The following is a 55817-nucleotide window of genomic DNA, read 5'->3' on the forward strand; positions in this document are numbered from 1 at the left end:
CAAGATCGAAACCCTTTACTATCTCGGGAAGGGTTGCGGTCTCTCCGCCCAAAATGGACATTCGGGATATCTCGGCTCCCTTTGCAAGTCCTATGCCTATCTGGCGCGCGAATTCATCAGAGTGTTTTTCGATTGCCAGATAATCCACAAAACTGACAGGTTCGGCACCAATGGCAATCAGGTCATTGACATTCATGGCAATACAGTCAATTCCCATGGTGTCCCATTTTTCCATCTCATTGGCAATCAACACCTTGGAGCCCACGCCATCGGTGGCCAGTGCAAGGGCAAAATCGCCAAAATCCATCAGGCCGGCGTAATGCCCGATGCTTGTCATAGGAGCTCCCAGGCCTTCCCTGCTGTAGGTCATACCTCCTGTGAGATTGCCTATGGTGGATTCTTCCTGATGAATGTCAACTCCTGAATCGGCGTAGGTAAGTTTTTTGTCCATTTTATCCCTCTGTTTTAATTTCCAAGTTCAAACTCATGGTTTAACAGGCGTACTGCCTCTTCGGCTTCATCGGAGCTGACAACGAATGAAATGTTGTGCTGGGAAGATCCCTGGCTGATCATGATAACATTTATTTTTTCCCTGCCCAGGGAGCTGAAGACCCTGCCTGCCACACCGGGAATACCATCCATACCGGCACCTACAACCGCTACTACACAGATATCCCGATCGCAGGCCACTTCTCCTATTACATCCCGGTTCATCTCGGATTTAAGGGCAGCTACAGCATCTTCCAGATGAGCCTCATCCACAACGAATGACATGTTTGCTTCGGAGGAACTCTGGCTTATCATTATGATGTTCACTCCCGCATTGGCGAGTGTGGAAAACACCCTGGCGGCTGTACCGATTGCACCCACCATGCCGGCTCCTGAGATGTTTATTGCGGCTACCGATCGTATCAGGGTCACAGCTTTTACTACATCCTTGCGCAGTCGCTGGTCTGAAACAATCAATGTTCCTTCAAATTCAGGATCAAATGTATTTTTCACCCGCACGGGTATCCCATGTTTGATCGCAGGTTCAATTGTACGGGGATGGAGTACCTTTGCACCGAAATAGGAGAGTTCCATTGCTTCAATATAGGATATCTGGGGTATCGGACGTGCATCGGGGACAATTCGGGGATCACTGGTCATTATGCCGTGAACTTCTTTCCATAACCAGATCTCATCAGCCTCTATAGCAGCCCCTATAATCGAAGCAGTGAAATCAGATCCACTGCGTCCCAGTGTAGTAATGATTCCTTCTTCATTCTCTGCGATAAAACCGGTAACTATAGGAACATGTGTTGCAACGACCCTTTTTAGGATGTAGCCAACATTTTCATAGGTTTTCTCGAAAGGTCTGGCACAACCATACTCACTATTGGTTACAATACCCGCCTCTCCACCGGTAAATGAACAGGAATTAATTCCCTGACTTTGCACAGCTCCGCTAACAACAGGAGCTGCAAGACGTTCCCCATAAGAGGATATGTAATCTATGGAACGCGGGGAGAGTTCCCCCAGATAGCAGATACCGATGAGTGCCTTTTCGAGTTCATCTATAAGAGCATCGATAGTGCGGATTGTTTCATCGGCAATCCTGGCATCATCGATGGTAATCTCAATTGCATCATAGTGTTTTTTTGCAAGGTCTGCCATAAATTCCTTTACCCGGGAAACCTTGCCTTTATGGGACGCATCAATACCTATTTCCATCAGCCCGTCGGTGACTCCACCAAGGGCCGAGGTCACTGCCACGATTTCGTGGCCCTGTTCCCTGTAGTCTTTCAGTAATTCTGCGACATGGCGGATCTTTTCCCCGTTCTCAATGGATGTCCCGCCGAATTTCATTACATATCTCATATTAGTATCACGTTATTGGATTATTTGCGAATTCTGGCTGTTATAGGGAAGAGGCGCATATAAATATTGTCACCTCTTCCTGCACCACACCCATGCTCCCAGAAGTATGAATATAGCAAAAAATGCGCCCGGTGCGGGAACTTTTTCCAGTGCAGTGGTAGTTTCGTTGATCTTGTCCACCGCCTCTGATGCACTTGAAGTAACATTTTCTGCCTTCTCAATTATATCCCCGGCGTCATTTTCCGGGTTTTCCTCTTTTGCTGTTTTCCCCACAATCAACAGCGCAGATTCGGTGATCATTATTCCTTCGGATGTTATTGCTTTTATCTCGATATTATACTCACCGGTGCTTAATTTGTCTGTAACTGCGTCGTAGGTATCTTCATCTACTTCCTTTCTCTGGTCAATGAGATCCCCGTCTACATAGATCTCGACTCTGTCTGCATAACCATCAAGGGTGTAACTTATTATGGCTTTTTCATTTGCCGGATTTTTTTCAGGGACTTCGATTTTGATTTCCAGTCCATCCCCGATTCCCTCATCAGTTTTTTGAATAACTTTTTTTAGGATTACATGATCTGAATCCGTAGTTTCAAATATTGTATCAATTTCTCCCATAAAAATAGTCATCAGACGATCTCCATTTTTGCGCGTATAGGCAAAAACATCCCCTTCACCAATGTCTTCTGTTTCTTTTATGATGTTGCCGTTCTTGCGGAGTGTGATAGTTACAGTTTCATCGTCAAGGTCTGTTGCTTTGATAGTGTAATCTTCTTTAAGTTCTGTTTCTTTTCCGATGTTTAAGGACACGGAATCATCCAGCATCAAATAGTCATCAGGAGCAATTTCTGGATCGATATACTGTTTAATTATGATCTCGGAATATGTTTCACCGTCTTTATCCTCAGTACCCTGCAGACTGACATTGAATATCAGGTAGTCAGTTTCTTCATCATCCTCATCTTCTATTGTCTTCAGGTATCTGAAAGGCTTATTTTCTTTGACAATTCCTTGTTCTACCTTTTTCTCATTAACGTAAACTTCTATGAATAAATCTCCATTTTCACTGTTTACATCAATTACATTGATGGAATAACCCTGGTCCAGTAAGATACTGTCATTTGCTCCCACTGTGATTTTAGCATGCTGGATTTGTTCCTCCATTTCTTCTGCAGCATTGGCAAAACCACAGAAGATTGTGAATACACAAATGACGGCAATTGCAAAACGTATATATTTCATTAGTCCTCACCCTCGTATACTTGTATTTTTAATTATCTTATGGATAATTGGCAGTTTTGTATTTAAAAAGATGGCAGGTGCTTGTATGAAACATATTGTATTAATCGGTGACGGAATGGCAGATTATCCTATTAGGGAACTGGGAGACAAAACTGTATTAGAAGCTGCGGATATTCCCCACATGGACCGTATGGCGCTGGAGGGAATAAATGGTCTGGCTACCAATGTTCCGGATGGGATGCCCGCAGGCAGCGATGTGGCGAATATGTCCATTCTGGGCTATGATCCTGCCAAACATTATTCGGGACGTGCTCCCTTAGAAGCAGCAAGTATGGGAATTGAACTGGATAAGAATGATGTGGCTTTTCGTTGTAACCTGATAACAATTGAAAATGGCAATATACTGGATCACAGTGCCGGTCATATTTCCACCGAAGAAGCAAGTCAACTCATGCAGGCAATTGAGGAAGAACTGGGTGGCGACATTCATTTTTATCCGGGAATCAGCTATCGCCATCTTATGGTTGCACAATTTGGTGCGGATGCTATCTGTACTCCTCCTCATGATGTGGTTGAGAACCCTGCTTCAGATCACATGCCAAGGGGAGATTCAGCAGAAAAACTGGAAGAATTGATCAGGGCATCCTGGGATATTCTTTCCGAGCATCCTGTGAATAAAAAACGCATTGAAGAAGGAAAGAGACCTGCCAATTCCATATGGTTCTGGGGTCAGGGCTATGCTCCTTCGATGCCTTCTTTTGAAGAAATGTACGGATTAAAATCAGCTGTAATATCAGCAGTGGATCTTATCAAGGGTCTGGGTATCTGTGAAGGAATGGATGTAATTGAAGTACCCGGTGCTACAGGATATCTTGATACAAATTATGTAGGCAAGGCAGAATATGCTCTTGAATCCCTGAAAGATCATGACATTGTTTTTGTCCATGTCGAAGCTCCGGATGAAGCGGGACATATGGGTAGTCTGGAAGCCAAGATACAGGCAATCGAGGATTTTGATTCTAAAGTTGTGGGGACCATCCTTGAAGGAATAGATAAGATGTCAGAAAAGTGTAACGTACTTGTCCTTCCCGACCATCCTACGCCAATTGCAGTAAGAACCCATACGCCCGACCCTGTACCCTTTGTGATATATCCATCATTCAATAAGGATGCTGATATTGTCAAAACCTACTCCGAAGATGCAGCAACAGATGGTATACTTTCAACTGTCAAAGGTTGCGACCTGATACATACCCTGCTTTCCCTTTGAGTTTCGAAAAGCACTTAAGGATAAAATCACATAATAATCTCCTGTTATTTCCACAATAGGAATAACAGGAGTGGTATAATATGAAAAGAGGATTAATACGCAGGGGAAATTCACCTTCAGTAAGTAGATGGGATCCATTCGATGAGATAAAACAGACACAGGATTACCTAAACGACCTTTTCAGGGAATACTTACCTTCGGTACAGTGGAAGGGTGGTGAAACTCTGGCTCCTCTTGTGGATGTCCAGGAGAAGGATGATTCCGTAGTAGTAACTACAGATCTTCCTGGAGTCGATAAGAAGGATGTGGACATTCGTGTATCCGAGGGCATGATTGAGATCAGTGCAACATGCAAAAAGGAAGAAGAGAAAGAGGAAGAAGGATACTCCCAGAAAGAGCGCAGTTATTCAAGTTTCTCCAGGGCTGTCTCTTTGCCAGCTTCGGTGACTGAGGAAGGTGCCACGGCCAAACTTGAGGAAGGGGTGCTGACGGTCACATTACCAAAAGCCAAAGAAGCTGAAAAACCGAAGATCCCAATCGAATAAATTAGCTAAATGTGATATTACCTCTCTGCAGGTTGCAGGGAGGTTTCATTTTTTTGCGGCATCAGTTAAGTTCTGTCCTCATACTTTGCTCAGTGGGGGTAACTCTCATCATCGCCGCAGGTCAATATATAGGGCTAGTATTATTTATGAGCTGCTGTATTTTCCTGTGGAGTTGAAAAAAGGTGAGGATGGAAGCCTTTACTGTTGATGAAATACCCCTGGTAAAACCCGGTGATGACATTGCGGCTATGATATGTGAGCGTGCCGGCCTGGAAGATGGCGATGTGCTGGTTATTGCTTCTACCATCATTGCAAAAGCCGAAAATGAACTGTTTTCCCTTGAAGATATTACGCCCTCTGCCCGTGCAATCGGGATTGGCAAAAGGGATGATAAAGACCCGCGGCTTGTACAGGCGGTACTGGACAGGTGTAGTGAGTGTTTTGTCGAATCACCTGTAATGCTTGTGCAATCCGACAGGGCACATGTATGCATCAATGCGGGAGTGGATGATTCCAATGTAGAGAATGATTTACTTGCCGATCTTCCTCAGGATGCGGATGCCAGTGCCAGAAGTATAGGTGAGAGAGTTGAAGAGATTACAGGTTGCAGGGTTGCTGTTGTGGTAACTGATACCAATGGCAGGGCTTTCAGACTGGGCCAGACAGGGGTTGCAATAGGGCTGTATCACGCTACACCCATTTATTACTGGAGAGGTAAAAAGGATCTTTTCGGCTATGAAATGCAGATCAGTGAAGAAGCGGTTGCCGATGAAGTGGCAGCTGCTGCAAACCTGCTGATGGGTGAGGGGAGTGGAGGTAATCCGGTGGTTGTTGTACGGGGCATACCCCTGTTTACCGAAGAAAAAACATCTGCCCGCCAGCTTTACCGGCCGGACAATATGGATCTCATTAAGAAGGCCTTACGCATCTTCAAGGAGTCTTGATACAGGCAGGTTTATTATCTCCACTCCTGCATCATTAAAGAAATCCAGAGCATCAGTATCCGGATATGATGTCAGGTAAACCACTCTTTTTATTCGGGAATTGATTATCATTTTGGTACACAGGATGCAGGGTTGGTGTGTACAGTAGAGGGTTGCCCCTTCGATTCCAGCTCCGTGTAGTGCTGCCTGGATTATGGCATTCTGTTCGGCATGCACTGCCCGGCATTTCTCATGACGTGTCCCTGATTCGATATTGTTTTTTTGCCGGATGCATCCTATATCCAGGCAGTGTTCCATATTACTAGGGGCGCCGTTGTAACCGGTGGAAAGGATTTGTTTATCCCGCACGATAACCGCTCCTACCCGGTTGCGAAGGCATGTGGATCTTTTGGCTATTACGGTAGCTATTTCAAGAAAATATTCGTCAACAGATGGTCTATATGGCATGTCTGTAAAGTTGGTAAGGGGGATATATATTAATTACCAATTATATGTGTGAAAAATCTCTTTATTTCTTTATTATATGTAAGAGGAATCTTATTCTCCTCATAATAGAAGCAGTACTCCCGATGTTTTTTATCTAGAAGTAAGTCCACAACTGTATACATCTACTGTGCTAAGGATAGCGAAAAATTGCGCTTTATCTATAAAAACAACTTTGCAAGAAAACAGTTTATATAATATTATAGTATGCATTGATGCAGGCTCACATTCACAACGGCACTTAATTTCACATCATTGGAGCATAAAAATCATGTCATTAATTATTGGTAAATTTGACAACTTTATAAAAAGCCATACTGACAGGCAAATTGTGGCAATACCAATTGCGATATTTGTGATTGCTTTACTCATTATGGGTTTTACTTATTCTACTTCGGGTACTCCTGTAAACCTGGGTATGGAATTTAAGGGTGGAACAATGATCTCCTTCCAGACCGATGAAAGTACCGGGGAACTGGAGTCAAATTATATGGACTATCCTCTTGTAGATATCCGCAAAACCGGTGATAGAGCAGTTCTTCAATTTGGACCTATGGAAAGAAATGTTCAAATGGAAGTTGAAAAAGACATTCTTTCTGCTTATTCCTCTGTAGAAATCCAGCAGGTAGGAGCTATCTATGGGGAAGATCTGCAGTTTCAGGCTCTTCAAGCTTTATTCCTTTCATTACTTGGCATGTCAGTAGTGATTTTTTTGGTCTTTCGCAATTTTATACCTTCTTTAGCAGTGGTTATATCTTCAATATCTGACATTTGTATAGCAGCTGCATTAATGACCCTTGCAGGAGTTGAACTTTCTCTGGGAACCGTGGCGGCACTTTTGATGATAATTGGTTATTCTGTGGATAGTGATGTTTTACTCACGACACGGATGTTTAAACGCCGTGGTTCTGCAAATGAAAAAATCTCTCTAGCCATGCATACTGGACTTACAATGACTTCCACAACTCTTGCTGCAGTTGTTGCAATGTATATAGTTTCGACTTATTCCTATGTATTGATTCCTTCATTATCGCAAATGACTCTCCTTTCTGACATTTCGATTGTGTTGATATTCGGTCTGCTTGCCGATATTATAAACACCTGGCTTCTAAACACAGGTATTATCAGATGGTATTCAAAGAGGAACCCACAGGTGGTGAAGTCATGAGTGAAGAAAAGCCAAAAGGTCTCTTAAGTGATTGGAGGATACGCATCTTTATCCTTGCCATTTTGCTCTCCCTTGTTGCAGTCCAGCCATGGTACTCATCAGATGGTGGATTTGACTCCAATCTAAATTACGGCCTTGATCTGGAAGGCGGCTCCTGGCTTCAGGTAAGTCTACAGGGAGCTGTGATTCAGGCAGATGTAGATGAAGGTCTGACAGCCAGTGCAATTATCGAAAAAGCTATAGGTTCTCCTGTAACAGTCAAAAAAGCAGTGTCAGATTCGGATCAATCCAGATTGTCCATAGTATTGGAAACAAAAGGGGAAATCACCCAATCATACCTGAATTTACTGGGATTTAGCGATTCGTCTATAACCCAGCGGGGTGACACCTATGAAATTACAATTTACACAACCAAACAGCAGTTAATATCCACCTATCTTTCTGAGGAATTTGGTTCTGAAGTGGTACCTTATGCGACTCCTGACGGAATTGAGTATGAAATAAGAACCAAAGCAGATCAGGAAACGGTTGAGAATTTGCTTGAAGATGTAAACGGTTTCCTGCTTACTGATGAAGACGGTAATAAAATCTACCGTGAGGGTGTGCGTACAGAGACAAGAGATCTTACGGTGGATATTCTCAGTGAAAAATTCAATGCCCTGGGTCTGAGAGACATACCTGTGCGTACCGTTGGTGATGATTACATACTGATCGATTTTGCAGGTGTGGATCTGACCACTGCTAAAGAAATTGCACAGCAGCCAGGTAAATTTGAAATAAGAATGCAGGTAGAGGGTAATAATACAAGGCATGTACTTTATGGTGATTCCATATCCAGTGTGGGTATTCCTTCTCAACAAGACGGTCAGTGGTATACTCCATTCACACTTAGCAGGGAAGGTGCAGTATCCCTGCAGCAGGTAGCGATAGAAACAGGCGCTGTGAATGATCCCAACTCTCATTGGCTTTATATGTATCTGGATGACGAAGAAGTGTATGGTGCGCCTCTAAGCCCATCAGCTGCTTCTTCTCTACGTACTGCTCCAATTGCTTCCTGGCAGGCATCCACCGGTGTTGATGAAGATAGCAAGAAACAGGCCGAACAGCTCCAGATACACCTGCGTGCAGGAGCCCTGCCGGTCAATGTGGAGCTCGTGGGTTCCGGACAGGTCGATGCATCGCTGGGAGGCCAGTTTAAGATGCAAGCGATTATTGCAGGTTTACTTTCAATGCTTGCAGTTGCCGCTGTGGTCTACAGGCGTTATGGTAAAAAACAGATTCTTGTGCCGATGGTGGCAACTTCTGTTAGTGAAGTGCTCATGATCCTTGGGTTTGCTGCAGCTGTAGGGTGGCAACTTGATCTTCCAAGCATTGCCGGTATAATAGCAGTGATAGGTACGGGTATCGATCACCTTGTGATAATTACTGACGAGGTGCTCTATGAGGGTAAATTACCTCCGACAAAGGTTTACCTTTCAAGGATTACCAGGGCTTTCAGCATAATCTTTGCAGCCGCTGCAACCACGATCATTGCAATGTCTCCCCTAGTTGTCATGGGCTTTGGGGCCCTGAAAGGTTTCGCCATAACTACCATTGTCGGTGTATTGATCGGTGTACTTATTGCCCGTCCGGTATACGGTAAGGTGATAAAGGAAGTGCTTCAGGAAAAAGGAGAGGGGCAATGAAAGATCTCTGGACATTGAAATACAGGCCACAGGACCTGGGTGATTTTGTAGGCAATGAAAAGGCAATATCAATAATGCAACATCTGGTATCTTCCGGGAAATTGCCACACCTTGTAGTCCACGGTCCTGCAGGAAGTGGAAAGGCATCTGCTGTATTTGCCCTTGCAAGAGGCATTTATGGTGATAACTTTGAGCACAACTTCACCTATTTCAATGCTTCAGATTTTTTCGATCAGGGGAAACGTTATCTTGTAAGGGACAAACGTTTTGTGCGTATTCTGGGTACGGATGATCCCAAAAAGATCAGGTCAAGTGTAATTTCAATATTTAAGGACCTGGTAAATGAATATGCAAGTATGGGTTCAATTGATGCGGATTATAAGATAATCTTTGTCGATAGTGCGGAATCCCTCAATGAAAGTGCCCAGCATGCTTTGCGCCGGATCATGGAACGCTACAGTCGCACCTGCAGGTTCATCTTTTCCACAACCCAGCCCTCAAGACTGATCTCCCCTCTGCGCTCCCGTGGTCTGCAATTATTTTTCACCTACGTGTCGGATGAAGAACTTGTAGGTTTCCTTGGTGATGTTGCTGATAATGAGGGTCTTGCTTATGACCGGGAGGCTCTTGGAGGTCTTGCACGTCATTGTAAGGGTAATGTGGACTGTGCTCTGCGGCTTCTCCAGTCTGCAGCTCTTCAACATGCCGGCGAAAAACTGTCTGCAGATATAATCTTTGAGGTAGTAATGGAAGATGTACCTGCGGGTATTTCTTCCCTTCAGGAAGCTATCTCAGCTGCGGATTTTCCCCAGGCACGTAAAGCGATTGATAAAATGCTTATTGAAGAAGGTATGTCAGGGGTGGAAATTGTCAGGCATTTATATCGGATTGTGAATGATACCGGTGAATCTCCCGCAATCCTTGCCCGGATCCTGTTGAAGATTGCTGATGCTGACCTGAATGTCAGGAGTTCTGCTAACGACAGGATACATCTTGAACGACTGGTCACGGAGATGGCCAATGTCTGATGAGGATGATTTTGCTCAAGCTTGCAGGAAACTTGTTGAGTTGGTTCTTGATGATTCCACATTGGATAAGGTGCAGTTCAACAGGGAAAAGCTGAACATTAGCAGGCAATATGGTCTGTCAACCTTGCCTCGTAATTCCGATGTGATAGCCGCTGCCTCTGATGGCGAAAAAGAATTTGTGCGCAGCCGGTTGCGGCGTAAACCTGTAAGAACGATATCTGGTGTTGCGGTTATTGCGGTTATGACATCTCCTGCACCCTGTCCTCACGGTGTCTGTGTGCCCTGCCCCGGCGGGCCTGCATCTGCTTTTGAGTCTCCTCAGAGTTATATGGGAAGGGAGCCTGCCGCCATGAGGGGCATACAGTATGAGTATGACCCCTACAGGATAGTGCACGCACGCCTGAAACAGTTGCAGGAAATCGGGCACGAAGTCGATAAGGCAGAACTTATCGTCATGGGGGGTACCTTTACCTCCCGTAATATGGATTACCAGGAATGGTTCACCAAACGTTGTCTTGAGGCGATGAATGATTTTAAGGGGCATCAATGGCGGGATAGTGTCCATAATGTTTACGGCTATATTCCTATCGAAGATGTACAGGAGGCCAGTGAAAGTTCTGCGGTTCGTAACATAGGCATAACATATGAGACACGTCCCGACTGGACATCTCCTGTGGAGGTAGACCGGCTTCTGGATTTTGGTGCTACAAAAGTGGAAATCGGAGTGCAAAGTGTATATGATTTTGTACTCTCAAGGATGCGTCGGGGACATACAGTTGCCGACACGGCTGAAGCTAACCGAATATTGCGCGATAGTGGCCTGAAAGTTGGATTCCATATGATGCCCCGGCTACCGGGTTCGGATAATGAGCGGGACCTGCGGGGATTCAAAAAACTGTTCAATGATTCGCGCTTCATGCCAGATTTCCTGAAGATCTATCCCACTCTTGTGACCGAAGGTACAGAGCTTGAAAAAATGTGGAGAGCAGGAAAGTACGATCCCCTCTATGATGAAGAAGCTGTGGAACTGCTTGCTGATATAAAAGCAATACTTCCCAAGTGGGTGCGGCTGCAACGTATCCAGCGTGATATACCTGCACAGCAGATATTGGCCGGTGTAAAAAAAAGTAATATTCGCCAGCTTGCAGGCCAGCGACTTATGCAAAAAGGTGGCAAATGCAATTGTATACGTTGCAGGGAAGTTGGTCATAATATCCTGAAAGAAAGACCACCTTCAATAAAAGATATTGAATTTATGGTGCAATCCTACTCTTCCTGTGGTGGGCAGGAACATTTCCTCTCTTTTGAAGATGTCAGTCAGGACATTTTGATTGGATTTTTAAGATTGAGGTTTCCGAACAAGCCACATCGGCCTGAACTTGATAATTCGGCTCTTGTACGGGAATTACATGTTTATGGTTCAATGGTTGTTGTGGGTGGGTCTGCAAAGGACCACGACTGGCAGCACAGGGGTTATGGTCTCAGGTTGATTTCTGAGGCTGAGAATATGGCAAAGGATGCCGGTTTTGAAAAACTCAGTATTATCAGCGGTATTGGTGTACGTGAATATTACCGGAAACTGGGTTATGTTCTGGAAGGCCCTTATATGACAAAATATCTTTAATTCTTTTCTGTGCATACTCTACTTTTTTATAGTTTTATTGGAATACAGTATAACTGTAATACCAGAATACAAATTATGGTGGCCATATGGTTTCAGAAGTTGAAATGAACAATATTCTTGTAGCTTTGAATGAAATCAATGATAAGCTCGACAGGCTGTTATTCCAGCAGGATTCTTCGTCTCATGTTTCACAGGAAGATGATTTAAATGAGCTCGATGTAATGACCCTTCTTTCCCTGCCGGATCACTTGCGCACGACAGCTACCGTCTTATTTGAAATGGGAACTGCAACCGCTGCACAGATTTCAGAAAAAACATCAAAGGAAAGAGCAGTTGAAAGCAATTATCTCAATCAGCTTGTACGCATGGGTCATGTACACAAATACAGAAATGGCAGAAAAGTCTTTTTTACAGTCCAATTGGCGTAATATATATCTGAGTGAAGAAAATTTCATATTAACCACTGTGATTAATATTCAGCAGGACAATTAATGTATAATACATCTTCATTGTGAAGAATGGATTTCTATACTTAAAAACAAAAGATATTTCCATCAGGAATTGGTGTCATTGTTACGAGTTTATTATTGATGGTGGTTTATTTAATTAAGCAATTAATATGTGGGCAAATCGAATGAAAGATACGTTTACAATTGCAGTCCACTCTCCACGTGGGGGAACGGGAAAAACAAGTGTTGCCATCAATCTTGCGTGTGCTTATGCAAAAGAAGGTAAGGATGTATGTTTGCTTGACATGGACCTGAAATCTCCCAGCACATTTAATGGCATGTTCCCACCCTCGGGTAAGTGGATAAATGATATTTTTGATTACAAAAAAAACATACGGGAAGTAATAGTGGACGGTTCTAAAAGCATTGCTTCAGAATCTCGTTTCTATGTAGGTTACTCCAATCCCGAAATTTCCGCTATCAGGGAATTTTCTTCAAAGGACAGGAAATGGCAATCAAATGCACTCAAAGCATTGATTCAATCCAAAAAAGATCTTCAAAAGGAAGGTTTTGACGTTGTAATTATGGATACAAGTCCCGGGGTGGATTTCACATCGGCCAATGTTGTGGCAAGCAGTGATTACGTCCTGATGGTAGTAAAACCCAATGAATACTGTCTCACAAATATTAAGCAGGCAATTGATGGAATATATGCTCCTCTGGGCAAAAAATGTGGGATTGTGGAAAACATGTGTCTCAATGAACAATCATTGCAAATGGGTGAAAAATATGGAGTGCCTGTGCTTACTTCTATTCCATGCATGTGTGAGGTGTCCGCGCATGGCCTATCCAAAATATTTACTGTCGAAGAACCTTCCCATCCCTTTTCCAGTTCAATTGATAGGTTGAAAAATAGTATCAATTATTAATTCACTTTTCTTTTTCAATTATGTCTTTTACTTCGCTATTGATATAATCCATTACATCTTTGACATTGTGTTCTTCTTTTTCGTTCAGCACACTGGCATTTGCTTTCAGCAGGTTGATCCATACGATGAAAGCGTAGAATATAAGAGCTGATATGGTAGCAATTAATATCCTTTCAAGCGGGTATACAAATATTACCTCTTTATACATACTGCTTCCAAGGTCGAAAATAAAGAGTGCTGACAGGCTTCCTGCAAGATGATCTGTGGAGGCGGCAAGTAGTGAACATGCAAAAAGGTAAAGATATCCTTTATTTTTGGAAAAAAAGGATATTTTGTTTTCTATTCTGGTAAAAGTAAGGAAAAATACAATAGACAATATGTGTAACCAGGGATAATAAAAGACCTCTCTGCCTACCCCTGTTGCGAACCAGATGGCTATTAATAGACATGGGAGAATGATTGCTTTCTTTTTCTTCCCTGCTATTGCCAGTCCCGCTACAAAGGAGGCACTTGCAAGGAATAGGGGACTTATGAGATAGAACGGATTATTGAGTATCATATCAACATGCACTATACGATAGGCCGAAATAGCTGCAAGGGATACAATGGCTCCATATATCGGGCCAAGAAGAAGTCCGTTCAGTGTGCCGAAAATCAGTGTGGAACTAATTTTCACATTTTCCATTCCTAAAACTCCCTGTATGCCAGGAAGCCAGATGGCAAAATATGTTGCAACAAAAGCGATCACCAGATGTAATTTCTGTATCTTTTTGTCGCCTGATATCATGGAATAGGTTTTCCGCAGCACATATCACTATCAGTTGCCCAAAAAATAAATAATTATGTATATACGGTTTGAGTTCATTTCATCAGAAATCATATATACGTTCATTCCAATCTAGCAGCTGATCAAGCATGATGTTAATTGGAGAAGCACTTATTGGCGAGGAACCCGAACTCGCACATATTGATCTTATGATCGGTGACAAGGAAGGACCTGTTGGGCAGGCCTTTGCTACCGGTATGACTCAGTTATCCGCAGGACATACTCCCCTGCTTTCTGTGATCAGGCCGAACCTACCCACAAAACCTTCCACACTCATCGTTCCCAAGGTAACGGTAAAGAATATGGACCAGGCATCCCAGATATTTGGTCCTGCACAGGCAGCGGTTTCAAAAGCGGTTGCAGATGCCGTGGAAGAAGGGATTGTACCCAAAGAAGAAGCAGACGATCTTGTGATCGTGGCCAGCGTATTCATACACCCTCAGGCTTTGGATTACAACCGCATCTACAGGTATAATTACGGTGCGACCAAACTTGCACTGAAAAGGGCAATGGAGAATTTCCCTGCCGTAGACACTGTACTGGATGAAAAGGACAAAGGTTCCCATGCAGTAATGGGATTCAAGGTTTCCAGACTATGGGACCCTCCATACCTGCAGGTGGCACTGGATAATCCAAACCTGGAAGCAGTGCTTAATGTTGTAAGGCAGCTGCCCAAGAGTGACCATCTCATCCTTGAAGCAGGCACTCCTCTGATAAAACGTTACGGTGTGGATGTAATCACCAAACTGCGTGAAGTCAAACCTGATGCTTTCATCGTGGCTGATCTGAAGACACTGGATACCGGTAATCTTGAGGCACGTATGGTGGCAGATGCCACAGCTGATGCAATTGTGGTTTCCGCCCTTGCACCGGTGCCAACTCTTGAAAAGGCAATCTCAGAGGCCCACAAGACAGGTATTTATGCTGTAATGGACACACTCAATCATCCTGATCCTATGGATGTACTGGAAAAACTCAATGAGCTTCCTGATGTTGTGGAACTTCACCGCGCCATAGATGTAGAGGATACTGCTTATGCCTGGGGTAGTATTGAGGCTATCAAGGAACTGTCCCCGAAGATCCTTGTGGCAGTTGCCGGTGGTGTGCGTGTGCATACGATCCCTGATGCTCTCAAGGCAGGAGCTAATATCCTTGTTGTTGGACGTGCAATTACCAATTCCAAGGATATACGCCAGTCTGCAGAACAGTTTGTCGAAGGTCTGAATAAACCCGAGATAGACCAGTTCAGGGTAATGACTGATTTCTGAGGAGATTCCCATGGACTCGCCCCTGATAGTTGTGAACTTCAAAACCTATTCACAGGGTACAGGTGAGGCAGCAGTAAAAATTGCTGCTGCCTGCAGGGATGTAGCCGCAGATGCGGGAGTGACCATTGGGGTTGCTCCCCAGCTTTGTGACATCTACAGGGTTTCTTCTCAGGTGGATGTACCTGTCTATGCCCAGCATGTGGATGGTGTTTCCCCGGGTAGCAATACCGGCCATGTAATGGCCTCCTGTGTACAACAGGCAGGGGCGGTGGGATCTCTTATCAACCATTCCGAACGCAGGCTCAACCTGGCGGATATTGAAGCATCGGTGCGTGCAGCCCAGGCTGAAGGCATGAACACTATTGTGTGCACCAATAACATTCCCACAACAGCAGCAGCTGCAGCTTTGAATCCGGAGTATGTTGCAGTGGAACCTCCCGAACTCATTGGCACGGGTGTTCCGGTTTCTCAGGCTGATCCGGATGTAGTGAGGGGCTCGGTTGAGGCTGTAAAAAGAATTAATCCTGATGTTCAGGTTTTGTGTGGGGCAGGTATTTCCCGGGGAGAAGACCTCACCGCCGCAATGGATCTTGGTTCTGTAGGCGTTTTGCTTGCATCAGGTATAGTAAAGGCAGAAGATCCCAGGTCAGCCCTGGAAGATCTTGTCAGCCAGCTTTAAAATCCCAGTTGCCACCATGCAATAAACATAAGCAAGGTGGCTATTCCTAATTTTAATCCCATTGATAGTTCTATGTTGAAATGCCTGATAATCATATTTGATATCCCGATAGGTGGCGGGGATATGAGAAGGGCTGCAATAAATAGGGCAATGCCTGGGATATAGTTATTATCAACAATGATCAGGTATAATCCCAGGAGTCCGAGATATATGCCAAGTCCTGATATCAGGATCAGTCCCATTTTGTAAAACCTGAGATATTCGGTAATATCTTTGCCGAAAGCAGCTTTTATTCCGCTTTTTTGTGTTTGTTTTTTCAACCTATCACCCTGCACTGTCTTCGATTGGATATGTGGCTGCTGACATAAATAATTGCTTTACTTGCGCAGGCTACAACCCATGCCTTCCAATAATTCTTCCATATCCCTGTGTATTTCGGAGGCATTCAGATCGCCGCGTATGTTCAAACGGAAGGTTGCGCTAGGGCCCTTTTTGTGCAGATATGTATCGATCGTTTCGACCTTCACTCCATCTATGCGACAATCCAGGATTTGTTGTATCGTAAAAGGTCTGGCTGAATGAGGAATGAAAACAGATATATCACGCAGGGTTGGTTTGAGCTTATTTTCTTTCCAGTGATTCAGTTCATCTGCTGACAGGATTCTTATGTTACCTATTTTGAGTTGCAGTTCCTTTTTTCCTTCCTCAAGGGTTACATTATGCGAAGTAACCTTTTTCACGATTCCAACATGTATCTTTCTGGAATATATGTGCAAAAGTCCCCTCTCTTGGCCTGTGGAGTGTACAAGTTCCTCGAATTCGGCTACCTTGCTGTTTATGAGTTTGTCCGAGCGACGTAAAGCAGAGGCTGTGTCGCCAAAATGTAGGGCTGCTGATTTCATTTCTTGACAGAATTGCCCTGTGTCATGGGAACGTACCATTGAAGAAAAATGTTTGCATTGCTCTATAAATATGTCATGTACGGGGATTACTTCAGGATTCTCCATCTGGATGAGGGCATAAAGTTCGGGGTTTTGTCCCAGGATACGTCCCACAAAGTCCAGCATTATATCATATACAGGACTCATGAAACGCCGGGAGCCTTTCACATCAAAATCCAGCTTCTGCATGGTCGCGCCAATAATTATGTAGGCAAAATGGGTGAGTCCCTGGACAATGGATACAAAGTGGTCATGTTCATCGGGAGTTATGATTTCTATACTAGCCTCTTCTTCACTTAAGAGGTTGAATATATGGTCAAACCACTGCTCACACCTGTCCTCTACGGGAGTGAGGATAAAGGTCTGACCCTGCAGGGAGGGAATAGAAGGCCCAAACATTGGATGGGTACCCAGAAATTCTACATTTTCAGGAACATATTTTTTCATGGCCTCAACAGGTTTTTTCTTCAGCGATGTCAGGTCCATGAGCAAACTTCCCTTTTTCATTTTAGGGGCAGTCTGTGCTATAATGGTGGGTGTTATGTTGATTGGTACTGAAATTATCACAATGTCACATGTCGGGATCACAATGTCGGGCTCATCTGTAAAATGCACACCCAGTCTTTCGGCAACTTCCACTTTTCCACTGCGGCCACTTATCCATACTTCATAACCACGTTTTTTGAAAAAGGTTGCAAACCACTGGCCCATTTCCCCGGATCCGCCAATGATGAGTATTTTCAACCCAGCCCCTCCAGTACCGCCTTGCGCATGACTTCCACAGGTGGCTTTTGACCGGACCAGATACGGAATGCTTCAGCTCCCTGGTGGACAAGCATTGCAACCCCGCCGATAGGTTTGGCGCCTGCAAGTTCTGCTTGATGCAGCAGTTTTGTCTGCAGGGGATTGTAAACGATGTCAAAAACAGTCAAATCCGGATGCAGGATATCCTGACTGGCAATGGTTGAATCAATATATGGGTGCATTCCCACGGACGTGGCATTGATCAGTATATCACTGTCTTGCAACAATCCTTTTAGGTCCTCCATTCCTGCATGACTACAGCCGACATCCTTTGCAAGAGCTTCTGCCTTTTCAGGGGTACGGTTTGCTATTGTTATACAAGCTCCCTTTTCTGCGAAATGAAAGGCAATTGCACGGGCGGCACCCCCGGCACCGGCAAGAACGACGTTAGAAGATTTTATTCCCACTCCTGCTTCCCGCAGAGCCATTTCAGCTCCCAGCCCATCAGTGTTGTGTCCCCGTATTTCATTATTGAAGGATATGGTATTGACAGCCCCTATCCTGCGTGCCAGTGAATCGGGGTTTGTAAATTCTAATGCTTTTTCTTTATGGGGCACAGTGATATTGAGGCCGCCAAAACCCATTGCCTGTGCTCCCAGGATAGCGTCATTGAGATCTTTTTGCCTTACCCTGAATGCGTGGTATTCGCAATCCATTCCCAGTTTACTGAACGCTGCATTGTGCATTGCCGGGGAGAGGGAATGTTCGATTGGGTCTCCCAGTACACCGAATACTTTTTTCATATAATAGTCTCCAGAGCCATTTTAAGCTGGTCTATTCTGATCTGTCCCGGAGCGACCGGTTTTTCCACGCAGCCGTAGGTCAGTAATGAACCGTACCTGCAGGCCACAACTCTGCTGTGACGTCCCAGTTCCCCCATGGCAATAACACAAACTTCTCCTTTTGCCTGCAATGCAGCATGGAAAAGCTCCAGTATATCTTCGGGTCTTTGAGGCATGACGGCGAGTTTGGCTATATCGGCTCCCTTGTCCGTGCATTCGTTGAGGATAGCAACCATCTCTTTTAGAGGAGGTGTGGTCTCAAAGAAATGAGAGGACATTATTACCTTTGTCCCCTGTGATTTTGCCTCCTCTACCAAACGGTTTCGAAGGCAATCGGGACTTTTGCGTTCGATATCGATCATATCCACGTAAGGGATCAAATCTTCCAGCAGGGTTATTCTTTGCTCTTCTTGTCCCTGCCAGTTGCCGCCTTCGGAATGTACACGATTGGTTGCAATACGGGATAATTCGCCCTGCGAATCGAGCAAGTCGAACAATTTCTTTGCCTGCACGGCCTCTTTTATTTCAAGCAAATCCAGCCTGATCTCCAGAATATCCGCACCAAGCACATTGGCGATACGTGCCTGTAAAAGAGGGTCGCTGTCAATGGATGCGATAATTTTTACATCTTTTCCGGGGACAAAATCTGCCATGTTCATTTCTCTATGATTGTTTCCTGGACTTTCATCCCGAAATGCCTGCCAGTATCTTCCATATGTACCAGGACCTCGTCTCCTTCTTTCAGAGAGGCTATGGATACCGGTTTTCCATTGCTTGAAACCAGTTTTATCGTTTCTGCATTCTGGAGGATATTTTTTACTGTATTGCCGTCTTTGGACTGGGCTTCCACAAGCATCAGGGGGCGACGTTCGATCTTGACCCTGCCCACGATTCCCTTACGTTGCTGGCCTTCTGAATTGACAATCGTTACTTCGTCACCTGCTTCCAGCTCGGACAGGTATCTTGTTTTGTCACCAATCTTAACATAAGCATGAACTGCTCCGGCATTTACCCTGAAAGGTCTGGATGCTACATAGGGACTTTCTTCGGATTCAGAATGCACAAGGAACATTCCGGAGGATTGGGAACCCACAAGCATACCCTCCCCCCTTTCCATCAGGTTACAGGTATCCACGCAAACCCTGTCGCCCATTCCTACAGGCTCTATTTTGGTGATGGTGGCTGGTACAAGATCAACTCCCTCTACACCTGCTTCTTCTGCAAGTTTCACAGTTTTCTTCAGGGTATCGGGATTTGCGGTATCCAGCAGGACACCATCGGATCCATGCTCCATGGTCTCCAGGGCAAGTTTAGCCTCCTCCGGGTCTCTGACCCCGGATATTATACTCACATCTTTTTCCTGAAGTTGTGCTATGAGGTTTTCCAGTGGAATAACTTTCCAGTCTGTGCCGATAGCTATCAGGTAGTCACATTCAGTCCCGATTGCAGCGGCAAATTTCTCATATTTCTTGTCCTGGATTACAACCAGGGCAGCGATGCTCTTTTTCTGGCGTCTCAATGTTGCCAGTTGTTCAAAATCCCGGGAGTTGCTCATGTCCACAGGTAATGGAAGTGTCCCGTCGCCTTCTCCTCCGCGACCGATAACTATTATATCTGCGGCAGTATCCGCATTATCGGTAAATGCAGCAATCTTGATGTCTCCGAGTTCTTTTGCTCTATCTACATCCTCTGCCTCTACCAGAACACAGTCAGCACCTGATTCCAGGCCGCCTGTTATACGTTCCTTCTTATTTTCCCAGTCGCCTTCATCGGCACGTATCCATACCTGCTTTTTCATTTTGTATCCTCACTGAAGTTTCTTGAGAGCTTCATCCACGGTTTGATTATTGTGTGCGATCTCTGTGATCGCCTGCGTCATTCGGGTGGGGCTTGGGTGCTGGAACACATTTCTGCCAATAGCAACACCACGAGCACCTGCGTCCATTGCTTCACGAATCATTTCCAGGAATTCCCTGTCAGTGTTGGTCTTTGGTCCACCAGCAATTACTACGGGTACAGGGCAGCCTTCTACAACCTTGGAGAAACTTTCAATGTCTCCGGTGTAAACAGTCTTGATCACGTCAGCTCCAAGTTCAGCTCCTACACGTGCAGCGTGGGCTACCATCTGCGGATCTCTCGGGTTTGTGACCTTTCTGCCCCGGGGGTACATCATAGCAATCAGGGGTATTCCCCAGTAGTCACACTGTCTACCTATGTGACCCAGTATCTTAAGTTGTTCGGATTCGGTTTCCGATCCCACATTGATGTGTACGGATACGGCATCTGCTCCCATGCGGGATGCCTCCTCTACAGTACAGACAAGCACTTTGTCATTGGGATCGGGTCCAAGTGAAGTTGATGCACTCATATGGAGTATGAGTCCTACATCATGACCATATCCTCTATGACCGTGGAGGATCATGCCTTTTTGCATGAGTACTGCATTGGCTCCTCCTTCAGCAACGCTATTTATGGAATCTGCTATGTTGATCAATCCCTTTATTGGTCCATCTGTAATTCCGTGGTCCATAGGTATGATAACCATATTCCTGCTGTCTCTGTCCATTATTCTTTCAATTCGAATTTGTTTTCCTATTTCTGGCATATTACCACTCCGTAGTTATCGTGTTAGTATGTGACATGGTATCACTCAACTCTATTTATAATTTTCCCTTTTTATATTCTATAAGAGTTTGCTTATATAAAAAAAGTTAATATTTTGCCGGAATAAGCTTATATATGCAGTTCTCCTTCTGGCAGATATGGAAGAGTTGAGAATCCTTGTAATCAATAATCACGGACAATTCTGTCACCTTATTCACAGGACCGTAAGGGATCTTGATATGGATACAAGTATTGTTCCCAACACAACTTCGGTTGAGGAGATCCTTGCCGAAAAACCGGATGGACTGATCTTTAGTGGCGGTCCTTCTCTGGAAAGAGGAGGTCTATGTGAAGAATACGCAAAAGAACTGGATATTCCTATTCTTGGTATATGCCTGGGTCACCAGCTTATAGCACATGCCTATGGAGGGTCCACAGGAGCCGGCAGCCATGGCGGATATGCTGCCGTGGATGTAGAGGTTGTGGAGGAAAATGATATTCTCAAAGGCCTTGGTCCCCGCATTTCTACCTGGGCTTCACATGGGGACGAGGTTACAGAACTACCCCCGGGTTTCCTAAAACTTGCCCGCTCTGATATATGCGCTATCGAAGCGATGAAACATCCAGACAAACCGCTGTACGGTATCCAGTGGCACCCTGAGGTTGCACATACGGACAAAGGAGAGGAATTATTCCTGAATTTCTTCGACGTTTGTGCAAATTATAATAAGTAAAGGTCCCGCCAGGTCTTTACTTATTTTCATAAGTCTTCTGTAGCAGCAGGGCATCCTCTTCTAGATTTGGACTCTCACAAATCACAAGACCCTGCACCCCGAAGTCCTTTAATGCCTGCATGAGTTCTGAATAATTCAGGTCTGATTCCTCGAGCACAAGGTGGTTCTTTTCTCCTTTGTCGGTATACTCGATTCCCGAAATATGCATGTGCATATTTTTCAGGCCTTCCTTGCCCAGGTATTCCTCGATCTTTTCCAGCACTGCACTGAATTCTGCATAACTGTTTTCCTGACCCTTTGAGCGGGCATGCAAATGGGCAAAATCGATGCATGGCAGAACGCCTTCAATACCTGCTGAAAGAGCGAGGGTTTCTTCCAGATTGCCAAACTGGCTGGGCTTACCCGTGGTTTCCGGGCGCAGGGTCGCATTTATTCCCTCATCTTCAAGTTGGCCTGCAAGTTCTTCCAGCAGAGTTTCCACTTTTGAAAAAACAGTGTTCCCACTTTGTTCATGGTAGTAGGCCGGATGGAAGACTATTGAGCCGGCTCCACAGATATTTCCTATATAGGCAGAATCATAGATGCGTTTGATGCTGGCCTGGATTTTTTCCTCTTCTTTTGAATTCAGGTTTATGTAGTAGGGTGCATGTACACTCAGGGCAATCCCTGTTTTGCGGGCTGTATCTGCGATTTTTTCCGCAGTGGGTTCTTTCATCCGTACTCCCCGTACAAATTCCAGTTCCATGCAACCCAGCCCGAGCTCTTTTACCCGTCGGATACCTCCCTCGCTTCCCCTGCCTTTGGCACTAAGGGGTGTGCCGGCAGTTCCAAAAAGCAGGGGCAAGTCAGATCATCCCCAACTTATCCTTGAGTTCTTCCAGTTTTTCAGGTGAAAATCCCTCAAGAACGCTGAAGAAAGACTCCATGTCCTCATCTTCCAGCCCCCTGACGTCCTCCTTTCCTTCAATTGCAAGGTCTGCCAGATATTCCACATCTTCCCGTTTCAGTTTTTCCAGGCGATTGCGGAAATCTTCTCCTGATTCGGCAAAACGATGGGAAATCGGCCTGAGGATAAACGGATAGGGGTGTCCCATCTGTGAAATGTTGTTTCCGCCGGCTTCGGGGGCAAGTTTGTTAAAAATGTACATGTCTCTGTCTGTAAATTCTCGTCCCATGCAGGAAAATAAGGTATTTTTCCTTTAAAACTTTCCTCTCAGGTGGCCATGTATATCTATTTCCCCATTTGATATCCGGGTTGATGATATGGGTTTTTCATCCTCTGCCATGACATAGTCAATTTTGACAATTTCAAGTTGCTCTCTTCCATCCTCCTTGCGGAGTTTGTTTATTTTTTCAGCAACATCGGATGTTTCCGGGGAAACCACAATATATCTGTAGTCACCACTGACGGTGGTGCCAAAAGGATCTTCCAGTTTTTCGATCTGGTAATTTTTATCAGGAATGTTAAGGCTGGCAATATAATCTTCAAGCTGGTTGAAACGGGTGGCATAGGAGGGTATTTTCCTGTCTTTTTTCTCTGCCATTGAGTCGGATGTTAGGCCGATGTCAAGTAAATCTCCCGCCGCGATTTCAAAAGCCCTGCGAAGAAGTTTACGATGACCATCATGGAGGTATTCGAAGGTGCCTCCCACAGCAGTTTTTGGCATAGTTTGTGTGAGGTTTTCCCGGTTGATAAATATTTGTAAATATTAGTTGCATACGCAACGATTATATAAATCCAATTTCATCCCCCGGCTATGAATGAGGACGAGCATGTGCACAGTTTGGGGGCAATGATTGCCTGCCTTCATCGACATAACCTGCGTTACCTTTCTCAGGAACTGGAAATATATGGGATAGGAGGCGGTCAATTCAGGTTTTTGCTTGCTCTGTATCATGTTGAAGGTATTCGTCCGGAAGAATTATCCCGCATGCTGATGGTCAACCGGGCCACTGCCACAAGGGCATTGAAAAGACTTGAAAAAGCGGGTTATGTGCAGAGGGTCACTGATCCAAAAGATCGGCGTGCATTGGTGATTAACCTTACAGAGGAAGGCCACCGCATGCATCGTTTTATCCGCCAGCTTTCACAAAAACGAAGTGAAAGTATGCTTGCTGGTTTTTCAGAAGAGGAAAAAACCCTTTTTAGAAATTTGCTGGAGAAAGCCATTTCCAACTGTGGGGAGGCCTGTAAGTGAAAGAGCAGAGCCGTTCCCTCGGGGAGGAAAGTATTGGCAAACTTCTTTTCAGGCTTTCAGCGCCTGCCACTGTGGGTATGGTTGTTATGGGACTGTACAATATAGTGGATACTATTTTTGTCGGTCGTGCCCTGGGCGGGGAAAGTGTACAGGGGATAGGTGGTATTGCTGTCAGTTTCCCTGTAATAATGATAGCGATGGCTGTTTCCCTGGCAATCGGTCTGGGCGGCTCTTCCATAATTTCCCGCCGGCTGGGTGGCGATGATCTGGAAGGTGCTGAACGTACCTTTGGTAATATGGTCGGTCTGTCTATTTCGTTGGGATTTCTGGTCTTTATCTTTGGCTCTATTTTTATTGTTCCCATTCTCAAAGCCTTCGGAGCAACACCGACGATATTGCCTTTTGCAAGGGATTATTTACAAATTATACTTTATGGTACTCCTTTAATCACGTTTGCCCAGGCTATCAATAATGTGGTGAGGTCTGAAGGCAATGCCAAAGTCGCTATGTATACAATGCTTATAGGGGCCGGCCTTAACATCTTACTTGACCCCATCCTGATATTTGGTCTTGACATGGGTATTAGGGGGGCTGCGGCTGCGACTGTCATCTCCCAGTTTGCCACAACAATATTTCTGATACATTATTTTCTGTCGGGTAAAAGTAGCCTGCAATTCCATGCGGGTTTTATGAGACCGGATAAGGGCATAATCAGCGAAATGGTTGCAATAGGAGCATCCCCTTTTGCACGTAATTCTTCCACCAGTGCTATAGTGGTTGTTGTGAATAATATCCTGGCATTGTATGGCGGGGATGTCTCGATTGCAATTTATGGTATCTTTAATCGCATGCTTATGTTTTCCTTTATGCCGATGATAGGACTGCTGCAGGGTATGCAACCGATAATTGGATTTAATTATGGGGCACATAAATTCGAAAGGGTAAGAGATACATTGCGTATCTCCGTGATAATCTCATCTGTGATTGCAGTGGGAGGTTTCTTAATGTTGTTCTTTTTCGCATCTTATCTTTTTTCGATCTTCACAACAGATGCAACTCTTATAAAGGAAGGTACAGATGCTACGAAGATCATGGTCATTGCTGTCCCCCTGCTTGGTATCCAGTTTGTGAGTGGTGGGATGTATCAGGCACTGGGTAAGGCACGGCCTTCTTTCATTCTTTCAACAGCCCGGCAGGTGTTCTTGCTTCCCCTTGTACTTGTTTTGCCCTGGTTTTTTGATACTACCGGTGTGTGGATAGCGTTCCCGATTTCGGATCTTCTGGCAGTTCTGCTTGCAGTGTATATGTTCATGAAAGAATACAGGTTACTTGAAAGGAGGTCATCGGGTTCCTGAATACTTTCAATTCGCTTTGACTACATATAAATACGTTCAGCAGGATAGCATCATAAGTACAGTGTACAAGAGGGAAAACCAGTGCACCTAAAGGAGTATCAGATATGAGTGAAATTTTGCTTGAAGAACTTGATCATGTAGGGCCGGCAACAGCCCAGAAATTGAATGATGCGGGGTATAACAGTGTGGAAGCAGTTGCAGTAGCTTCCCCCTCCGAACTTGTGGCAACTGCCGAGATTGGTGAATCCACAGCTGCCAAGATCATAAGTGCTGCACGCAGTGCAGCCGATATAGGTGGTTTTGAAACAGGGGATTTCGTGATGCAGAGGCGCATGGAAGTGGGCAAACTCCGCACGGGTTGTGAAGAATTCGATGAATTGATGGGCGGTGGGATAGAAACTCAATCAATCACCGAGATGTATGGGGAATTTGGTTCGGGTAAGACCCAGATAGCCCATCAGCTGGCGGTTAATACGCAGTTGCCAAGGGATATGGGTGGACTTGACGGTTCAGTCATAATTATAGACACAGAGAATACGTTCCGTCCTGAACGTATTGAGCAGATGGTTGCGGGTCTTTCACAAAAATTTGAACAGGATTTTGATCCTGCCGAGTTTTTGAAAAATATACATGTGGCAAGGGCTTACAATTCCAATCACCAGATCCTTCTGGTCGATGCAGCAATGGAAATGGCCAACAATCTCAAAAATACGGATAAACCGGTCAGGCTGGTTATTGTGGATTCCTTAACAGCTCACTTCAGGGCCGAGTATGTGGGCAGGGGCACACTGGCTGACAGGCAGCAGAAACTGAACAAGCATCTGCATGACCTGCAACGTTTCGGAGACCTGAACAATGCATCGGTGATAGTTACCAATCAGGTAATGTCAAAACCGGATGCATTCTTTGGGGATCCTACACGTCCTATTGGAGGCCACATTCTGGGGCATACTGCCACATTCAGGCTCTATATTCGCAAATCCAAAGGTGATAAGAGGATCGTGAAACTCGTGGATTCGCCTTGCCTGCCTGATGGAGAAGCTGTTGCGTGTATTACCACTGATGGTCTCTGCGATGCCTGATAAAAACTATATTGATCTATAAACTATAAATTCACAGAAAACACAGAGATACAAAAACTCCAAAAAATAAAATCTGGGGTACTTGAATATTTTCTGTGTTTTTTGTGATCAAACTCTTTTTCTTCTGAATATTAAGTAGATGACTAATATGCAAATATATCCTCCTGCCACAGTAATTCGATAAGAAATATCAAGATTGTAGATATAAAACATTGCTGTTATTGGAATATAAAGCAAAAATCCGATTACTGCACTCTTGATTAGTGTTATGTCACGAATTTTTTCAGGTGCAGTTAACTTATTACTGTTTAGAATGTAGATTCCAGCTATAACAAAGAATACTAACAACCCCGTATCTAACCAATAGTCTACGGGTCCCCAATTCTGTACAACTACTAAATTCGAAATAGTAGTGTCTGCTTTAGAAAAAAAATGCTCTTTAATGTTCATCAGGAAGATGACATAAAGATAATAAAAAAGAAGTCCAAGCAAACCTCCTGTAACTATGAGGAATTTTGCCTTGAATTGTTTCGCTTGCATATTTTATCCTGAAATTCAATTATTCATTTTATGGGTTCATGTATATTCTCTGACAGATATGTTGAACTTTCCACTTTCGTTGATTAGCTCAAACACTACTGTGTTTGTAAGGTGTGGAGTTGAATGATAGTTTATTGATACATTCTTAGATGTAATGTAATAATGATAATCGCCAGATGCATAATGCAAATATCCATCTTTAAATGGGTTTGACCACTTCAACAAAAGCATTTTTGTTTTCTTTACGCTTGCCACTTGTCCGGGATTGAGTTCATAAAATGTTTCTTCGAAGTATTCCTCATTATATCCCGTAACTTTGATTGTTACATTATGGGGCTGCTCATCACAATTTTTAATCGTATAAAGTGGTTCAATTGTCATAAAAGTCAGTGGTGCCACTATGAAAAGCATCGTCATAAAGAGGCAAATTGCAAATACTACTACTAATTTATTGATAATACTCAACTAATCACCACATGACATTTATTCCAAAATCCTCAAATCTTTCGCTTCCATCGATTGTATCCTGATAATAATCTTCACTTGGTGCATGAATGCTATTTTTTGCTGGAAAAACATGCACGTATATTTTGTCATTTATTGCTTTTGGATTAGAAGAAACAGATCGTGACACGCTGTCCTCAATAATTAATGAAACAGATGAATTTGATAATTTAAGGACATTGTTTTCTACAAGCATTTTAATTTCTTCAACTGGATTGCTTTACCATTTACAATATCTACTTTTGGATTCGATGGATCAACACCATATTTTCTAATATAGTCTTTTTTTGCTTTTTCAATGATGTTAATCATTTCAGATTCACTTATTGCGACGTCATAATCTATAAAACAAGATCAGAAAGAAGGCATAAATTAAATACACAACACTATGAGACCGATAGCAGCTTTAGCTATTTTGTTCATAGCATTTCACTCCACAATCATCGTTAATGAATTTCCATTTTTACGATAATCCAGTGAGTAATAATTCCGCAAAGGAAAAATCCTATGAGAAAAATTTGGATTAATTGATCATCATCGACTATATTTTGAGCTATAAGTTGGCTAAGTACGCCTATAGCAACAACCATAAGAACTGGGAAAAACTTTGTGATTCGTCTTCTTTTCATACTATCACCAAATAAGAAAAAGCTGATTATAAAATCAGCTAATTTTCAATTAAAATTTATACCAGCTATCACCAACTTTCATATATACACTGCCTGTCAATATCATTGAAGCTATGTTTGCAAATGGCACTTTTACATCTAGGCTGCCATCTGAATTTTGTTCCATCCAATAAACAGTTTGAACTCCTATTATGACTAGTGGTCCTAGTATTGCTGAAGCAAGAGGTGAAATCAAGAGAGCAAGTGCAGCAACTAATCCTCCAGATGCAACTGAACTAGTATTTGCCACATATGAAGCATCAGTTGGGGAGAAATATATATGAACTCCACCAGTAATTAAATTACCATATTGCTCTACATAGCTTCCGTGCCAAAAACTTGACTTCGCTGCAGAAATTGATGCGGCAACTAATTCACTATTACTAATAGTTGAAGAAGATAATTGTTTAGTGGTTATTAATTCATTCTGATCTACAAAAGTGAAATATATTTTGTTAGTATTCTTTTCATCTACCCACGAAATTGCGTATCCAATTGATCCATCATCTTGTACAAAAGATACTATTTTTTCAGTATCAGTTTCTTTCAATACAGTAACATTCTCTGACATTTTCTTTATTTCCTCTTCATAAATTGAGACTTTGCCAGACATATCTATTGCATCAATATACTCTTCATTTTGAGAAATAGTAGTTTTTGCACTCACAGTTGGCATTACCAACATGCTCACAAGAAGCATCACTACGAGCATAACACCCATTCCAGATCTTACATTTGTCTTCATTTAATTTCCTCATTTAATCAATTCATTCAAAAGCAAAGCTATGCCTGCAATCTCAAACATAGCCCTGCTTCATTCAATGAGTTCAGCCATCATTTTCCGGTAACTGATTCCCACTCCCGAATATCTTAGAGATGTTACACCATACTATACGACGATACAATATAAAAATCTTCTAACCAAATCATCAAAATGTTTCTTTTCAGTTGGATGATATGGTCACAAAATTTATATCTTATATGTTTCAAATGAAAATTCAAATTATTATTGGAGAATTTTTATTATGAGGAAAATTGGACTATTGTTAATGATGCTGATGCTTTCAGTATCTTTTGCCGGAGCTACAATCAGTCAGGATGGCGAATATACTATCGTTCCTGTCAAGTCAGACAGCAACATAACACCCAGATGGGTTAGCGATACAATTACACAGGGAGAAACAAACTGGCATGGCAAGTCAGTCAGTTCTTACACAACTTCTCTTCACATAGATTTGAATTGGGGTGACACAAGCGATTCACTCAGGCTAAAAGTTTACAATCCAAGTAACCAGCTGGTTGGGACATTCTATGATAGTTCTGACGGTGTCATTGATGGAAGAATTAATATTGAGATTAGAAAATCCGGAGGTATTGATCTCGGAACCTGGCACTATCAGGTTTATGGATACCATGTTACAGGTATAGAAGATTATTATATTTAAAAATCATTTTAAGTGAATATGAATAAATTACGGTTTGTATTTTTATTTCTCATACTTGTTTGCAATCCCACATTTGCCGGTGCAAATGAATATGAAGTTGTCCCATACACAGGTCCGGAAAGAGGGATGTATGAAGGAGGTGGTGCCGACACCACTCTTTCTTTTTCTGAGCTCCCGTTGTCTCTTCAAATCGTTTATATTTCCGGGCTGTTGGGTGTCTCGATAGTTTTTTACAAATTCTTACCTTTGTTTTTGGGAAGAATAAAACGAAAATGTACGAACCCCAATAGAGATAAAATTCTTAGCTACATAGTAGTCAATCCCGGAAACACAATAGCTGATATTGAAAAAGATCTTGGATTGAACAGAAGTAGCATTCGTCATCATGTGAGGATGCTTCATTTGTACAACAAAATAAGTATTGTAAAAAAATGTAAGTTCACACTTCTTTTTGAGAATTCAGATAATTATACAGGAATCGAACAGAAAATTGCATTTGCTATGCGGAATAGTACAAGAAAATCAATTTTGACATCCATAGTTCAAAACCCAGGAATAACTAATCAGGAAATCACAGAGACTTTTGACATCGATAAAAGTACTGTGCATTGGCATATTAGTGATATGTATAATGAAGAACTTATAGATTTTGATAATGATGGAAAATTCAAAAGATATTTCCTTAAACCATCAATAGAAAAAAATGTAGAAAAAATTTTAATAATGTCGGAAACTGAAATCTAATCAATTAATAGTGTACCAGAGAAAAAATAATTTCATCCATTTCTATGATCAAACCAATCCACTTTTCAGTAACTGTTTTGCAGGTTTCCCCCAACCTTTCGTGACACTTCCGAATCCAATGTCGAGTTTTCCGTTATTTACGTTCCAATGAAAGTGAAATGGAAGATATGGACAGGCTTTGCGGTGAAGCAGTTGTCTGTATTACCACCGATGGTCTCTGCGATGCCTGAGAAAAACTATATTTTCAAACACTCCTATTGTACATAATGAAATTCAAAGCACTTGCAATAGATATTGACGGCACGATCACCTATAGTGATCGCCGTCTTCATTTTTTGGCAGCAGAACATCTGAGGGATCTGGGTATTCCAGTAGTTCTTGCCACGGGAAATGTACTCTGCTATGCTGCAGCAACTTCCAAGCTTATAGGACTTGGAGGTAAAGTTATTTCTGAAAACGGAGGTGTCATATCCACAGGATTTGATACCAAACCTCACATTTCCGAAAGTATGGAAGAATGTGAAAAAGCATTTTCCTACCTTTCCAGTCGTTTTGATCTGATTAGGCTTGATGGTGACCTGAGAAAAACAGAAATTGCCCTGAGGCGCAATGTCAATGCAGATGATTTACAGACAAGTCTTGAAGGGGCAGGATTTTCTATAGAAGTTATTGACACACAATTTGCCCTGCATATAAAGAGCAAAAAGGTCAATAAAGGCACAGGACTTGAAAAAATGGCTTCATTGACCGGTCTGGATGTTTCTGACTTTATTGCAATAGGCGACTCCGTAAATGACCGGGAAATGCTTGAACTAGCAGGTTACGGAATAGCGGTAGCCAATGCTGACCCCGGCCTTAAATTAATTGCAGACACTGTGACCTCCACGTCCTTCGGGGAAGGTACAGTGGAGGCTCTTGAGATATTACGTCGAAAAAGTTTCTTTTAATCCAGACTGGTGGCTATCTGTTTATCCACCACAATATAATCCTTGATCGACCGGACGGCCTTGAAGGGGATCTTCAAAAACTGTCCGTCGGTAACATATTTAGATGTGTCAAGCCCTATGTCGGGTTTGACCATCAGGTCTTCAAGTTTGCCGGTTTTGACTTCCATTACTATATTGTCGAGTATACCAATTTCTGTTCCGTCTGTTGTCATGACCTGTTTGTTGGATAGGTTTTTTGCAAATACCTTTGGCATTTTCATAACCTCCTTTTCAAATATATCCTGTAAATGATCCTGCGTCTGTCTTGCGGATTGATCCGCCCTTTAATTTTTCTTGAACCCGGTTATAGAACTCTATCATGTCCTCATTGACCGTTGGCTTTACTTTTTCCATAGCTGAAAGGAAATGTCTTTTGCTAACCTTTTCATTATCGAAATTTTCTCTCAGGGATAACATTGCTGCTTCCCTGCATATGGACTCTATATCTGATCCAACATAGCCTTCAGTCATTGCGGCAAGTTCCTTTATGTCAACATCACTATCCAGGGGTATACCCATTGTGTGGATCCGGAATATTCTTTCCCTGCCATCGGCGGGGGCGGCTCCTACCATTACAAGCCTGTCAAATCTTCCTGATCGCAGTAATGCCGGATCAATAAGGTCAGGCCTGTTGGTGGCCGCAATAACAACCACTTCATTCAGGGGTTCAAGTCCATCCATCTCGGTAAGCATCTGATTGACAACCTGTTCGGAAACCCGGCTGCCTACATCACTGCCACCCTGTCTTGTCGAAGAGATAGCATCGATCTCGTCAAAGAATATTATGCAGGGTGCAACCTGTCGTGCTTTTTTGAAAGTATCACGAATTGCTTTTTCAGATTCCCCAACGTATTTGGACAATATCTGGGGGCCTTTGACACTGATGAAATTGGCATTAGCTTCGTTTGCCACAGCTTTGGCAAGCAGGGTTTTGCCTGTCCCCGGAGGACCATATAAAAGTATTCCTGTTGGAGGTTTAATGCCCATCTGACTTATTTTATCAGGCCATTTAAGCGGCCATTCGACTGCTTCGCTGATATCTTTTCTGGCCATGTCCAGCCCGCCAACATCATCCCATCCCACAGACGGTATTTCGACCATGACTTCCCTCATTGCCGAGGGCTCAATTTCCTTTAGGGCTTCCTCGAAGTCATCGGGCGTGACTTCCAGTTTATCGAGTATTTCCTGTGGAATTTCCTCTTCATCGAGATTGATGTCGGGAAGCAATCTCCTCAGTGCCCTCATAGAGGCTTCCTGTACAAGGGCTAATAGATCGGCTCCCACAAAACCCTGGGTATATTCTGCCAGGTGTTCAAAATATTCTTCATCGATATTTTCGTTAAGTGGCATTCCACGAGTGTGGATCTGGAGTATTTCGAGCCTGTCTTCACTATCCGGAACACCTATTTCAATTTCCCTGTCAAATCTGCCAGGGCGGCGCAGGGCCGGGTCAATAGAATCAAGCCTGTTTGTGGCTGCAATTACAACTACCTGTTTACGTTCATCCATTCCGTCCATCAGGGTGAGAAGCTGGGCTACAACCCTTCTTTCTACTTCTCCGGTAACATCTTCCCTTTTTGGAGCAATGGAATCTACTTCGTCAACAAATATTATTGAAGGTGCATTCTCCGCAGCTTCATCAAATATTTTTCGCAGCCTTTCCTCACTTTCACCATAATATTTTCCCATTATTTCGGGGCCGGCAATGTTGATGAAATAGGCGTTAGATTCGCTGGCAACTGCTCTTGCTATCAGGGTTTTCCCTGTGCCGGGGGGTCCGTAGAGGATAACACCCTTTGGTGGGTCTATATTAAGACGCAGGAAAAGCTCGTGATGTTTCAACGGAAGTTCTATCATTTCACGTACCCGTTGAATTTCGGTTCTAAGCCCGCCGATATCCTCGTAGTTGATACCTCTGGCAGCTCCCTCATAACCCACTACAGGTTTCTGCTGGAGCTGGATCTCAGTATTTTCATTGATGATAAGTATGCCATCAGATGGCTCGGTTTCAACAGCTATTAGGGGAATGGCCTGACTGCCCGGGGTGGTTTGCCCCATGGAACTGATTATAGGAATAATGTCACCTTTTACAAGGGGACGTTTCAGGATATTATGTTTGATAACGGCACTTGTATTGTCACCAAACTCCATGACGATTCCCTCTGGAGGTGCAAGGAGTACTTTTTCTGCGGGTATTGGCTCTGCCTTACTAAGTGTTATCCTCTCACCAATCCCCACTTCTGCATTCTGTCGTGTATAACCATCTATACGGGCAATTCCCTGTCCCCAATCCTGCCTGTCAGCACGCCATACCTTTGCCGTAGTTTGGCGCTTTCCTTCGATTAGGACAATGTCTCCGGGGGAAAGCTGCAGGCTCAGGAGGGTACTCGGATCAAGTCGTATTATACCCCTGCCAAAATCGATAGGATGCGCTTTCTCCACTTTTATCTGTAACTCTTCCATTTAGTTCATCCCGAAAATATGTTGTACTGATATGTCTATCTTATTAAATTCCCAAATGATATATATTTATGGTACTGCCCCTGTTTTTTCTTCTTGCAAAGGTTTGATATAGGGGAAGTGTATTTATTAATTTGTGCCTTCTAGAAAGGCTAATTTAAATAAGGATGTGTATTAGTTTGTTCGAACGTGTTGAATCAAGTGCTCCGGTAGAAACTGGAGAAACCTACGATGTTGTGATTGAAGATATTGCCAAGAAAGGCGACGGAATTGCTCGTATTGACGGTTTTGTCATTTTTGTGCCCGAAACAGAAGTGGGCGATGAACTTTCAATTAAGGTAACCAAAGTCCTTTCGAAATTCGCTTTTGGAGAAGTAGTCTGAAATTTCTATTTCACAAACCGGCAGGCAACTGCCTGTCATCTATTTTTTATCCTGTTTTTATCAAAGTAACGTTTCAGGTTTTGCCTTTTTTGCAACCAGTAAAGTTGTAAGTTTTATTCCATAAAAAAGTACAGGCATGAGCCTGCTTGTAGTTCACTTTTCTTCCCAGACAGCTATGATCTTGTCGATGGCTATGTGGGTGTATTTGTTGTCTTTATTTATTGTCAGCACGCCGTCTGCGCATGCTTCAACGGTTCCTTTAAAGGTATCGGGGCCGCCACAATAGATATCAAGTTCGGTTCCAAGGTAATGTTCTACTATGAAAGATTGCATGAATTGACCTCCTTTTTGATAATTTACCTATGTTTTGAATGTTAATATTTTTTACGGGTTAAAGGCGATTTTCCCTCATTTTGTCTGTCCTGTTCTCACTTGAAATATGGACTTTATGGCCAGCTACCTAAAATATATATATAAGTCTCCGCATATTGAAAACCGGTAGGTCGGATATGTATTCTTTCATCCAGCTTTTGCTCTCTGAAATTATATCCTGTTTCAGCGGACAATGTTTATCTCAATATATAATGACAATCGTAATGATTCCATTACTATTTCTTATGGTTACTGTTGGGTATGTTTTTTTTGTACCTGTCAAAAACAGGCGTCCTGAATTCAGCAGTATGAAAGGATTTTTCCATTTTGTGGTGGATGTTGCTATTTATGCCATTCCCATGCTAATCGTTTTTGCACTTGTGCATATGCAAACAACTGCTGCCACATTACTTGGAATCCCGGCAAACCAAAATTATGCTCGCTACATCATGATCCTGGAAGGTAATGCAGTAAGCCTGATCCAGGAAATTGCTACTCCTCTGCTAACTTATGTAAGCGGTTTTTTTTACCTTTTAATGTTTCCTTTCTTAATGGTATTCACGTTCCTGCTTTTGGTTTATCTGCAAAGGCACAAAGCCATTCAGGAATTTGTGGTGGCTTTCATCCTGATTTATATGCTGGCATTTCCGTTCTACGTATTGTTCCCTGTTCATGTGACCGGTTATACCCTTTCAGGTGTCAGTCCGCTTCTTTATAATTTGAGCCCCCTCATAGCTGAAGGTGTGCGTATTGTAGATCCTGAATTGAACAATTGTTTCCCGAGTCTCCATGCGGCTCTTTCGGTAATGGCTATGATAATGGTCCTGCATAATGTGAAATCCCGCAGATATCAGGCCTTTGCCGTTATTAACACAGCAACAATTCTTTTTACAATTCTCTATCTGGGGATTCACTGGCTGAGCGATCTTATAGCAGGTACATTGCTTGCGATTGTATGTTGTATGATTGCTTTTCGCTACAGTGAGCAATTTTTTGCCATTTATCGCTGGATTGTGGCCATGATAGCCTGGAAATTAAAAGGTCCGGCACTGCCCTGCGTGGGGTGTAACAGACGTATCAATTTTGATTCGGTTATGCAATGTGATTATTGTGGTACTGAATATAACATCAAATCCCGTGTGGGATCATTGTTAAAACGCTTCAGAAAGCGTTTTTCTTCATAATGGAATTATTTTAAAAGTTCATCGACTTCAACGGTATCCTTGAGTATCTTGAAACTCACAAAGCCGCCGACAAGTAGATTCAGGTAGAATGTCAGTGTCCTCCATGCCACCACAATGATTCCCAGCATATAAGTGGGCACGAAAACTGAAAACAGTGTGGTTGCCCCTATCTCCGCCACGCCGCTGGAACCGGGTGTTGCAGGTATAATTATCACAATCATCAGTAGAACCTGTGCCGCATAAACAATGACTGGCGAAGGGTACTGGTTTAGCCCCATCAGAAGTACAGGCAACATGGAAAATTCAATGAACCAGAATGCAAATGTGCAGAATATTCCTGCTATTAACCCCACTCTGCCTTCTTTCAGGAAAAAGAAAATACTGTAATGAAACTCTTCAAGTTCGGTATCAACCTTTTCAGATATATTGCAGAATATGTGTTTCTTATCGTCTCCAAAGAGTCTGCTACACTTATTTATTATCCACTGGAGAAATCTGCGTGTGTAGTGGGGCTTCCAGATTGCATATAGAAGTATTGCAAGTATGAAAAATAAGAATAATTGGCCAAACATAAGTAAACTGTCAAGTTTGCCGCCTCCAAGTACTTCTCCAAAGAGGGATAGCGCAAAGGGTGCTGCTGTCAATATTATTATAGCATCCAGTACTCTTTCACCAAGCACGACTGCGGTGGCACTTCCTACAGGCATCCGGTCACTCTGAAGCAGATGTATCCGTAATGGCTCTCCACCTACAGATGAAGGGGTCATTGCTGCAAGGAACGAGCTGGATATAACAATTTCAAATGCCTTTTTGATTTCAAGGTTGTACCCTAGGGCTCCAGCCATTGTTTTAGTCCGGATTCCCCACATAGCAAATCCCAGTAAATGAATGCCAGCAGCTGCAACAAGGTAAAGTGGGCGAATATTGTGAAGACTCTCCGTAGTTTTAGGATCGATTGTGTAAACGAACACTCCTATTATTGTTACAATACTGATTATTGAAGAAACAGCAAGCCATTTTGCGAATTTATTCATCCTTTGCACCTGATCTTTTTTGCTGGATGCCATGCTGGTAACGATTTTGCGGAATCAGCATGCAGAGGCTATTCTCTAGATGTATATCAGACATTTATAATCTTTGGTATGCCAAATCTTCGAGTATCTTTCTCAGTTTTTCTGGTCCATTTATTTCACCGGCAAGTTTTTTCATTTGTTCGGTTTTATCCCTATACTTGCCGTTTACGGCTTCTCTGACAGATTCAAGTATTTCAGAAGCTGAAGCCTTGTAATCCATCTGTTTTCCACATCCTTTAGCTTCAAGTCCCTCTGCATTATTTTGCTGTTCGCTATGCCCCCTGTCAGGGAATGACAACATTGGCACACCATAGGCAAGAGCCTCCATCATCGTTGTATGGCCACCAGGGGCAATTGCCAGGTCGCAGCTTTTAAGATAGGGGAACTGGTCGGGAATAAATGGTAGAAGTTCTGCATTATCAGGAAGTGGGGGTAGTTCTTCTTTATCAAGGCCCGGGCCTGAGAGTAGTGTATAGTTGATATTGCTATCCATACTGGCAGCTTCGATTATTCTACGAAAAATAGGTGCCCTGTAACCAAAACCACCTATAAGGGAAAGGACATGAGGTCTGGGCAGATTCTGTGCTATCACATCTCCATAATTTCTGGCGGGCAGAGGGCCCGTGTATTCCACTTTAGAGGTAGAGTCATCTTCAAAGTTGAGATTCAGGTCACAGATCGTATTGGGTTGTGGATAATCGGGTATGATCGTCCTATCCACGCGTTTGAAAATTCCGTTGTAGAATTCTTTCGCAATTACTCCCAGTCCCTGAAACAAATAATTCTCCTGAAAGAATATTTCCATATTGGATTGGTTAACCATCAATGCAACAGGTATCTTTCTTCTCAGGGCTGCTATAGTTCCAAGGTAATAACTGTCCGAAAGAATTACGTCCGGTTTTTCTTCATCAACAAGCTTTTGAACATTGAAAAGGCCGGGTACCTGTCCCAACTTAATACTTTCCTTTATGGATTTTCCCAGGTTAAGAGAGCCTTTCTCTCCCACAAGTCGAATTTCGGCAGGCACCTCTCTTACATTCATTCCATGTTCGGCCAGAAACTGTGAGGAATAGCCATAAGCACCACAGGTGACTTCATGTCCTGCCCTGGATAATTCCCTGCCGGCTGCAAGGCACCTGCCTGTATGGCCAAGCCCCTCCCCACAAACGAATATGAGTATCTTGAGTGACATATTTATGGATTAATCTTTTTACTGGTAATATGTTCTATTAATGTCATTCTTCACAATTTTTCCGCAGGTGGCGTTGTGTTGAGTTTGACATACTTGACACCTTTCAGGGAAATGAGATTTTCATCAAGTTTCTTTATTTTCTCCCCGTCCCCGTCAAAGATTATGATTTCCATACAGTTCTCAGGGTCAAGATGTATATGGATTGAAGTTTTAATAAGGTCTGTGTAGCCATGTTGTGCGTCTGCAATGGCATTGGATAACCCTCTTTTTGTATGATCATAGATCAGGGTTATTGTACCAACTCTCCTGCCACTAATATCGCCCATCCATTCATGATAATTTATATAACTTCGAATAGCATCTCTTATTCCTTCAGACCGGGATGAGTAACCACGCTGCTCTATAATGGAATCAAACTTTTCCAGCAGGTTATTGGGCAGGGAAACTCCGATTCGCATAAGTTCTTGTTCCATGTTATCACCTTTATTTCAATTGTTTTGCGTATTAATAATATTTTGTGTTACTTTGAGTTGTTATATATTGTACTATGTGTAAACGGTGTGATAGATTTATATTGGATTTTGTGTATCTACTATGGAAGGAGATTGCATGATGCCTAATATCCAGATCAAGGAAGAACTGTACTCAGGAAAGGCCAAGACCATTTATACAACGAATGATCCGGAAGTACTTGTATCCCATTTCAGGGACAGTCTTACCGCTTTTGATGGCAAGAAGAAAAGTGAAGCTGAGAAAAAGGGATATTATAATGCCCAGATATCTCGCAAGTTGTTCGAGATGCTTGAGGATGAGGGTATAAATACCCATTATCTTGGGATGTTTGACGATGAACGGATGCTTGTGGAAAAAGTGGAAATTATTCCTATTGAGGTGATTCCACGCAACATAGCTGCAGGTTCTATCACCCGGAAATATCCTTTCAATGAAGGGGACGAATTCAAAGAACCCGTGCTTGTAATGGATTATAAGAGCGATGAATATGGGGATCCCATGCTGAATGAGGACATAGCCCTTGCCCTTGGGATAGCCACAAGTGAGGATATTGCAAAAATCCGTGAACTTGCTCTGAATATCAATTCCATTCTCAAAACGTACATGGAAAACCAGGGCCTTTTACTCGTTGATTTCAAACTTGAGTTTGGTTGGGCAAACGGTGAAATTGTGCTTGCCGACGAAATATCCTGTGATACCTGTCGCTTTTGGGATGCGGGTACTCGTGAATCCCTGGATAAGGATGTATTCAGGTTTAACAAGGGTGATGTCTCCGGAACCTATGAAAAATTGGCGCGCCGCCTTGTCCCTGAAATATTTGAAAATTGAACTGTAAATATTATTGATGGCAGGCTGTTGGATGAATTTTTCAGTCCTGTCTGGTATGTAAGCGGTTGTCTTCATCAATTCAGTCAAATGTCAGGCACCGCTGCATCCCATTTTTCTTTTCGAATTCACTTTTATTGCTGCATACCGGCTGTGGATGTTATGGCAAAAACCTTGAGAGCGTTGTTTGCTCCTTTACATAAGGCAGAAGCTCTGATTTTTCTCTCCACTGGTAGAAAGGCGTATTGATGCGTGTCTTCATATGCATCAGTGCTTCTTCCAGGGTTTCAAAAGAATCCGGCTCTGTTGAAAGAGCATTGCGTGCTGCTTCTCTGACAACCCATACTCCCAGGGGTGCCCAGTAATCAGGAGTAATCTCCCTGATTGCAAATACTGCAGCCTGCTTTCTTATGCTCTCAAGTTTTTCCAGAACCGGCAGCCGGGCTGCATAATATCCTCCTGCCAGGGGTGAGTATCCTTTCTTGCCTGAAGTTCCTTCCATGTCCTGTCCTATCCAGGCTTTGTCTGCAGACCACACCGTACGTGCCATCCACAACTCCAGCAATTCAAAAGAATAACTCCTGGGTATCAACAGTATTTCAAAATGGTTTCCAAGATTACCACCGCTGTATAGTTGTATGTCCTTTATTTCAGGGTAATCCAGTAAACCCTTTGCCAGCTCTTTGCCCACCATGTCATCTGTGGCGGTAATTGCCCAGCGTGTGGGGACAAGTTTTCTTTCCTGTCCAAGCAATCCGATGGAAAGAAGTCGGGTAATATGTTCACAGCCAACATCATGGCCATAAAGTTCCAGGGCAGCATCCGTGGCCTTTACATCGGTATCATAGGTCAGGTAGTCAACTTTACCAGGAACCTTCGGGTTTTCTGCGATATCAAAACTTTCCATTTTTCCGGCCGGTCCCATCGGTGTGAGTACACCATCGAATTTTTGGGCAGGTTTTAAGGGTTTGCTGAGCAACGCTTCTGTATCCACAGGTTTGCGGGAAAGTGCCATTTCCTGGGCTTTTTCTATCAGGCGGCTTTTTTCAAATTGTTTTACTTTGACAGTGGTGTTAGCCCGTACCAGCTGGCACCTTTTTTGTATGATATCGTCTATTCCCATGTCAAGTAGTGCATGAGGGTCCTCCAGCTGTGCAGCGTCCTCACTTTCCAGTAAAGGAGGTATCATGGGTCCGGCACTTATCTCGGGATATCCATACCTACCAACAAATACAGCAGGTGGAGATGCTCCAAAAATAGTTTTTTCCCCTTGCTTTTGAGGGGAATATTTGGCGGTGGCCCTGAACTTTTCAAGTATGGGACACCGCGCTCTTCCGCAAAGTCCTTTCCCTTTACATTCAATACACCGGTTTTTCAATCATCTTCACCGCACAGGATACAATATCCTACTTCTGGTGCATTCTTGTAAAGCCAGCCTGACTTCTGGACATGTTTGCATACTTCACACATACGTTTTACTTTTTGCTTGGGGGTTAGGCCATCCGTTGCAAGACAGAAGGCAAATTTACGGATTTCTTCATTTGTATTTTCAGAAAATCCTACTTCTGCACCTCTTTTCTCACTGACGTACTGAGATACGGCGGCTCTTGACAGGCCCAATAGGTTGGCCACCTGTTGCTGTGTGCACTTATGTTCATTCATAAGCTCACGTGCAAGTACGGCTCTTATGGCTGGCAATACCCTTTGCACCATTATTTCACAGGTAGGTTTCATTTAATGGTATCCTCTATGTTAGTTTTATTCAGATGACACTAATCCCTCTCTTTACTGCAGGATAAGGTGCTATATGTAATTGAAAAGGCCGGCTCAAAAAAGATTTTGTGTTTCTTCCTTTTGCCGGGACAGATGTTTTTCGGATTTCTGTCATTTAATTAGTCATTGAAAAAAGTTTTAATTCTTGATCTGATCGGGAGAAAACCCTTTCTGGACCAGAACGTCTTTCATCCTTCCAAGATGATTGCCCTGCAACTCTACGGCATTGCCACGTACTGTACCACCGCAGGCGAATTTTGATTTGAGGTATGTTGAAAGTTCATGGAGGTCAATTTCATTGGCATCAAAACCTTCTACTACTGTAACTTCCTTTCCATACCTTCGCCTGTTTACCTTTACGGTTATTCTCTGTTGCTCTTTGGCCACTTCTTCGCAGATACACAATTCTTTTGGCAATCCGCAAACAGAGCACATTTCTGAACTCATCTTCTGGTTTTTCCTCCGAAAATTTAGTATTATGTTGTCTGTATAATTTATATACAGACAAATAGAAGTTAAATGCGATGCTATTAAAAGTTAATGGTAAAATGATTGCAAGAGACGTTGAAATGGCCGATACATTACTGAAAAGAACAATGGGTCTGATGTTCAGGATGAATATCCCACAGGATTATGCTATGTTTTTTTCTATAAACAAACCGTGCAAGTTTTCCATACATATGCTTTTTGTTCCCTTCTCCCTGGATGTTTTTTTCCTTGATTCGAATTATCGTATAACACAAATTGAATCACTTCGCCCCTGGCTGGGTTTTGCCCGCGCAAAAAATGCAACCCGATATGTGGTTGAAATGGCTGCAGGTTCCGTGGAGAAGTATGGACTTGAGGTAGGGCAGCAGATGTCCCTGGAAAACACCCATTCATAAGAAATGTTTATTTACATGCCCTATTTATGGGTACATCATTCCAATTTAATGAGGTTCTCACATGCTACCTGAAGATGACCTGAAGATCATTGTAGAAAAAATGGGACGGCAGCCGAATAATGTGGAGCAGGGTTGTTTTCTCAATCTCTGGAGTGAACATTGCTCCTATCGCTCCAGTGCCCCACTGCTTAAGAGTTTTACAACCAGCGGTGACCGTGTAATCATAGGTCCTGGTGATGATGCTGCAATTGTGCGGTTTGGTGACGGCTGGGTACTTGCCCTGGGTATGGAAAGCCATAATCATCCGTCCTATGTCGATCCCTACAATGGCTCGGCTACAGGCGTGGGAGGCATTGTCCGTGATATCATCTCCATGGGTGCCCGTCCAATTGCCCTTATGGACCCGCTTTATTTCGGCCCCCTGAACACTCCTAAGAACCTGTATCTGTTTGAGCACATTATTGAAGGCATCGGCGGGTATGGTAACTGTATTGGTGTGCCGGTTGTCAGGGGTGAAGCATTTTTTGATGAACGCTACAGTGGCAATCCTCTGGTGAATGTTGTATGTGTGGGGCTTGCCCGGGAGGATCAGCTTGTAACCGCAACTGCCCAAAAGGCAGGTAACAAGATCGTACTTATTGGCTCCACTACCGGACGCGATGGTCTGGGTGGTGCCTCTTTTGCTTCCAGGGATCTGTCTGAAAGTGCCGAAGCAGAGGATCGGCCCAGTATCCAGATTGGTGATCCTTTTACTGAAAAACTTCTTATTGAACTCTCTCTTGAAGCGGTCGCAGAAGGTGTCGTAAAATCATGCCGTGACTTAGGAGCTGCCGGACTTGCAGGTGCTTCCTCTGAAATGGCTTCCAAAGGTGATCTGGGAATTCATATTATTGCGAACGAGGTGCCCCAGCGTGAGGCAGGAATGAATGCCTTTGAGATTATGATAGCAGAGTCTCAGGAGCGTATCCTTTTCGAAGTGGAACCTGAAAATGTGGACTATATGCTCCAGCTTGCCGAAAAATATGATCTCAACGGCGCTGTCATTGGCGAATTGACCGAGAGGCCTTACTTTACAGTTGAATTTGAAGGTAATACTGAGACGGATATCCCAATTCATCTTTTAACAGAAGGTGCGCCAACCTTTGAGCGTCCCTCCACTCCCTTTACAGTCAAAAAAGATCCTGTGCCGGCTGCAACAGGGAACCTGAAACAGGCAGTTCTTGATGTACTTGCATCCCACAATGTGGCTTCAAAGGACTGGATATACAGCCAGTATGATCATGAGGTCCAGATACGTACAGTAGCCAAACCCGGAGGAGATGCTGCTATCCAGCGGATTATCGGTGACAGGGGCATAGCTCTTTCATGTGGCTGCAATCCCAGACATACCTATCTTGACCCTTACGAAGGAGGGAAGGGAACCCTTGCTGAAAATGCAATGAACCTTGCTGTAAAGGGCGGACGTGGCCTGGCCCTGGTGGATTGCCTGAACTTCGGCAACCCGGAAAAACCGGATATCTACTGGCAATTCAAGTACACCATAAATGGACTGGCTGATGCGGCACGTGACCTTTCTATTCCGGTGGTAGGGGGTAATGTTTCCCTGTACAATGAGAGTGAGGAGCATCATACTGCAATCCTGCCAACTCCTGCAATAGGTGTTGTGGGAGAAGTGGAGAATGTTTCTGCGGTCCCATTCTCGGAATTTACAGGGGCAGGCCAGTCTGTCATCCTTGTGGGAATCACAAAAGCAGAACTGGGTGGTTCGGAATACTATAATCTAAGGGGTAGTCCAAATGCAGGCAATGTCCCGCAAGTGCCGGCTGATATGGCGGCAATAGTTGAATCCCTGATCACAACAATCAGGGCCGATAAAGTCGCTGCTTCTCACGATGTTTCTCAGGGTGGGCTTGCAGCTGCTCTCTGTGAGATGTGTGGGAATGTGGGTGTTGAAGTGAACCTTTCTGAGATTGCAGGGGGTATGTCAGCAGAAGAACTCCTCTTCTCCGAATCCCACGGCAGGGCTCTGCTGGCAACAGATGATCCGGATGCAGTCTCTGCACAGCTTGGCAATATCCCGCATGTTGTAATCGGTACTACCGGTGGTAACAGTGTAAGGATTACAGTAAGCAATGAGGACATTGAATTAGATCTGGATGAGATAAAGGATGCCCGTGCTTCGCTAACCAGATTGATGATGGAATAAAATCAGGCCAAGGTGGTTATCTGTTCAACGGTTTCCACCAGGGCATCAACTTCTTCTTCGGTATTATACAGGGCAAAGGATGCCCGCACCGTTCCTTCCAGTTTCATGAAATCAATCCCCGGCATAGCACAGTGGTAACCGCTGCGCAGGCATATCTGCCGGGTTTCATCCAGTATCATTGCCACATCATGAGGATTGAGCCCCCGGACATTGAAAGGCACGACTGCACCCCTGTTTTGAGGGCCGTATACTTCCACTCCTTCTATTTGTGCAAGTCTGTATGCGGCATTTTTTGCAAGTTGTCTTTCATGTTTCTCTATGTCGCTGACACCTATTTCACGAACATATTTCACAGCGCTGCCCAGTCCGATTACTCCGGGGATATTGGGTGTGCCGGATTCAAACCTGGCAGGTGTTTCTTCCAGTTCGTAGCCTGTGATTGTAACTGATCTTACTGCTCCTCCTCCTACATTGAGGGGCTTGATTGAATTTGGTTCTTTGATATATGCCACACCGGTACCCTGGGGGCCCAGCAAGCCTTTATGTCCAGGGGTAACGAAAAAATCACAATCCATTTTTTTGAGGTCTAGAGGCATGTGCCCTGCGGATTGGGAACCATCTATCAGACAGAGGCTGTTGTGGTCCCGGGCAAGCTTGCATATGCCTTGTGCATCCTGTATGGAGCCGAAGGAATTGGATATGTGGGTAACCGCCAAAAGACGTGTGGAAGGGCGGATATGCTGCTCCAGGGCTTCCACGGACACATGGCCTTCATTATCCGGTTCCACAATGGTAAGTTCAACTCCCTTTTCCCTGAGTTCCATCCAGGGGAGCAGGTCTGAGTGATGTTCCATCAGTGTTGTTATTATGTGGTCTCCTTCCTGCCAGTCTATGCCCCGGGCTATCAGATTAAGGCCTTCGGTTGCATTCTTGGTAAAAATGGTATTTCCTGCCGGGCAGTTCAGCAAATCAGCTATCGTTTCTCTGGCATCTTCAAAATGATCAGTGGTCTGGCGGGCCAGGTGATGGGCTCCCCTGCCGTGGTTTGCCGCATACTTGAAGAAATAGTCTTCCATGGCCCTTACCGCCTGCACCGGGGTCTGGGTGGTGGCAGCATTGTCCAGATAAATGTTATCCTTTAATACGGGAAAATCTGCACGTATATCTTCTACATCATACATGCAGGCAAGTAATTGATAAAGAGTAAAATAGGTTTTGCAGGTTATTTGGCCTGCATCCCGCCTACCATAAAGTGGTAGAGTTCCTCATCATCTTCATTGAGTTTGCCTTCTGTACGTCCTGCGACCACTGAATAGCATTTTCCCTTCTTTTCTTCACATCTCAAAATGTCATGTTTTTTCATTATAGTTGTCATATGGTATAACCTCCTGTCTTCTTCAATTTCAATACTCTGCTGCCATACATGACCCCTCAGGCATCAGCAGCATATTAGAATATTAAACAACTTTATAGGTGTTCTTTCTATATATATTTGTTTGTTGATTGTTTTTATAGGGTTATGGATAATGCATTACATCGCGGGTACAATTCTCATTTTTCCTTACATTTACTAATGAATTGTCTTAATTACAACGTAATCAGCCCCTGTAATACCTATTATCGTAAGGATTATTAGCGATGCAGGAGACTTCCATTCCATGCCTATAATAAACATTGATCCTTCTGTAAAGTATGAGGGAGATAGCCAGAGAGTGCTGGATGGTGAAGCAACCCTGGAAAAAGCCAGTGCCGGCCTTGATACAATTGGTGTGACCCGCATTGCCAATATTACTGATCTTGATCGGCTGGGTATCCCTGTGTTTTCAGGCATCCGTCCCACAGCTGCTGATGGTGCCATCTCCGTTTATTCAGGTAAAGGTGTTAATCCGCAGCAGGCCCGCATCTCCACTATAATGGAATGCTACGAACGCTGTCTTGCAGAGCGCAACGGGGCGAATGCGGATATTGACGAAAACGTAGCTGCTGATGAATTCATGGCCACAATGGAAGAAGCTGCCGGCCAGCATGATCTGATCCATCCTGAGGAATTCCTGATGCCGCAACCCCTTGATTCTTCTTCATTGATCGAATGGACAGAAGGGTTTGACCTGCTTTCAGGAAAAGAGGTATACGTGCCTTCCAATGCTGTTTATCATCCCTATGATGCTCCGGGCATGTCTGCCCATCTTTTCCGCAGCAATACCAATGGACTTGCATCGGGTAATGTGATGGAAGAAGCCATACTGCATGGTTTGCTGGAAGTAATTGAAAGGGATGCTTTGAGTATGGCCGAGTTCAACCGCAATCCGGGAATGGAACTTGTGCTAACTGAGGAAGACGGGCAGGCCTACGAGATGCTCAAAGCCTTCAGGGATAGTGGTGTGGATATTCGTCTCTGGGTTTTGCTACATGACACTCCTGTCACAACAGTGGTCGCTGCTACGGATGATGTACAGCTGAAAGATCCAGCCCTGCTGGTAATGGGGGCGGGATCTCATTTAAGGCCGGAGATTGCTGTTATGCGTGCTATTACTGAGGCTGCACAGTCCCGTGTTGTCCAGATCCACGGGGCACGTGAGGATACGACCCGGGAAGACCTGGTCCGTAAGATTGGTTATGAACGTATGAGAAGGATGAACGTTTACTGGTATGAGGAAGGTGTGGATAAGATATCCCTGGCAGATATGCAGGACATCTCTTCCCCAACGCCTGCAGGAAACATCAATACCGTTCTGTCTCATCTGGAAAAAATTGCCCGCAATGCTATTGTTGTGGATTTGAGTCGCAGTTCTATCAATATACCTGTAGTCAGGGTAATAATTCCCGGGTTTGAGCAATACACTCTTGATCGTGAAAGGGTTGGTAAAAGGATTCGTCTGGTAGGTAAAAGAAAAGGTCCTGAAAAAGAAAAACCCTGGAAGCGCAGGCCAAAAGTATGAAAGCAATCGTTTTTGCCGGCACCAGTATAGGCCTGGAAGAAGCAGGAAAACTAAGTGGGGCCACTGTCCACGGCCCTGTTAAACGTGGAGATGTAACACAGGCTGTAAAACAGGGTTATGACTTGATTGGTATCATTGATGGTATTTTTTTCCACAGGGCTGCGGTTGGCCACAGGGAAATACTGGAGGCCCTGCGCAAAAATGTAACAATCGTCGGGGGGTGTAGCATGGGAGCTTTGCGTGCATCCGAAATGGATCGCTACGGCATGATAGGTGTAGGTAAAATCTATGAATGGTACCGTGATGGTGTTATTGAAGATGATGATGAAGTGGCGGTTGCCACAAACCCTGATACCTATGAGTCCATTTCTGCTCCGCTTGTGAATATCCGGTGTACCTTCCTCTCTGCTATGAATGAGGGCATTATTTCCTCCGTTCAGGAAGTTTTCCTTCTGGATATTGCAAAAGCTACCCATTATTCTCTAAGGAGCTACTACGGCATAATAAAAAGTGCCCGGGAGAAAGAAGTGCTGGATGGACAGACAGCCTCATGTCTACTTGGCTTTTGTCATGATACTGAAGTGGATATCAAAAGAAAAGATGCTCTGGCGGTTCTTTCCAGAATAAAGGAGTTTGATATTTAAATTTTATACATCACAGTGGGGGTGCTCTATTTTGCCACACACTCCCATTGTCGGATGACCCATGGTACTGCATATGGTATCGATAGCATGCAGGGAGACAAAGCTTTCAAAACGGTTCACCTCGCTGCAGGCTTCTTCAGGTGAGAGACCATAGTTTTTGAGCATAAGGCTCAATATCCTGTGTCTGCGAATCAGAAAAGCAGCATAATCTTTCCCTTTTCCTGTAAGTTTCACACCACGATAAGGTACATGGTTGACATATCCCTCTTCTGCAAGTTCGTTGATTGTTTTGGTTGTTGTAGAGGGGTCTACCTTAAGGTGGGCTGAGAGCTCATTGGTGCGTACGTTTTCTTTTCTCTGATGAATATATTTGAGATATTCTATTTTACGCGGGGAAAGCTCAAGCCCTGTTATCTTTTCCATGGTTGGAGTTTAATTAAAAATATATTTAAGTCTTATGAGGTTTTGCTCACAAGATAGTTATGACATCTGCATATATCCATACAACAAGCCCGATAATTCCCACAAGAGATAACATTATCAATGTCATACGGGCTTTTTTTTCAAGTTCCAAAGCACCTGCAATCCGGATGTAGGTGATTTTGTTGAGTGTGCTCACAATACCGGCAATAACTGCGGTCTCAGCAGCCAGCATGTACGAAATTTCACCCTTCACTGCAAGGGATGCCATGGAGGCTGTTACTGCCGAACTGCTGGCCACACCTCCCAGCGCAGTTACATATGTTCCGTATGTTCCCGCGTATTCGTTGGCAAAGGTTGCAAAAAGCTGTAATACCAGAAAGATCGCTCCAAAACGCAGTGCAGGCTTCAGGGCAAAGGGCGAACCAATGTCAAGGGTCCCTTCCATCTTCTTTGTGATATTCTTGTTTTTCCAAAAAATCCCTATTACTACTACTATCATCAATAATTGCGGAGGTAGCATATACAGTGTAGTTTTACCTGAAGTATCTACAATCAGGGCAATTACCAGATTACTAATGAACATAGAAAGGTTGGATAAAAGGATGCCGATGTAAAAAGCATTTACAAGCCCCGCTTTTTCCTTTGCTATCGATGCCAGGGCAGCAGTGGTGGCTTCACTGCTCACAAATCCTCCTAACAATCCTGAATAGGGTATGCCTCCACCTGCTCCGAAGCGTTTGAGGGAAATGTAGCTGATAAATCCAATAAACATCACAAGTACGACAATAAGGATTGTGGCTTTAAGATCCACAATACCCCATAGTTCTTCATCAGGTGCCAGGGGATACAGGATGAAAGCCACGGCAAGGAACTGCAGGCTGTTCAGGATATCTTCATTGGAAAGATTCTGGGCAAAAGAATGGAGCGGGCGTTTTTCAATAGTCAGGAAAGTTATTGCTACTCCACCGGCAATAGCAAACAGGTAATTACCATTTGCTACCAAAATTCCCAGTAGAAAGGTGCAGAATAAAGACAGGGCACTTGTCATGCCCAGTTTGCCCCGCATTGTGTAGGTACGGTATATCAGGGCAATACTACATGCTATTATCAAAAAGGCTGAGGCAACTATAATATCATTACCGATTGTTTTTCCTGCAATTGTTGCCAGCATGCCTGTGACAGCAGCCAGAGAATATGTACGCACACCTGCAAAAACCGGATGTTCTGCTCTTCGATGTTCTCTTTCTATCCCGATGATAATACCTATCATCAGGGAGAGGATGAGTTTTTCCAGAAAATCAAATAAAAAAGGATCAAGCCCGATGGTGGGTATAATTTCCATCACTCCACCTCCGGATTGCTAAAGTATTTAAGTTCCTTTATTTAAGAACTTCTTCTTCAACTTCTTTTCTGCCTGCTTCCAGTTCATCACCCTGTTCATCATCGTATTCAAGCAGCATGGTCTGGAATTCTCCCACATGGGTCTTTTCTTCCTTTGCAATGTCTAGCAGCACTGCCCGGATCTCCTCGGTGGAAGCAAGTTCGGCCATCTGTTCATAGAGGTTGATAGCATCAAGTTCGGCTATAATGCCAGCCCTTAAGATTTCTTTATCTATGTTCTCATCCTCTACAGCATCAAGGTCAATTGGTATCTTTGATAACATACGTATCCTCCTATCAATCATTATAGGAATCTTAGAATATAGTTCTTACCATATTGTCATATGTCTAGGGAGTATCCTGCATAAATGTATGCAAATTTATCCGGATATTTGCGTTTAATTTCATCTTTGTGGGATGTGCAGTGTCCGGCTGCTATATATGAAAGTTGGCCCAATGTGTCCATGTCATTGAAATCATGTAGTCCTCCGAGTACACCTGTGACATGACCCATTTTTGCAGCGTTGCCAATTATTTCCCCCAGTCCCGGATGGGCACATCCAGTTATAATATACAATCCATCCGCAGATTGGAGGGCAAGGGATTGTTCTTTTATGTGGTTTCCCAGTTGACCGGTGGTAAAAATTCCATTGCAGACCTGCCGTGATTTTGTGACTTCTATAAGATGGGCATGCCTGGCTATTTCCTTTTTGAGATTTGGGGAGAATGCCCCGGGCACATACACTTCCAGGGCATCTGAATTATGTAATATTGCAGAGAGTCCTCCTATATGGTCCCAGTGCTGGTGGGATAGGACAAGTATGTCTATATCAGAGGGTTTCACGCCCACCTTTTGAAGGTTTTCCATCAGGGCGGGTCCGTTCCAACCCGTATCAAAAAGAAGCGTAGTATTCTCCTGTCGAACCAGGCAGGCAAACCCCCAACCTGCATGAAAACCTTCGGCTGCATTATTATCATAAACAACGGTAAGTTCCATATTCAATCTTCCATATTGAATTTTTTACGCAGGTAATAGCCAGAATAGATTGCACCTGCAGGATTATGTGCAAGCACTCTGTCCTTGACGATCAAGGTGGTTACAGGGGCTTCACTGTTGCGGGTAAATATAATGTCATGGCCCATGCAGAGGCCAACGATGATATTCAACTCGGTTTGTTTTTTGGCAAGTAAGATGGCCTGTCCCTTCGGGTTACAGGTAACCTCAAATTTATCCGGGTGTATCTTTTCAAGCTCATACTTTTCCTTTGGGATACCACAGACCTTGCAGCATACAGAATAAACCTCGAAATCCTTTTTCAGTATTCGGGTGATAGTTGCGGCTTCATTGGCCAGTCCGATACAAAAAGCAATTCCCAGTTTCTGGTAACCCATTTGTTTGGCAAACAGGATAAGTTCTTCCAGACGGGTTTTTTGCATATAATGTTGCCCTTCGATAGCAGCTGCAACCTGCATACAATCGAGGTCTTTACCGGTATATTCGATATCCTCTGCAAAACCACTGCAATCTTTTCCGTTGCGGCATTCCTTCTCCTGACAGGTTGCACATTTCATGATTGCATCTCTTCTTTTACTTCTTCCCATAATTCTATGACGCATTTTGCAAAAGAATTGTCGGTATATTCCACAATTGTTTTTCCCTCCACCATTGCCTTGGTAGGGGTTGTATCATAGGGGATCTCGCCTGCAATTTTAATCCCTTTCTGAGTGCAGAATATTTCTATTTCTTTTCTTTTGCTATCGTTTATATCGGATTTGTTTATGCAAACCAGAGATGGTATCTCGAAGTGTTCTGTCACTTCTATCACTCTTTTAAGATCATGTATCCCGGCGACGGTGGGTTCGGTGACTACAAGGGCAATGTCCACACCTGTAAGGGCTGCAATTACTGAACAACCGGTACCCGGTGGTCCGTCTATGATTATTGTGTCACAATTATTTCTTGGGGCTGCCTCTTCTGCAATTTCCCGAACGAGTGTGACAAGTTTCCCTCCGGCTTCTTCCCCTATTCCAAGTTTGGCATGGATGAGCGGTCCGAACCGGGTTTTAGATTCATAGGCTTCTCCGCACTTATTATATTCCATTGTCACTGCATCAGCAGGGCAGACATACTCACAGACTCCGCAACCTTCACATATGTATGAATCGATTTCGAAACCTTCCTTTATTGCCCCGAATCTGCAATGTTCAACACATATCCCGCATTCTGTACATTGTTCAGGGTGTATGATTGCGGTAGGTAATGCGGTAAAATCATAGGTTTTTATTATTTCAGGTTGCAGCAGCAGGTGCATATTTGCAGCATCGACATCACAGTCTGCAATGGTGGCGTTTTCTGCAAGAGCTGCAAAGGAAGAAGTGAGGGTGGTTTTGCCGGTGCCACCTTTGCCACTGATTACTGTGAGTTGTTTCATCTAACTGCCTCCTTGATAGTTTCAAACATCTGCAGGAATTTTTCTTTCCACTGAGGCATTGTTTCAACAAAAGGTATGCCTTCTGAATAAGCTTCAGCTATTCTGCGGTCATAGGGAATTTCCATTATTATTGGTAGGCCGGTTTGATGACAATATTCTTCGACACCTCCATCACCTACTCCTGCACGGTTGATTACCACTCCCGCAGGAATTTTCATTTCCCGGACAACTTCCGCTGCTAGTTTCAGATCATTGAGTCCAAAAGGTGTGGGTTCGGTAACAAGGATGCAATAGTCAGTATCTTCAACTGTTGTGATCATAGGACAGGCGGTGCCCGGGGGAGCGTCCATTATTACTGTATTTTCGCCTGCATAGGTCTTGAGTTCTTTAATCAGGGGTGATGCCATTGCTTCTCCTATATTCAGAAGTCCTGTATGGAACTGTCCTGAAAAAGATCTCTCTATGTTCCCTATGTTGCGTCCTGTTTCACTGATGGCATCATTGGGACAGACGAGGCTACAGCCTCCACAGCCATGGCAGAGGTCAGAAAAGACCATTATTTTTTGTGGTAGTGCTGCAAGTGCATTGTAATTGCAAAAATCAGCACATTTGCCACAATGCTCGCATTTTTTCTCATCGATTACAGGAACTGGTATCATAACTTCTTTTACTTTTTCAAGTTCGTTGTGTAAAAAAAGATTGGAATTTGGCTCCTCTACATCACAGTCAAGGAGGCTGGTTTTCGGAACGGAAAGGAAGAAATTAACAGCAACTGTTGTTTTTCCAGTTCCTCCTTTCCCGCTTGCCACAGTTATTTTCATAGTTATTCACTTCAGTTTTCCAGGATTTCTTTGATAAAAGTTCCCTGGCCGATTTTGTCCATAATATTGCCTAACCTTTCTTTACCGGGGCTTGTGCGGTATTTTATGAATACTCTAGCTATATCATTGATTGTCTCTATGATTTCTTCCTCGTCACAGAATGATTTGATCAATACCCCCTCTGTAGGGCGGCGTGCACCATTACCTCCTATCCATAAAGAGTAACCTCGTTTCTCTTCCAGAGCAGCTTCATGGGGACATCCTCTGACACACCATCCACAATTTCCACAAAGATCCCGGTTTATAACTGCTTTTCCTCCCTCTATGGATATAGCATTAAATTTGCATAGTTCGGTACATCTTCCACATCCAGTGCACTTTGTTTCATCGATAACGGGCCTGAGCTGGCCCATAATGCCTATGTCATGGTCTCTTACGCGGACACAACTATTTGGACAACCGGCGACACCTACTTTCATTTTATGTGGCGTCAATTTCTGGGCAAAATGCATTGTAAGTTTGTTGGCAAGTTCTTTTGTACTCACCAGACCTTCGGGGCAATAATCCATTCCAGGGCACGCTGTAGCATACCCCATTCCGATTGTCTTTAATCCCGCGTCGTATACCTCTGCCATAAGATCATCAATGTTTCTACCAGGCACACCCTGGATCTCTATACTTTTCCTTGCAGTCATTTCCAGTGTACCGTCACCATATTTTTCGGCAAGTTCGGCAACTTTTCCCAGATATTTATGTGTGGTAATCCCTGAATCGGTTTTTATTTTGACAAAATTGGTTCCATTTACTTCAGGTCTTACACCCGGATAATCACGAACCCAGTAGTAGCTAACTTTTTCTCCTGAATTGAGACGTTTGTCAAGTTCATGACGGAACTTTCTCATTTTGAATTGTGCCAGTTCTTTTGTCATTTCAATATCTACTTCATTTAAAATCTTAATATAACCCGCTTCATTTGCATCATTAAGCAATTTTAATCCTTTGGCATTGCGGGCTATCAATGTAGTCCACCCCTTTGAAGACCCGGAGCTTCCTGCAGAAATATCAGCAACCTTTGATACTGCGTCCCTGCAAATCTTACAGCCATCCCAAACACAATCTTGGAGGTCCTTCAGGGATATCTCAATATTTTTCTCATCCGTGGTTATAATCATTTCATCAAGTTGAATGGAATATTTTTTAATATCGTTAAGTTTGATTCCCTGTTTTTCCAGAAAATCGGATAGTTTGTGATAATTGAAATTTTCCATGCAAAAGAGGCCAATAGTGTATTCAATAGTAGGATTATTGGCAAATTCTCCATCCTTTCCTTTTTCTACAGGATGCACGTTAAGGCCGTTGAAATATTGCATTCTACGGACACCATAGGTTTGACATGGAGTTCCTACGACTGCTACTTTGTTGAAATTATCTTTTTCATTTCTGAGGGTAGTTAATAATGGGACGGTTGAATATTTTGCTCCCTGAGATGTTGTTATATCTTCCCTTTTTCCAATTATGTTTGCTGCAGGTTTGGCAAAACCAGCTGTTGTTATGGCTCCGTCTATAAGTCCCTTATCCATACAATATGCAATAAGGGATGAGACAGCGCCTCCATCCTGTCCATTCTCTGCGAGAGCCTCATCTGTTGCTCTTGCGGAAACTATTTTTTCGTATTGTCCCAATACACTGGGAGGTTTTGCCTTGAAATTGAAAGTATTAAGTGCTATCCGGGAAGCATCGGTCATTACCCGCTGACATACATCTTTGCATGCTCCCTCTCCATTCCTGTAGCATTCATCTTTAAGATATGGTCCGTTTTCATCAAAACGTATAAGATCATAGGGGCAAACAGCAGCACATGCACCACAAAGGGTGCACATGCCTGTATCTACTATAGCATCTTTCAGGAACCATTTTTTTTCTAGCATACGATCACATCAGTGTTCGTGATCATGTCCACTGCAGGAGTTGTTTGCACCAGCTTGCTCGAGCCTATCACTTTTCCAGTCTTCGATGGCATCACTGACTTTTCCCTGTGCACCCACGAAAACTTTGATGTCGAACTGGTCGAACATCTGGACGGCTTTCCACCCCAGGCCTCCACAGAGCATGGTTTCAACGTCTTTATTTGCGAGTAATTCGGGAGGCAATCCAACACCCCCCATGTGCTCACTGGTATTCTCCAGAACATTTACTTTGCCGGTCTCACTGTCGTATATTGTGTAATAAGGGACTTTACCAAAGTGCTGGCCTACGGGTGAATCTATTCCACTGTTATCGGTTGCCGGTATGCATACTTTCATTTTCTCCCTCCTCTGCCTTGTCCGCGACCCATGCCAGCATGTGCCTTGGCAGTTGGACCGGATACTTTTTCCAGAGTTCCTTTATTATACTGTTCAATTGCTTCTTTTACCGATACGCCGGTAGTGGTAACGACTTCTATCCCTGCTGTGGAAAGGACTTCATAGGCATTAGGTCCCACATTACCGGTGATCAAAACATCTGCCTGCATTTTTGCGACTTCTTGGGCAGCCTGTATTCCGGCACCCCCGGTGGCACCTGCTGCAGGGTTCTCGATTGCTTCAAATTCTCCGTTCTCGGTGTCGGCAATTATGAAATAAGGAGCTCTGCCAAAACGGGGCTCAATATCTGAATCAGTTTTATTGCTTTTTGATGTTACGCAGATTTTCATTGTTATTCCTCTTTTTACTTTATTTAGCACATAAAGGAGGAAGTATATATAACTTTCTCAAAACTACGCTTTGTCCGAAAAATCGATTTGACCGATAATTCATAATTTTGTCCGAAAAACCCGTTTATTGACCGAAAACAAATTCAAAGTAAAAAATCTCTTGTGACTTTCTAACATACTTGTACATAATATTGAATGAGATGATTCCGAGGAATTAAAGCAAATAATTCTTGA

65 protein-coding genes (1 of these 65 only partly in view) are annotated in these 55817 nt (G+C 43.6%); 25 read left to right on the forward strand and 40 right to left on the reverse strand.

All coding sequences use genetic code 11. The annotated features are described in order from the left end of the window. From purM to BKM01_RS05980, 3 genes are all read right to left on the reverse strand, one after another. Positions 1-451 carry the 5' portion of a phosphoribosylformylglycinamidine cyclo-ligase gene (gene purM, locus BKM01_RS05970; RefSeq protein ID WP_072358670.1) on the reverse strand. It extends 548 nt beyond the left edge of the window, so 451 of the gene's 999 nt are visible here — the first part of the coding sequence; the start codon lies at positions 449-451; its stop codon lies beyond the left edge, outside the window. Positions 452-465: 14 nt separating this feature from the next. Then, complete coding sequence (locus BKM01_RS05975) at positions 466-1848, reverse strand: aspartate kinase (protein WP_233125572.1); 1383 nt, start codon at positions 1846-1848, stop codon at positions 466-468. An 81-nt stretch (positions 1849-1929) separates the two neighbouring features. Continuing rightward, on the reverse strand, positions 1930-3102 hold the full coding sequence (locus tag BKM01_RS05980) for an S-layer protein domain-containing protein (RefSeq protein ID WP_072358674.1): 1173 nt from the start codon (positions 3100-3102) through the stop codon (positions 1930-1932). 85 nt (positions 3103-3187) lie between these two features. Between BKM01_RS05980 and BKM01_RS05985 the strand changes: the two genes are divergently transcribed. The 3 genes from BKM01_RS05985 to BKM01_RS05995 all read left to right on the forward strand — a co-directional run bounded on the left by BKM01_RS05985 (position 3188) and on the right by BKM01_RS05995 (position 5861). Beyond that, complete coding sequence (locus BKM01_RS05985; RefSeq protein WP_072358676.1) at positions 3188-4372, forward strand: cofactor-independent phosphoglycerate mutase; 1185 nt, start codon at positions 3188-3190, stop codon at positions 4370-4372. 80 nt (positions 4373-4452) lie between these two features. Then, positions 4453-4917, forward strand: coding sequence for an Hsp20/alpha crystallin family protein (locus tag BKM01_RS05990; protein ID WP_072358678.1), 465 nt, complete (start codon positions 4453-4455; stop codon positions 4915-4917). A 182-nt stretch (positions 4918-5099) separates the two neighbouring features. Beyond that, complete coding sequence (locus BKM01_RS05995) at positions 5100-5861, forward strand: coenzyme F420-0:L-glutamate ligase (protein WP_072358681.1); 762 nt, start codon at positions 5100-5102, stop codon at positions 5859-5861. Here the strand turns inward: BKM01_RS05995 and BKM01_RS06000 are convergent. After that, a complete protein-coding gene (locus BKM01_RS06000) occupies positions 5838-6308 on the reverse strand; it encodes a deoxycytidylate deaminase (RefSeq protein ID WP_072358683.1) in 471 nt (156 codons plus the stop codon). The genes BKM01_RS05995 and BKM01_RS06000 overlap by 24 nt on opposite strands. 307 nt (positions 6309-6615) lie before the next feature. Here BKM01_RS06000 and BKM01_RS06005 point away from each other — a divergent pair, with 307 nt between their 5' ends. The 6 genes from BKM01_RS06005 to BKM01_RS06030 all read left to right on the forward strand — a co-directional run bounded on the left by BKM01_RS06005 (position 6616) and on the right by BKM01_RS06030 (position 13227). Further along, a complete protein-coding gene (locus BKM01_RS06005; protein ID WP_072358685.1) occupies positions 6616-7512 on the forward strand; it encodes a protein translocase subunit SecF in 897 nt (298 codons plus the stop codon). Then, positions 7509-9197, forward strand: coding sequence for a preprotein translocase subunit SecD (locus BKM01_RS06010; RefSeq protein WP_072358687.1), 1689 nt, complete (start codon positions 7509-7511; stop codon positions 9195-9197). Before BKM01_RS06005 ends, BKM01_RS06010 begins: the two co-directional genes overlap by 4 nt. Further along, entirely contained in the window at positions 9194-10225 is a 1032-nt protein-coding gene (locus tag BKM01_RS06015) for an AAA family ATPase (RefSeq protein ID WP_072358689.1), read from the forward strand. Before BKM01_RS06010 ends, BKM01_RS06015 begins: the two co-directional genes overlap by 4 nt. After that, positions 10218-11849: a tRNA uridine(34) 5-carboxymethylaminomethyl modification radical SAM/GNAT enzyme Elp3 gene (locus BKM01_RS06020; protein WP_072358696.1), complete on the forward strand. Its 1632-nt coding sequence runs from the start codon at positions 10218-10220 to the stop codon at positions 11847-11849. The genes BKM01_RS06015 and BKM01_RS06020 overlap by 8 nt, the downstream gene beginning before the upstream one ends. Positions 11850-11935: 86 nt before the next feature. Beyond that, positions 11936-12277, forward strand: coding sequence for a transcriptional regulator (locus BKM01_RS06025; protein ID WP_072358698.1), 342 nt, complete (start codon positions 11936-11938; stop codon positions 12275-12277). Positions 12278-12483: 206 nt separating this feature from the next. Next, positions 12484-13227 (forward strand): ParA family protein, encoded by a 744-nt coding sequence (locus tag BKM01_RS06030; protein ID WP_072358700.1) that lies wholly within the window; start codon positions 12484-12486, stop codon positions 13225-13227. Between the two features lies 1 nt (position 13228). Here BKM01_RS06030 and BKM01_RS06035 read toward each other — a convergent pair whose 3' ends face one another. Beyond that, positions 13229-14035: a hypothetical protein gene (locus BKM01_RS06035; protein ID WP_143744108.1), complete on the reverse strand. Its 807-nt coding sequence runs from the start codon at positions 14033-14035 to the stop codon at positions 13229-13231. 107 nt (positions 14036-14142) lie between these two features. On the opposite strand from BKM01_RS06035, the gene BKM01_RS06040 reads away from it, so the two are divergent. Together BKM01_RS06040 and tpiA are read left to right on the forward strand one after the other, a co-directional pair. Continuing rightward, positions 14143-15321, forward strand: coding sequence for a bifunctional 5,6,7,8-tetrahydromethanopterin hydro-lyase/3-hexulose-6-phosphate synthase (locus tag BKM01_RS06040; RefSeq protein WP_072358704.1), 1179 nt, complete (start codon positions 14143-14145; stop codon positions 15319-15321). 10 nt (positions 15322-15331) lie between these two features. Further along, complete coding sequence (tpiA, locus tag BKM01_RS06045; RefSeq protein ID WP_072358706.1) at positions 15332-16000, forward strand: triose-phosphate isomerase; 669 nt, start codon at positions 15332-15334, stop codon at positions 15998-16000. Here the strand turns inward: tpiA and BKM01_RS06050 are convergent. From BKM01_RS06050 to BKM01_RS06075, 6 genes are read right to left on the reverse strand one after another with little or no spacing between them, the layout of a single operon-like run. Continuing rightward, positions 15997-16320, reverse strand: a complete 324-nt coding sequence (locus BKM01_RS06050; RefSeq protein ID WP_072358708.1) for a hypothetical protein — start codon at positions 16318-16320, stop codon at positions 15997-15999. The genes tpiA and BKM01_RS06050 overlap by 4 nt on opposite strands. 57 nt (positions 16321-16377) lie before the next feature. Beyond that, the gene (locus tag BKM01_RS06055; RefSeq protein ID WP_072358710.1) at positions 16378-17685 is read right to left on the reverse strand and encodes a prephenate dehydrogenase; all 1308 of its coding nucleotides are present in this window, start codon (positions 17683-17685) and stop codon (positions 16378-16380) included. Beyond that, the gene (locus BKM01_RS06060) at positions 17682-18488 is read right to left on the reverse strand and encodes a shikimate dehydrogenase (RefSeq protein WP_072358712.1); all 807 of its coding nucleotides are present in this window, start codon (positions 18486-18488) and stop codon (positions 17682-17684) included. Before BKM01_RS06060 ends, BKM01_RS06055 begins: the two co-directional genes overlap by 4 nt. Beyond that, positions 18485-19180 (reverse strand): type I 3-dehydroquinate dehydratase, encoded by a 696-nt coding sequence (aroD, locus tag BKM01_RS06065; protein WP_157769625.1) that lies wholly within the window; start codon positions 19178-19180, stop codon positions 18485-18487. The genes BKM01_RS06060 and aroD overlap by 4 nt, the downstream gene beginning before the upstream one ends. A gap of 2 nt (positions 19181-19182) precedes the next feature. Continuing rightward, on the reverse strand, positions 19183-20325 hold the full coding sequence (locus BKM01_RS06070; RefSeq protein ID WP_072358715.1) for a 3-dehydroquinate synthase II: 1143 nt from the start codon (positions 20323-20325) through the stop codon (positions 19183-19185). Between the two features lie 9 nt (positions 20326-20334). Next, positions 20335-21132: a 2-amino-3,7-dideoxy-D-threo-hept-6-ulosonate synthase gene (locus BKM01_RS06075; protein ID WP_072358717.1), complete on the reverse strand. Its 798-nt coding sequence runs from the start codon at positions 21130-21132 to the stop codon at positions 20335-20337. A gap of 157 nt (positions 21133-21289) precedes the next feature. Between BKM01_RS06075 and BKM01_RS06080 the strand changes: the two genes are divergently transcribed. Next, a complete protein-coding gene (locus BKM01_RS06080; protein ID WP_072358719.1) occupies positions 21290-21865 on the forward strand; it encodes a GMP synthase subunit A in 576 nt (191 codons plus the stop codon). Positions 21866-21881: 16 nt separating this feature from the next. On the opposite strand, the gene BKM01_RS06085 is transcribed toward BKM01_RS06080, so the two are convergent. Genes BKM01_RS06085 through BKM01_RS06095 form a run of 3 tightly spaced genes read right to left on the reverse strand, consistent with a single transcriptional unit; the run spans position 21882 to position 23532 of the window. After that, positions 21882-22709, reverse strand: coding sequence for a TIM barrel protein (locus BKM01_RS06085; protein ID WP_072358721.1), 828 nt, complete (start codon positions 22707-22709; stop codon positions 21882-21884). A 1-nt stretch (position 22710) separates the two neighbouring features. Next, positions 22711-23040: a hypothetical protein gene (locus tag BKM01_RS06090; protein ID WP_072358723.1), complete on the reverse strand. Its 330-nt coding sequence runs from the start codon at positions 23038-23040 to the stop codon at positions 22711-22713. 24 nt (positions 23041-23064) lie between these two features. Next, a complete protein-coding gene (locus BKM01_RS06095) occupies positions 23065-23532 on the reverse strand; it encodes a phosphopantetheine adenylyltransferase (RefSeq protein ID WP_072358725.1) in 468 nt (155 codons plus the stop codon). A 90-nt stretch (positions 23533-23622) separates the two neighbouring features. On the opposite strand from BKM01_RS06095, the gene BKM01_RS06100 reads away from it, so the two are divergent. The 3 genes from BKM01_RS06100 (at position 23623) to radA (ending at position 26500) form a co-directional block, all read left to right on the forward strand. Continuing rightward, entirely contained in the window at positions 23623-24063 is a 441-nt protein-coding gene (locus BKM01_RS06100) for a MarR family winged helix-turn-helix transcriptional regulator (RefSeq protein WP_084006252.1), read from the forward strand. Next, on the forward strand, positions 24060-25418 hold the full coding sequence (locus tag BKM01_RS06105; protein WP_084006253.1) for an MATE family efflux transporter: 1359 nt from the start codon (positions 24060-24062) through the stop codon (positions 25416-25418). Before BKM01_RS06100 ends, BKM01_RS06105 begins: the two co-directional genes overlap by 4 nt. Before the next feature lie 104 nt (positions 25419-25522). Next, a complete protein-coding gene (radA, locus tag BKM01_RS06110; RefSeq protein WP_072358727.1) occupies positions 25523-26500 on the forward strand; it encodes a DNA repair and recombination protein RadA in 978 nt (325 codons plus the stop codon). 108 nt (positions 26501-26608) lie between these two features. Here the strand turns inward: radA and BKM01_RS06115 are convergent, their stop codons facing one another. The 5 genes from BKM01_RS06115 to BKM01_RS06135 all read right to left on the reverse strand — a co-directional run bounded on the left by BKM01_RS06115 (position 26609) and on the right by BKM01_RS06135 (position 28957). Then, the gene (locus BKM01_RS06115) at positions 26609-27040 is read right to left on the reverse strand and encodes a hypothetical protein (protein ID WP_072358728.1); all 432 of its coding nucleotides are present in this window, start codon (positions 27038-27040) and stop codon (positions 26609-26611) included. 36 nt (positions 27041-27076) lie between these two features. Beyond that, on the reverse strand, positions 27077-27421 hold the full coding sequence (locus tag BKM01_RS06120; RefSeq protein ID WP_233125573.1) for a hypothetical protein: 345 nt from the start codon (positions 27419-27421) through the stop codon (positions 27077-27079). An 88-nt stretch (positions 27422-27509) separates the two neighbouring features. Continuing rightward, on the reverse strand, positions 27510-27740 hold the full coding sequence (locus BKM01_RS06125; protein WP_072358730.1) for a hypothetical protein: 231 nt from the start codon (positions 27738-27740) through the stop codon (positions 27510-27512). A 250-nt stretch (positions 27741-27990) separates the two neighbouring features. Continuing rightward, a complete protein-coding gene (locus BKM01_RS06130) occupies positions 27991-28173 on the reverse strand; it encodes a hypothetical protein (RefSeq protein WP_072358732.1) in 183 nt (60 codons plus the stop codon). Between the two features lie 49 nt (positions 28174-28222). After that, on the reverse strand, positions 28223-28957 hold the full coding sequence (locus BKM01_RS06135; RefSeq protein WP_072358734.1) for a hypothetical protein: 735 nt from the start codon (positions 28955-28957) through the stop codon (positions 28223-28225). Between the two features lie 280 nt (positions 28958-29237). On the opposite strand from BKM01_RS06135, the gene BKM01_RS06140 reads away from it, so the two are divergent. The 3 genes from BKM01_RS06140 (at position 29238) to BKM01_RS06150 (ending at position 31348) form a co-directional block, all read left to right on the forward strand. Then, positions 29238-29657, forward strand: coding sequence for a peptidase domain-containing protein (locus tag BKM01_RS06140; protein ID WP_233125574.1), 420 nt, complete (start codon positions 29238-29240; stop codon positions 29655-29657). A gap of 18 nt (positions 29658-29675) precedes the next feature. Next, entirely contained in the window at positions 29676-30401 is a 726-nt protein-coding gene (locus tag BKM01_RS06145) for a winged helix-turn-helix transcriptional regulator (protein ID WP_072358738.1), read from the forward strand. A gap of 266 nt (positions 30402-30667) precedes the next feature. Beyond that, entirely contained in the window at positions 30668-31348 is a 681-nt protein-coding gene (locus tag BKM01_RS06150) for a phosphoglycolate phosphatase (RefSeq protein WP_072358740.1), read from the forward strand. Here BKM01_RS06150 and BKM01_RS06155 read toward each other — a convergent pair. Together BKM01_RS06155 and BKM01_RS06160 are read right to left on the reverse strand one after the other, a co-directional pair. After that, on the reverse strand, positions 31345-31602 hold the full coding sequence (locus BKM01_RS06155) for a PRC-barrel domain-containing protein (protein WP_072358742.1): 258 nt from the start codon (positions 31600-31602) through the stop codon (positions 31345-31347). The two genes, BKM01_RS06150 and BKM01_RS06155, sit on opposite strands and share 4 nt — an antisense overlap. A gap of 16 nt (positions 31603-31618) precedes the next feature. Beyond that, positions 31619-33850 (reverse strand): CDC48 family AAA ATPase, encoded by a 2232-nt coding sequence (locus BKM01_RS06160; protein WP_072358744.1) that lies wholly within the window; start codon positions 33848-33850, stop codon positions 31619-31621. 176 nt (positions 33851-34026) lie between these two features. Between BKM01_RS06160 and BKM01_RS06165 the strand changes: the two genes are divergently transcribed. Next, a complete protein-coding gene (locus tag BKM01_RS06165) occupies positions 34027-34230 on the forward strand; it encodes a TRAM domain-containing protein (protein WP_198926177.1) in 204 nt (67 codons plus the stop codon). 153 nt (positions 34231-34383) lie between these two features. Here BKM01_RS06165 and BKM01_RS06170 read toward each other — a convergent pair whose 3' ends face one another. After that, positions 34384-34563 (reverse strand): MM0924 family protein, encoded by a 180-nt coding sequence (locus BKM01_RS06170; RefSeq protein ID WP_013036728.1) that lies wholly within the window; start codon positions 34561-34563, stop codon positions 34384-34386. Positions 34564-34826: 263 nt separating this feature from the next. Here BKM01_RS06170 and BKM01_RS06175 point away from each other — a divergent pair, with 263 nt between their 5' ends. Next, positions 34827-35786, forward strand: coding sequence for a phosphatase PAP2 family protein (locus BKM01_RS06175; protein ID WP_157769626.1), 960 nt, complete (start codon positions 34827-34829; stop codon positions 35784-35786). A 5-nt stretch (positions 35787-35791) separates the two neighbouring features. On the opposite strand, the gene BKM01_RS06180 is transcribed toward BKM01_RS06175, so the two are convergent. From BKM01_RS06180 to nikR, 3 genes are all read right to left on the reverse strand, one after another. Continuing rightward, entirely contained in the window at positions 35792-36820 is a 1029-nt protein-coding gene (locus BKM01_RS06180; protein ID WP_072359595.1) for a lysylphosphatidylglycerol synthase transmembrane domain-containing protein, read from the reverse strand. A 94-nt stretch (positions 36821-36914) separates the two neighbouring features. Continuing rightward, positions 36915-38051, reverse strand: a complete 1137-nt coding sequence (locus tag BKM01_RS06185; protein ID WP_072358750.1) for a UDP-N-acetylglucosamine--N-acetylmuramyl-(pentapeptide) pyrophosphoryl-undecaprenol N-acetylglucosamine transferase — start codon at positions 38049-38051, stop codon at positions 36915-36917. A 50-nt stretch (positions 38052-38101) separates the two neighbouring features. Beyond that, positions 38102-38524 carry a nickel-responsive transcriptional regulator NikR gene (gene nikR / locus BKM01_RS06190; RefSeq protein ID WP_072358752.1) on the reverse strand — a complete coding sequence of 141 codons (423 nt, stop codon included), beginning with the start codon at positions 38522-38524 and terminating at the stop codon, positions 38102-38104. A gap of 136 nt (positions 38525-38660) precedes the next feature. Here nikR and purC point away from each other — a divergent pair, with 136 nt between their 5' ends. Continuing rightward, positions 38661-39392, forward strand: coding sequence for a phosphoribosylaminoimidazolesuccinocarboxamide synthase (gene purC / locus BKM01_RS06195; protein WP_072358754.1), 732 nt, complete (start codon positions 38661-38663; stop codon positions 39390-39392). Between the two features lie 157 nt (positions 39393-39549). Here purC and BKM01_RS06200 read toward each other — a convergent pair whose 3' ends face one another. The 3 genes from BKM01_RS06200 to yciH form a co-directional block, all read right to left on the reverse strand. After that, a complete protein-coding gene (locus tag BKM01_RS06200; protein WP_072358756.1) occupies positions 39550-40767 on the reverse strand; it encodes an Nre family DNA repair protein in 1218 nt (405 codons plus the stop codon). Next, positions 40764-41123 carry a transcriptional regulator gene (locus tag BKM01_RS06205; RefSeq protein WP_072358759.1) on the reverse strand — a complete coding sequence of 120 codons (360 nt, stop codon included), beginning with the start codon at positions 41121-41123 and terminating at the stop codon, positions 40764-40766. Before BKM01_RS06205 ends, BKM01_RS06200 begins: the two co-directional genes overlap by 4 nt. Before the next feature lie 177 nt (positions 41124-41300). After that, positions 41301-41609: a stress response translation initiation inhibitor YciH gene (gene yciH, locus BKM01_RS06210; RefSeq protein ID WP_013036737.1), complete on the reverse strand. Its 309-nt coding sequence runs from the start codon at positions 41607-41609 to the stop codon at positions 41301-41303. 77 nt (positions 41610-41686) lie between these two features. Here yciH and BKM01_RS06215 point away from each other — a divergent pair, with 77 nt between their 5' ends. Next, a complete protein-coding gene (locus BKM01_RS06215) occupies positions 41687-42046 on the forward strand; it encodes a DUF192 domain-containing protein (protein WP_072358761.1) in 360 nt (119 codons plus the stop codon). 61 nt (positions 42047-42107) lie between these two features. Further along, positions 42108-44252: a phosphoribosylformylglycinamidine synthase subunit PurL gene (purL, locus tag BKM01_RS06220; protein WP_072358763.1), complete on the forward strand. Its 2145-nt coding sequence runs from the start codon at positions 42108-42110 to the stop codon at positions 44250-44252. 2 nt (positions 44253-44254) lie between these two features. Here the strand turns inward: purL and BKM01_RS06225 are convergent, their stop codons facing one another. Both BKM01_RS06225 and BKM01_RS10795 read right to left on the reverse strand, forming a co-directional pair. After that, positions 44255-45433, reverse strand: a complete 1179-nt coding sequence (locus tag BKM01_RS06225; RefSeq protein ID WP_072358765.1) for an aminotransferase class V-fold PLP-dependent enzyme — start codon at positions 45431-45433, stop codon at positions 44255-44257. Positions 45434-45474: 41 nt separating this feature from the next. Then, the gene (locus tag BKM01_RS10795; protein WP_157769627.1) at positions 45475-45627 is read right to left on the reverse strand and encodes a hypothetical protein; all 153 of its coding nucleotides are present in this window, start codon (positions 45625-45627) and stop codon (positions 45475-45477) included. Positions 45628-45910: 283 nt separating this feature from the next. Here BKM01_RS10795 and BKM01_RS06230 point away from each other — a divergent pair, with 283 nt between their 5' ends. Together BKM01_RS06230 and BKM01_RS06235 are read left to right on the forward strand one after the other, a co-directional pair. After that, complete coding sequence (locus tag BKM01_RS06230) at positions 45911-47191, forward strand: YcaO-related McrA-glycine thioamidation protein (protein ID WP_072358767.1); 1281 nt, start codon at positions 45911-45913, stop codon at positions 47189-47191. Then, a complete protein-coding gene (locus BKM01_RS06235) occupies positions 47188-47835 on the forward strand; it encodes a TfuA-related McrA-glycine thioamidation protein (RefSeq protein WP_084006254.1) in 648 nt (215 codons plus the stop codon). Before BKM01_RS06230 ends, BKM01_RS06235 begins: the two co-directional genes overlap by 4 nt. 3 nt (positions 47836-47838) lie before the next feature. Here BKM01_RS06235 and BKM01_RS06240 read toward each other — a convergent pair whose 3' ends face one another. Genes BKM01_RS06240 through BKM01_RS06285 form a run of 10 tightly spaced genes read right to left on the reverse strand, consistent with a single transcriptional unit; the run spans position 47839 to position 55583 of the window. Further along, positions 47839-48258, reverse strand: coding sequence for a metal-dependent transcriptional regulator (locus tag BKM01_RS06240; protein WP_072358771.1), 420 nt, complete (start codon positions 48256-48258; stop codon positions 47839-47841). A gap of 46 nt (positions 48259-48304) precedes the next feature. Beyond that, positions 48305-49600 carry an MgtC/SapB family protein gene (locus BKM01_RS06245; RefSeq protein ID WP_072358773.1) on the reverse strand — a complete coding sequence of 432 codons (1296 nt, stop codon included), beginning with the start codon at positions 49598-49600 and terminating at the stop codon, positions 48305-48307. Between the two features lie 37 nt (positions 49601-49637). Next, entirely contained in the window at positions 49638-49922 is a 285-nt protein-coding gene (locus tag BKM01_RS06250; protein ID WP_072358775.1) for a ferritin family protein, read from the reverse strand. Positions 49923-49978: 56 nt separating this feature from the next. Beyond that, the gene (locus BKM01_RS06255; protein ID WP_072358777.1) at positions 49979-50635 is read right to left on the reverse strand and encodes an MBL fold metallo-hydrolase; all 657 of its coding nucleotides are present in this window, start codon (positions 50633-50635) and stop codon (positions 49979-49981) included. A gap of 2 nt (positions 50636-50637) precedes the next feature. Next, positions 50638-51210, reverse strand: coding sequence for a DUF1847 domain-containing protein (locus tag BKM01_RS06260; protein ID WP_072358778.1), 573 nt, complete (start codon positions 51208-51210; stop codon positions 50638-50640). Continuing rightward, a complete protein-coding gene (locus tag BKM01_RS06265) occupies positions 51207-52070 on the reverse strand; it encodes an ATP-binding protein (protein ID WP_072358780.1) in 864 nt (287 codons plus the stop codon). Before BKM01_RS06265 ends, BKM01_RS06260 begins: the two co-directional genes overlap by 4 nt. Next, the gene (locus BKM01_RS06270) at positions 52067-52891 is read right to left on the reverse strand and encodes an ATP-binding protein (RefSeq protein WP_072358781.1); all 825 of its coding nucleotides are present in this window, start codon (positions 52889-52891) and stop codon (positions 52067-52069) included. Before BKM01_RS06270 ends, BKM01_RS06265 begins: the two co-directional genes overlap by 4 nt. A gap of 11 nt (positions 52892-52902) precedes the next feature. Then, positions 52903-54819 (reverse strand): Coenzyme F420 hydrogenase/dehydrogenase, beta subunit C-terminal domain, encoded by a 1917-nt coding sequence (locus BKM01_RS06275; protein ID WP_072358783.1) that lies wholly within the window; start codon positions 54817-54819, stop codon positions 52903-52905. Positions 54820-54828: 9 nt separating this feature from the next. Further along, the gene (locus BKM01_RS06280; RefSeq protein WP_072358785.1) at positions 54829-55194 is read right to left on the reverse strand and encodes a NifB/NifX family molybdenum-iron cluster-binding protein; all 366 of its coding nucleotides are present in this window, start codon (positions 55192-55194) and stop codon (positions 54829-54831) included. Then, a complete protein-coding gene (locus tag BKM01_RS06285; RefSeq protein WP_072358787.1) occupies positions 55191-55583 on the reverse strand; it encodes a NifB/NifX family molybdenum-iron cluster-binding protein in 393 nt (130 codons plus the stop codon). The genes BKM01_RS06280 and BKM01_RS06285 overlap by 4 nt, the downstream gene beginning before the upstream one ends. Positions 55584-55817 lie beyond the last annotated feature (234 nt).

Origin of the sequence: Methanohalophilus portucalensis (assembly GCF_002761295.1) — an archaeon.
Lineage (GTDB): Archaea > Halobacteriota > Methanosarcinia > Methanosarcinales > Methanosarcinaceae > Methanohalophilus > Methanohalophilus portucalensis.

Bases quoted from the DNA above. Each gene is read 5' to 3' on its own strand.
- BKM01_RS06090 (WP_072358723.1), bottom strand. From the start codon at position 23,040: ATGGGACGAGAATTTACAGACAGAGACATGTACATTTTTAACAAACTT.
- BKM01_RS06125 (WP_072358730.1), bottom strand. From the start codon at position 27,740: ATGCTTGTAGAAAACAATGTCCTTAAATTATCAAATTCATCTGTTTCA.
- purL (WP_072358763.1), top strand. From the start codon at position 42,108: ATGCTACCTGAAGATGACCTGAAGATCATTGTAGAAAAAATGGGACGG.
- BKM01_RS06130 (WP_072358732.1), bottom strand. From the start codon at position 28,173: ATGAAAAGAAGACGAATCACAAAGTTTTTCCCAGTTCTTATGGTTGTT.
- BKM01_RS05980 (WP_072358674.1), bottom strand. From the start codon at position 3,102: ATGAAATATATACGTTTTGCAATTGCCGTCATTTGTGTATTCACAATC.
- BKM01_RS05985 (WP_072358676.1), top strand. From the start codon at position 3,188: ATGAAACATATTGTATTAATCGGTGACGGAATGGCAGATTATCCTATT.
- BKM01_RS06270 (WP_072358781.1), bottom strand. From the start codon at position 52,891: ATGAAAATAACTGTGGCAAGCGGGAAAGGAGGAACTGGAAAAACAACA.
- BKM01_RS06115 (WP_072358728.1), bottom strand. From the start codon at position 27,040: ATGCAAGCGAAACAATTCAAGGCAAAATTCCTCATAGTTACAGGAGGT.
- BKM01_RS05990 (WP_072358678.1), top strand. From the start codon at position 4,453: ATGAAAAGAGGATTAATACGCAGGGGAAATTCACCTTCAGTAAGTAGA.
- BKM01_RS06075 (WP_072358717.1), bottom strand. From the start codon at position 21,132: ATGCCAGAAATAGGAAAACAAATTCGAATTGAAAGAATAATGGACAGA.
- BKM01_RS06005 (WP_072358685.1), top strand. From the start codon at position 6,616: ATGTCATTAATTATTGGTAAATTTGACAACTTTATAAAAAGCCATACT.
- BKM01_RS06285 (WP_072358787.1), bottom strand. From the start codon at position 55,583: ATGAAAATCTGCGTAACATCAAAAAGCAATAAAACTGATTCAGATATT.
- BKM01_RS06015 (WP_072358689.1), top strand. From the start codon at position 9,194: ATGAAAGATCTCTGGACATTGAAATACAGGCCACAGGACCTGGGTGAT.
- BKM01_RS06025 (WP_072358698.1), top strand. From the start codon at position 11,936: ATGGTTTCAGAAGTTGAAATGAACAATATTCTTGTAGCTTTGAATGAA.
- BKM01_RS06235 (WP_084006254.1), top strand. From the start codon at position 47,188: ATGAAAGCAATCGTTTTTGCCGGCACCAGTATAGGCCTGGAAGAAGCA.
- yciH (WP_013036737.1), bottom strand. From the start codon at position 41,609: ATGAGTTCAGAAATGTGCTCTGTTTGCGGATTGCCAAAAGAATTGTGT.
- BKM01_RS06100 (WP_084006252.1), top strand. From the start codon at position 23,623: ATGAATGAGGACGAGCATGTGCACAGTTTGGGGGCAATGATTGCCTGC.
- BKM01_RS06205 (WP_072358759.1), bottom strand. From the start codon at position 41,123: ATGAAACCTACCTGTGAAATAATGGTGCAAAGGGTATTGCCAGCCATA.
- BKM01_RS06135 (WP_072358734.1), bottom strand. From the start codon at position 28,957: ATGAAGACAAATGTAAGATCTGGAATGGGTGTTATGCTCGTAGTGATG.
- BKM01_RS06060 (WP_072358712.1), bottom strand. From the start codon at position 18,488: ATGAAAAAAGTATTCGGTGTACTGGGAGACCCAATCGAACATTCCCTC.
- BKM01_RS06145 (WP_072358738.1), top strand. From the start codon at position 29,676: ATGAATAAATTACGGTTTGTATTTTTATTTCTCATACTTGTTTGCAAT.
- BKM01_RS06245 (WP_072358773.1), bottom strand. From the start codon at position 49,600: ATGGAAATTATACCCACCATCGGGCTTGATCCTTTTTTATTTGATTTT.
- BKM01_RS06155 (WP_072358742.1), bottom strand. From the start codon at position 31,602: ATGCCAAAGGTATTTGCAAAAAACCTATCCAACAAACAGGTCATGACA.
- BKM01_RS06080 (WP_072358719.1), top strand. From the start codon at position 21,290: ATGGAAGAGTTGAGAATCCTTGTAATCAATAATCACGGACAATTCTGT.
- tpiA (WP_072358706.1), top strand. From the start codon at position 15,332: ATGGACTCGCCCCTGATAGTTGTGAACTTCAAAACCTATTCACAGGGT.
- BKM01_RS06185 (WP_072358750.1), bottom strand. From the start codon at position 38,051: ATGTCACTCAAGATACTCATATTCGTTTGTGGGGAGGGGCTTGGCCAT.
- BKM01_RS06020 (WP_072358696.1), top strand. From the start codon at position 10,218: ATGTCTGATGAGGATGATTTTGCTCAAGCTTGCAGGAAACTTGTTGAG.
- BKM01_RS06250 (WP_072358775.1), bottom strand. From the start codon at position 49,922: ATGTTATCAAAGATACCAATTGACCTTGATGCTGTAGAGGATGAGAAC.
- BKM01_RS06230 (WP_072358767.1), top strand. From the start codon at position 45,911: ATGCCTATAATAAACATTGATCCTTCTGTAAAGTATGAGGGAGATAGC.
- BKM01_RS06030 (WP_072358700.1), top strand. From the start codon at position 12,484: ATGAAAGATACGTTTACAATTGCAGTCCACTCTCCACGTGGGGGAACG.
- BKM01_RS06180 (WP_072359595.1), bottom strand. From the start codon at position 36,820: ATGAATAAATTCGCAAAATGGCTTGCTGTTTCTTCAATAATCAGTATT.
- BKM01_RS06095 (WP_072358725.1), bottom strand. From the start codon at position 23,532: ATGCCAAAAACTGCTGTGGGAGGCACCTTCGAATACCTCCATGATGGT.
- BKM01_RS06000 (WP_072358683.1), bottom strand. From the start codon at position 6,308: ATGCCATATAGACCATCTGTTGACGAATATTTTCTTGAAATAGCTACC.
- nikR (WP_072358752.1), bottom strand. From the start codon at position 38,524: ATGGAACAAGAACTTATGCGAATCGGAGTTTCCCTGCCCAATAACCTG.
- radA (WP_072358727.1), top strand. From the start codon at position 25,523: ATGAGTGAAATTTTGCTTGAAGAACTTGATCATGTAGGGCCGGCAACA.
- BKM01_RS06170 (WP_013036728.1), bottom strand. From the start codon at position 34,563: ATGCAATCTTTCATAGTAGAACATTACCTTGGAACCGAACTTGATATC.
- BKM01_RS06070 (WP_072358715.1), bottom strand. From the start codon at position 20,325: ATGAAAAAGCAGGTATGGATACGTGCCGATGAAGGCGACTGGGAAAAT.
- purC (WP_072358754.1), top strand. From the start codon at position 38,661: ATGATGCCTAATATCCAGATCAAGGAAGAACTGTACTCAGGAAAGGCC.
- BKM01_RS06255 (WP_072358777.1), bottom strand. From the start codon at position 50,635: ATGGAACTTACCGTTGTTTATGATAATAATGCAGCCGAAGGTTTTCAT.
- BKM01_RS06040 (WP_072358704.1), top strand. From the start codon at position 14,143: ATGATGTTAATTGGAGAAGCACTTATTGGCGAGGAACCCGAACTCGCA.
- BKM01_RS06175 (WP_157769626.1), top strand. From the start codon at position 34,827: ATGATTCCATTACTATTTCTTATGGTTACTGTTGGGTATGTTTTTTTT.
- BKM01_RS10795 (WP_157769627.1), bottom strand. From the start codon at position 45,627: ATGACAACTATAATGAAAAAACATGACATTTTGAGATGTGAAGAAAAG.
- BKM01_RS06260 (WP_072358778.1), bottom strand. From the start codon at position 51,210: ATGAAATGTGCAACCTGTCAGGAGAAGGAATGCCGCAACGGAAAAGAT.
- BKM01_RS06150 (WP_072358740.1), top strand. From the start codon at position 30,668: ATGAAATTCAAAGCACTTGCAATAGATATTGACGGCACGATCACCTAT.
- BKM01_RS06160 (WP_072358744.1), bottom strand. From the start codon at position 33,850: ATGGAAGAGTTACAGATAAAAGTGGAGAAAGCGCATCCTATCGATTTT.
- BKM01_RS06265 (WP_072358780.1), bottom strand. From the start codon at position 52,070: ATGAAACAACTCACAGTAATCAGTGGCAAAGGTGGCACCGGCAAAACC.
- BKM01_RS06010 (WP_072358687.1), top strand. From the start codon at position 7,509: ATGAGTGAAGAAAAGCCAAAAGGTCTCTTAAGTGATTGGAGGATACGC.
- aroD (WP_157769625.1), bottom strand. From the start codon at position 19,180: ATGGCAGATTTTGTCCCCGGAAAAGATGTAAAAATTATCGCATCCATT.
- BKM01_RS06240 (WP_072358771.1), bottom strand. From the start codon at position 48,258: ATGGAAAAGATAACAGGGCTTGAGCTTTCCCCGCGTAAAATAGAATAT.
- BKM01_RS06140 (WP_233125574.1), top strand. From the start codon at position 29,238: ATGAGGAAAATTGGACTATTGTTAATGATGCTGATGCTTTCAGTATCT.
- BKM01_RS06280 (WP_072358785.1), bottom strand. From the start codon at position 55,194: ATGAAAGTATGCATACCGGCAACCGATAACAGTGGAATAGATTCACCC.
- BKM01_RS06225 (WP_072358765.1), bottom strand. From the start codon at position 45,433: ATGTATGATGTAGAAGATATACGTGCAGATTTTCCCGTATTAAAGGAT.
- BKM01_RS06275 (WP_072358783.1), bottom strand. From the start codon at position 54,819: ATGCTAGAAAAAAAATGGTTCCTGAAAGATGCTATAGTAGATACAGGC.
- BKM01_RS06215 (WP_072358761.1), top strand. From the start codon at position 41,687: ATGCTATTAAAAGTTAATGGTAAAATGATTGCAAGAGACGTTGAAATG.
- BKM01_RS05975 (WP_233125572.1), bottom strand. From the start codon at position 1,848: ATGAAATTCGGCGGGACATCCATTGAGAACGGGGAAAAGATCCGCCAT.
- BKM01_RS06120 (WP_233125573.1), bottom strand. From the start codon at position 27,421: ATGACAATTGAACCACTTTATACGATTAAAAATTGTGATGAGCAGCCC.